General features: G+C 69.5%; 55 protein-coding genes and 5 pseudogenes (1 of these 60 only partly in view). 23 read left to right on the top strand and 37 right to left on the bottom strand.

Going from position 1 to position 54605, the window contains the following annotated elements; translation table 11 throughout:
• The 3 genes and pseudogenes from ACFYW7_RS24295 to ACFYW7_RS24285 all read right to left on the bottom strand — a co-directional run.
• On the bottom strand, positions 1 to 757 hold the 5' portion of the coding sequence (locus ACFYW7_RS24295; RefSeq protein WP_389505739.1) for an SDR family NAD(P)-dependent oxidoreductase. It extends 269 nt beyond the left edge of the window; only the first 757 of its 1026 coding nucleotides appear in the window; the start codon lies at positions 755 to 757; the stop codon falls past the left edge of the window.
• Between the two features lie 371 nt (positions 758 to 1128).
• Positions 1129 to 1530: pseudogene (locus ACFYW7_RS24290) on the bottom strand (DUF2267 domain-containing protein).
• A 95-nt stretch (positions 1531 to 1625) separates the two neighbouring features.
• The gene (locus tag ACFYW7_RS24285) at positions 1626 to 2057 is read right to left on the bottom strand and encodes an Hsp20/alpha crystallin family protein (RefSeq protein ID WP_389505737.1); all 432 of its coding nucleotides are present in this window, start codon (positions 2055 to 2057) and stop codon (positions 1626 to 1628) included.
• A gap of 128 nt (positions 2058 to 2185) precedes the next feature.
• Between ACFYW7_RS24285 and ACFYW7_RS24280 the strand changes: the two genes are divergently transcribed.
• Positions 2186 to 2815 (top strand): type III effector protein, encoded by a 630-nt coding sequence (locus tag ACFYW7_RS24280; protein WP_389505735.1) that lies wholly within the window; start codon positions 2186 to 2188, stop codon positions 2813 to 2815.
• 315 nt (positions 2816 to 3130) lie between these two features.
• On the opposite strand, the gene ACFYW7_RS24275 is transcribed toward ACFYW7_RS24280, so the two are convergent.
• The 3 genes and pseudogenes from ACFYW7_RS24275 to ACFYW7_RS24265 all read right to left on the bottom strand — a co-directional run bounded on the left by ACFYW7_RS24275 (position 3131) and on the right by ACFYW7_RS24265 (position 5447).
• A complete protein-coding gene (locus ACFYW7_RS24275) occupies positions 3131 to 3613 on the bottom strand; it encodes a hypothetical protein (RefSeq protein ID WP_389505733.1) in 483 nt (160 codons plus the stop codon).
• Positions 3613 to 4440: pseudogene (locus ACFYW7_RS24270) on the bottom strand (transposase); the annotation flags it as partial. The gene ACFYW7_RS24275 and the pseudogene ACFYW7_RS24270, both read right to left, overlap by 1 nt.
• On the bottom strand, positions 4407 to 5447 hold the full coding sequence (locus tag ACFYW7_RS24265; RefSeq protein WP_389506436.1) for a helix-turn-helix domain-containing protein: 1041 nt from the start codon (positions 5445 to 5447) through the stop codon (positions 4407 to 4409). The gene ACFYW7_RS24265 and the pseudogene ACFYW7_RS24270, both read right to left, overlap by 34 nt.
• Before the next feature lie 283 nt (positions 5448 to 5730).
• Here ACFYW7_RS24265 and ACFYW7_RS24260 point away from each other — a divergent pair, with 283 nt between their 5' ends.
• Together ACFYW7_RS24260 and ACFYW7_RS24255 are read left to right on the top strand one after the other, a co-directional pair.
• Positions 5731 to 6480 carry a D-Ala-D-Ala carboxypeptidase family metallohydrolase gene (locus ACFYW7_RS24260; RefSeq protein ID WP_389505731.1) on the top strand — a complete coding sequence of 250 codons (750 nt, stop codon included), beginning with the start codon at positions 5731 to 5733 and terminating at the stop codon, positions 6478 to 6480.
• Positions 6481 to 6673: 193 nt separating this feature from the next.
• The gene (locus tag ACFYW7_RS24255; protein WP_389505729.1) at positions 6674 to 8245 is read left to right on the top strand and encodes an N-acetylmuramoyl-L-alanine amidase; all 1572 of its coding nucleotides are present in this window, start codon (positions 6674 to 6676) and stop codon (positions 8243 to 8245) included.
• A 252-nt stretch (positions 8246 to 8497) separates the two neighbouring features.
• On the opposite strand, the gene ACFYW7_RS24250 is transcribed toward ACFYW7_RS24255, so the two are convergent.
• Positions 8498 to 8668 carry a hydrophobic protein gene (locus ACFYW7_RS24250; protein ID WP_389505727.1) on the bottom strand — a complete coding sequence of 57 codons (171 nt, stop codon included), beginning with the start codon at positions 8666 to 8668 and terminating at the stop codon, positions 8498 to 8500.
• A gap of 183 nt (positions 8669 to 8851) precedes the next feature.
• Here ACFYW7_RS24250 and ACFYW7_RS24245 point away from each other — a divergent pair, with 183 nt between their 5' ends.
• Entirely contained in the window at positions 8852 to 9028 is a 177-nt protein-coding gene (locus ACFYW7_RS24245) for a CsbD family protein (RefSeq protein ID WP_389505725.1), read from the top strand.
• A 439-nt stretch (positions 9029 to 9467) separates the two neighbouring features.
• On the opposite strand, the gene ACFYW7_RS24240 is transcribed toward ACFYW7_RS24245, so the two are convergent.
• The 7 genes from ACFYW7_RS24240 to ACFYW7_RS24210 all read right to left on the bottom strand — a co-directional run bounded on the left by ACFYW7_RS24240 (position 9468) and on the right by ACFYW7_RS24210 (position 19296).
• On the bottom strand, positions 9468 to 10181 hold the full coding sequence (locus ACFYW7_RS24240) for a DUF4232 domain-containing protein (protein ID WP_389505723.1): 714 nt from the start codon (positions 10179 to 10181) through the stop codon (positions 9468 to 9470).
• Between the two features lie 159 nt (positions 10182 to 10340).
• On the bottom strand, positions 10341 to 13382 hold the full coding sequence (locus tag ACFYW7_RS24235; RefSeq protein ID WP_389505721.1) for a BTAD domain-containing putative transcriptional regulator: 3042 nt from the start codon (positions 13380 to 13382) through the stop codon (positions 10341 to 10343).
• Between the two features lie 454 nt (positions 13383 to 13836).
• Positions 13837 to 14010: a hypothetical protein gene (locus ACFYW7_RS24230; protein WP_389505719.1), complete on the bottom strand. Its 174-nt coding sequence runs from the start codon at positions 14008 to 14010 to the stop codon at positions 13837 to 13839.
• A gap of 876 nt (positions 14011 to 14886) precedes the next feature.
• A complete protein-coding gene (locus ACFYW7_RS24225) occupies positions 14887 to 15363 on the bottom strand; it encodes an ATP-binding protein (protein ID WP_389505717.1) in 477 nt (158 codons plus the stop codon).
• A gap of 767 nt (positions 15364 to 16130) precedes the next feature.
• Entirely contained in the window at positions 16131 to 17594 is a 1464-nt protein-coding gene (locus ACFYW7_RS24220; protein WP_389505714.1) for a hypothetical protein, read from the bottom strand.
• A 111-nt stretch (positions 17595 to 17705) separates the two neighbouring features.
• Complete coding sequence (locus tag ACFYW7_RS24215) at positions 17706 to 17879, bottom strand: hypothetical protein (RefSeq protein WP_389505712.1); 174 nt, start codon at positions 17877 to 17879, stop codon at positions 17706 to 17708.
• Between the two features lie 1261 nt (positions 17880 to 19140).
• Complete coding sequence (locus tag ACFYW7_RS24210) at positions 19141 to 19296, bottom strand: hypothetical protein (RefSeq protein WP_389505709.1); 156 nt, start codon at positions 19294 to 19296, stop codon at positions 19141 to 19143.
• Positions 19297 to 19545: 249 nt separating this feature from the next.
• Between ACFYW7_RS24210 and ACFYW7_RS24205 the strand changes: the two genes are divergently transcribed.
• A complete protein-coding gene (locus ACFYW7_RS24205; RefSeq protein WP_389505706.1) occupies positions 19546 to 20601 on the top strand; it encodes a YihY/virulence factor BrkB family protein in 1056 nt (351 codons plus the stop codon).
• Between the two features lie 1050 nt (positions 20602 to 21651).
• Here ACFYW7_RS24205 and ACFYW7_RS24200 read toward each other — a convergent pair.
• Together ACFYW7_RS24200 and ACFYW7_RS24195 are read right to left on the bottom strand one after the other, a co-directional pair.
• On the bottom strand, positions 21652 to 22413 hold the full coding sequence (locus ACFYW7_RS24200) for a HemK2/MTQ2 family protein methyltransferase (protein WP_389505704.1): 762 nt from the start codon (positions 22411 to 22413) through the stop codon (positions 21652 to 21654).
• Positions 22414 to 22430: 17 nt separating this feature from the next.
• Positions 22431 to 22754 carry a plasmid stabilization protein gene (locus ACFYW7_RS24195; RefSeq protein ID WP_389505702.1) on the bottom strand — a complete coding sequence of 108 codons (324 nt, stop codon included), beginning with the start codon at positions 22752 to 22754 and terminating at the stop codon, positions 22431 to 22433.
• Between the two features lie 230 nt (positions 22755 to 22984).
• Here ACFYW7_RS24195 and ACFYW7_RS24190 point away from each other — a divergent pair, with 230 nt between their 5' ends.
• The 3 genes from ACFYW7_RS24190 to ACFYW7_RS24180 all read left to right on the top strand — a co-directional run bounded on the left by ACFYW7_RS24190 (position 22985) and on the right by ACFYW7_RS24180 (position 25577).
• Positions 22985 to 24523: a CHAD domain-containing protein gene (locus tag ACFYW7_RS24190; protein WP_389505700.1), complete on the top strand. Its 1539-nt coding sequence runs from the start codon at positions 22985 to 22987 to the stop codon at positions 24521 to 24523.
• Positions 24524 to 24946: 423 nt separating this feature from the next.
• Positions 24947 to 25300: a PRC-barrel domain containing protein gene (locus tag ACFYW7_RS24185; RefSeq protein WP_389505698.1), complete on the top strand. Its 354-nt coding sequence runs from the start codon at positions 24947 to 24949 to the stop codon at positions 25298 to 25300.
• Between the two features lie 148 nt (positions 25301 to 25448).
• Complete coding sequence (locus tag ACFYW7_RS24180) at positions 25449 to 25577, top strand: hypothetical protein (RefSeq protein WP_389505696.1); 129 nt, start codon at positions 25449 to 25451, stop codon at positions 25575 to 25577.
• 664 nt (positions 25578 to 26241) lie between these two features.
• Here ACFYW7_RS24180 and ACFYW7_RS24175 read toward each other — a convergent pair.
• The gene (locus tag ACFYW7_RS24175; RefSeq protein WP_389505694.1) at positions 26242 to 27213 is read right to left on the bottom strand and encodes a TIGR03557 family F420-dependent LLM class oxidoreductase; all 972 of its coding nucleotides are present in this window, start codon (positions 27211 to 27213) and stop codon (positions 26242 to 26244) included.
• Between the two features lie 656 nt (positions 27214 to 27869).
• Here ACFYW7_RS24175 and ACFYW7_RS24170 point away from each other — a divergent pair.
• Positions 27870 to 30002: a SpoIIE family protein phosphatase gene (locus ACFYW7_RS24170; RefSeq protein ID WP_389505692.1), complete on the top strand. Its 2133-nt coding sequence runs from the start codon at positions 27870 to 27872 to the stop codon at positions 30000 to 30002.
• 1538 nt (positions 30003 to 31540) lie between these two features.
• Here ACFYW7_RS24170 and ACFYW7_RS24165 read toward each other — a convergent pair.
• The 9 genes from ACFYW7_RS24165 to ACFYW7_RS24125 form a co-directional block, all read right to left on the bottom strand.
• A complete protein-coding gene (locus ACFYW7_RS24165) occupies positions 31541 to 31696 on the bottom strand; it encodes a DUF6131 family protein (protein ID WP_389505690.1) in 156 nt (51 codons plus the stop codon).
• Between the two features lie 289 nt (positions 31697 to 31985).
• Complete coding sequence (locus ACFYW7_RS24160; RefSeq protein ID WP_389505688.1) at positions 31986 to 32393, bottom strand: gas vesicle protein K; 408 nt, start codon at positions 32391 to 32393, stop codon at positions 31986 to 31988.
• Positions 32383 to 32652 (bottom strand): gas vesicle protein, encoded by a 270-nt coding sequence (locus ACFYW7_RS24155; RefSeq protein ID WP_389505686.1) that lies wholly within the window; start codon positions 32650 to 32652, stop codon positions 32383 to 32385. The genes ACFYW7_RS24160 and ACFYW7_RS24155 overlap by 11 nt, the downstream gene beginning before the upstream one ends.
• Complete coding sequence (locus ACFYW7_RS24150) at positions 32649 to 33467, bottom strand: GvpL/GvpF family gas vesicle protein (RefSeq protein ID WP_389505684.1); 819 nt, start codon at positions 33465 to 33467, stop codon at positions 32649 to 32651. Before ACFYW7_RS24150 ends, ACFYW7_RS24155 begins: the two co-directional genes overlap by 4 nt.
• Positions 33460 to 33894 (bottom strand): gas vesicle protein, encoded by a 435-nt coding sequence (locus ACFYW7_RS24145; RefSeq protein WP_389505682.1) that lies wholly within the window; start codon positions 33892 to 33894, stop codon positions 33460 to 33462. The genes ACFYW7_RS24150 and ACFYW7_RS24145 overlap by 8 nt, the downstream gene beginning before the upstream one ends.
• Positions 33895 to 33942: 48 nt before the next feature.
• On the bottom strand, positions 33943 to 34194 hold the full coding sequence (locus ACFYW7_RS24140) for a gas vesicle protein GvpG (RefSeq protein ID WP_389505680.1): 252 nt from the start codon (positions 34192 to 34194) through the stop codon (positions 33943 to 33945).
• Positions 34195 to 34206: 12 nt separating this feature from the next.
• A complete protein-coding gene (locus tag ACFYW7_RS24135) occupies positions 34207 to 34920 on the bottom strand; it encodes a GvpL/GvpF family gas vesicle protein (RefSeq protein ID WP_389505678.1) in 714 nt (237 codons plus the stop codon).
• Between the two features lie 3 nt (positions 34921 to 34923).
• The gene (locus tag ACFYW7_RS24130) at positions 34924 to 35421 is read right to left on the bottom strand and encodes a gas vesicle structural protein GvpA (protein WP_389505676.1); all 498 of its coding nucleotides are present in this window, start codon (positions 35419 to 35421) and stop codon (positions 34924 to 34926) included.
• A gap of 28 nt (positions 35422 to 35449) precedes the next feature.
• Positions 35450 to 35797, bottom strand: coding sequence for a gas vesicle protein (locus ACFYW7_RS24125; RefSeq protein ID WP_389505674.1), 348 nt, complete (start codon positions 35795 to 35797; stop codon positions 35450 to 35452).
• Positions 35798 to 36014: 217 nt separating this feature from the next.
• Here ACFYW7_RS24125 and ACFYW7_RS24120 point away from each other — a divergent pair, with 217 nt between their 5' ends.
• A complete protein-coding gene (locus tag ACFYW7_RS24120; RefSeq protein ID WP_389505672.1) occupies positions 36015 to 36908 on the top strand; it encodes a histone protein in 894 nt (297 codons plus the stop codon).
• A 4-nt stretch (positions 36909 to 36912) separates the two neighbouring features.
• Positions 36913 to 37944 carry an SRPBCC family protein gene (locus ACFYW7_RS24115; RefSeq protein WP_389505670.1) on the top strand — a complete coding sequence of 344 codons (1032 nt, stop codon included), beginning with the start codon at positions 36913 to 36915 and terminating at the stop codon, positions 37942 to 37944.
• A 43-nt stretch (positions 37945 to 37987) separates the two neighbouring features.
• Here ACFYW7_RS24115 and ACFYW7_RS24110 read toward each other — a convergent pair whose 3' ends face one another.
• From ACFYW7_RS24110 to ACFYW7_RS24095, 4 genes and pseudogenes are all read right to left on the bottom strand, one after another.
• Positions 37988 to 38356 carry a low affinity iron permease family protein gene (locus ACFYW7_RS24110; RefSeq protein WP_389505668.1) on the bottom strand — a complete coding sequence of 123 codons (369 nt, stop codon included), beginning with the start codon at positions 38354 to 38356 and terminating at the stop codon, positions 37988 to 37990.
• Positions 38357 to 38358: 2 nt separating this feature from the next.
• On the bottom strand, positions 38359 to 38538 hold the full coding sequence (locus ACFYW7_RS24105) for a CsbD family protein (protein WP_389505666.1): 180 nt from the start codon (positions 38536 to 38538) through the stop codon (positions 38359 to 38361).
• A 203-nt stretch (positions 38539 to 38741) separates the two neighbouring features.
• On the bottom strand, positions 38742 to 39755 hold the full coding sequence (locus ACFYW7_RS24100; RefSeq protein WP_389506434.1) for an iron-containing redox enzyme family protein: 1014 nt from the start codon (positions 39753 to 39755) through the stop codon (positions 38742 to 38744).
• A gap of 141 nt (positions 39756 to 39896) precedes the next feature.
• Positions 39897 to 40094: pseudogene (locus ACFYW7_RS24095) on the bottom strand (CDGSH iron-sulfur domain-containing protein); the annotation flags it as partial.
• 866 nt (positions 40095 to 40960) lie between these two features.
• On the opposite strand from ACFYW7_RS24095, the gene ACFYW7_RS24090 reads away from it, so the two are divergent.
• Positions 40961 to 41590 carry a DUF5133 domain-containing protein gene (locus tag ACFYW7_RS24090; RefSeq protein WP_389505664.1) on the top strand — a complete coding sequence of 210 codons (630 nt, stop codon included), beginning with the start codon at positions 40961 to 40963 and terminating at the stop codon, positions 41588 to 41590.
• A gap of 109 nt (positions 41591 to 41699) precedes the next feature.
• Positions 41700 to 42008 carry an ANTAR domain-containing protein gene (locus ACFYW7_RS24085; protein WP_389505662.1) on the top strand — a complete coding sequence of 103 codons (309 nt, stop codon included), beginning with the start codon at positions 41700 to 41702 and terminating at the stop codon, positions 42006 to 42008.
• Positions 42009 to 42370: 362 nt separating this feature from the next.
• Here ACFYW7_RS24085 and ACFYW7_RS24080 read toward each other — a convergent pair whose 3' ends face one another.
• On the bottom strand, positions 42371 to 42817 hold the full coding sequence (locus tag ACFYW7_RS24080) for a DUF3618 domain-containing protein (RefSeq protein WP_389505660.1): 447 nt from the start codon (positions 42815 to 42817) through the stop codon (positions 42371 to 42373).
• Entirely contained in the window at positions 42814 to 43185 is a 372-nt protein-coding gene (locus tag ACFYW7_RS24075) for a phage holin family protein (RefSeq protein WP_389506432.1), read from the bottom strand. The genes ACFYW7_RS24080 and ACFYW7_RS24075 overlap by 4 nt, the downstream gene beginning before the upstream one ends.
• A gap of 209 nt (positions 43186 to 43394) precedes the next feature.
• On the opposite strand from ACFYW7_RS24075, the gene ACFYW7_RS24070 reads away from it, so the two are divergent.
• Positions 43395 to 43538, top strand: coding sequence for a hypothetical protein (locus ACFYW7_RS24070; RefSeq protein ID WP_389505658.1), 144 nt, complete (start codon positions 43395 to 43397; stop codon positions 43536 to 43538).
• A gap of 211 nt (positions 43539 to 43749) precedes the next feature.
• Positions 43750 to 44285: pseudogene (locus tag ACFYW7_RS24065) on the top strand (isochorismatase family cysteine hydrolase).
• 83 nt (positions 44286 to 44368) lie between these two features.
• Here ACFYW7_RS24065 and ACFYW7_RS24060 read toward each other — a convergent pair.
• The 3 genes from ACFYW7_RS24060 to ACFYW7_RS24050 form a co-directional block, all read right to left on the bottom strand.
• Entirely contained in the window at positions 44369 to 45337 is a 969-nt protein-coding gene (locus ACFYW7_RS24060) for an ANTAR domain-containing protein (protein WP_389505656.1), read from the bottom strand.
• Between the two features lie 254 nt (positions 45338 to 45591).
• Positions 45592 to 46764, bottom strand: a complete 1173-nt coding sequence (locus ACFYW7_RS24055; RefSeq protein ID WP_389505654.1) for a hypothetical protein — start codon at positions 46762 to 46764, stop codon at positions 45592 to 45594.
• 241 nt (positions 46765 to 47005) lie between these two features.
• The gene (locus ACFYW7_RS24050) at positions 47006 to 47587 is read right to left on the bottom strand and encodes a DUF2231 domain-containing protein (RefSeq protein WP_389505652.1); all 582 of its coding nucleotides are present in this window, start codon (positions 47585 to 47587) and stop codon (positions 47006 to 47008) included.
• A gap of 251 nt (positions 47588 to 47838) precedes the next feature.
• On the opposite strand from ACFYW7_RS24050, the gene ACFYW7_RS24045 reads away from it, so the two are divergent.
• The 4 genes from ACFYW7_RS24045 to ACFYW7_RS24030 all read left to right on the top strand — a co-directional run bounded on the left by ACFYW7_RS24045 (position 47839) and on the right by ACFYW7_RS24030 (position 51356).
• The gene (locus ACFYW7_RS24045) at positions 47839 to 48777 is read left to right on the top strand and encodes an NAD-dependent epimerase/dehydratase family protein (protein WP_389505650.1); all 939 of its coding nucleotides are present in this window, start codon (positions 47839 to 47841) and stop codon (positions 48775 to 48777) included.
• Complete coding sequence (locus ACFYW7_RS24040; RefSeq protein ID WP_389505648.1) at positions 48774 to 49697, top strand: RNA polymerase sigma-70 factor; 924 nt, start codon at positions 48774 to 48776, stop codon at positions 49695 to 49697. Before ACFYW7_RS24045 ends, ACFYW7_RS24040 begins: the two co-directional genes overlap by 4 nt.
• A 508-nt stretch (positions 49698 to 50205) precedes the next feature.
• Positions 50206 to 51066: a SigB/SigF/SigG family RNA polymerase sigma factor gene (locus tag ACFYW7_RS24035; protein WP_389506430.1), complete on the top strand. Its 861-nt coding sequence runs from the start codon at positions 50206 to 50208 to the stop codon at positions 51064 to 51066.
• A gap of 116 nt (positions 51067 to 51182) precedes the next feature.
• A complete protein-coding gene (locus ACFYW7_RS24030; protein ID WP_389505646.1) occupies positions 51183 to 51356 on the top strand; it encodes a hypothetical protein in 174 nt (57 codons plus the stop codon).
• A 205-nt stretch (positions 51357 to 51561) separates the two neighbouring features.
• Here the strand turns inward: ACFYW7_RS24030 and ACFYW7_RS24025 are convergent, their stop codons facing one another.
• Positions 51562 to 51912 (bottom strand): PRC-barrel domain-containing protein, encoded by a 351-nt coding sequence (locus tag ACFYW7_RS24025; protein ID WP_389505644.1) that lies wholly within the window; start codon positions 51910 to 51912, stop codon positions 51562 to 51564.
• Between the two features lie 336 nt (positions 51913 to 52248).
• Entirely contained in the window at positions 52249 to 52419 is a 171-nt protein-coding gene (locus tag ACFYW7_RS24020; RefSeq protein ID WP_389505642.1) for a hydrophobic protein, read from the bottom strand.
• Positions 52420 to 52627: 208 nt separating this feature from the next.
• On the opposite strand from ACFYW7_RS24020, the pseudogene ACFYW7_RS24015 reads away from it, so the two are divergent.
• The 4 genes and pseudogenes from ACFYW7_RS24015 to ACFYW7_RS24000 all read left to right on the top strand — a co-directional run.
• Positions 52628 to 52816, top strand: a pseudogene (locus ACFYW7_RS24015) (hypothetical protein); the annotation flags it as partial.
• 425 nt (positions 52817 to 53241) lie between these two features.
• A complete protein-coding gene (locus ACFYW7_RS24010; RefSeq protein WP_389505640.1) occupies positions 53242 to 53616 on the top strand; it encodes a VOC family protein in 375 nt (124 codons plus the stop codon).
• 156 nt (positions 53617 to 53772) lie between these two features.
• The gene (locus ACFYW7_RS24005) at positions 53773 to 54009 is read left to right on the top strand and encodes a plasmid mobilization protein (protein WP_389505637.1); all 237 of its coding nucleotides are present in this window, start codon (positions 53773 to 53775) and stop codon (positions 54007 to 54009) included.
• Positions 54006 to 54380: a fic family toxin-antitoxin system, toxin component gene (locus tag ACFYW7_RS24000; RefSeq protein WP_389505634.1), complete on the top strand. Its 375-nt coding sequence runs from the start codon at positions 54006 to 54008 to the stop codon at positions 54378 to 54380. Before ACFYW7_RS24005 ends, ACFYW7_RS24000 begins: the two co-directional genes overlap by 4 nt.
• Positions 54381 to 54605 lie beyond the last annotated feature (225 nt).

Raw genomic sequence — 54605 nt, 5'->3', positions numbered from 1 at the left:
TGAGCACCAGGCGGGCCCTGCGCCGTTCCAGCGCCCGCACGATGCGCTCCGCCGCACGATCGGCATCCATCGAGACGACAGGTGCCCCGGACAGTGCGGAGAACCAGGCGAACTCCCGGGAGGACTGTCCTCCGAACTCGGCCTGGAGATGCGAGCCGGTGCGCATCAGCCCGGGATGGACGGTCGTGACACTGAGACCCTCACCGGCTGTCTCTGCCCGGAGCCCCTCTCCCAGCGCTCCGACGGCGGCCTTGGCGCACGAGTACGGCAACATGTGCGGTACAGCGAGCAGCCCGCCCACGGAACCGATGAGACACAGGCGGCCACCAGCGTCACTGGCGCGCAGACTGGAGAGCGCGGCCATGGCCGTGTTCACGGCACCGCCGAACATAGTGGCCATGGCGTCTTCGAAGGCTCCGCTGTCGAGCGACGCCACGGGGGCCACCTGGATGACACCGGCGTTGGCGACGACGATGTCCAGCCCGCCGTGCCGGGCATCCGCCTGCCGGACCACCGACTCCACGGCATGCCGGTCACGGACGTCACACACCGCTGTGGAGAACTTCTTGCCGGTCCTTTCCTCGGCCCATTCCGCGCCGCGTCGCAGTTCGTCCTCGTCGCGGGCCGCCATGGTGACCAGACAGCCGCGCTGGGCCAGCCGTGCCGACAGCAGCAGCCCTAGGCCCCTGGAACCGCCCGTGACCAGTGCGGAGAGGCCGGCGAGTTCCGACCTGTGGGGAATCGATGCCACATTCATCACCTCGCTGGGGAAGTGGCCGAGTACCCCGATCAGATGCGCGCAGACCAGGTTCCGCGATCGAAGTCGCTCGGCGCTGGAAGCACTCCGAGCGCATCAGGAGGGCATCGCCCGCATCCGCGAACTGACCGGCGGCGTGGACAAGGTCATCGAGGCCGTCGGCACCCGCCAGGCCCTCAAGCCCCTCGTCCGCCCCTGACCAGCCGCTCCCACCCCCACAGCGAAGGACTCCGCTCATGCGGACCGTCACCCTGAACAACGACGTCGAGATGCCGCTCCTCGGCTTCGGCGTCTACCGGATCCCCGCCGAGGACACCCAGTGCGCCGCCGGGACAGCTGAGCGGCACCAGAACTCCTCGACGGCTCCTCGTCTATGTGGCGGGGGTGAGTTCGGCGCGGCCGAACAGCAGGGCGTAGCCGGGGGAGAGAGCAGGATCTGCCCCAGCAGCTCATCGTCGGCGGTGTCGGCGACGGTGGACAGCACGGCGCCGACGTCCCATGTCGCGGTGTGCTCGGTGGCGCCCTCGATCCATGCGGCGGTCGCGCGGACGAACCGTTCCGGGGGCAGTGGTTCGGCGCTCTGCAGCGGATTGAGCAGGATCAGGGCGAACCCCTCGGGCAGGTGTGACGCGAGCTGGGCTCTGACGTCGCCGACCAGGTGCGCTCCGAGCAGGGCGAGCACCACACGGGCCCGCACGCTCCGCTTCGTTCAAGGTTTCGTACTCGCCGCGTTCTTGCACGTGGGCGAGGAGCGCTTCGCGGCGCAGGGTCATTTCGGCCGACCCTTCTTGCTCGGGCTGTTTTCCGGCGGTGCGGAGGGCGGGGGAGGGGAGATCAGGTGCCGTCCTCCGCACCGGTCCGGCCGGTGTCAGCCGGAGATCTCCTTGTGCCGGGAGCCGACGCCGATGGAGACCTTGCGGGGCTTGGCGCGCTCGGCGATCGGGATGCGCAGGGTGAGTACACCCGCGTCGTAGTCGGCCTGGATGCGCTCGGTGTCGAGGGTGTCGGCGAGCACGAGCTGGCGGGAGAAGGCGCCCAGCGGCCGTTCGGACAGTTCCATCTGCACGTCGTCGGCCTTCGCCGCAGGCCGGCGCTCGGCCTTGACGGTGAGCATGTTCCGCTCGACGTCGATGTCGATCGCGTCGGCGGTGACGCCGGGAAGGTCGAAGGCCACCACGTACTCATCGCCCTCGCGGTAGGCGTCCATCGGCATCGCCGACGGCTTCGACCAGGTGCCCGGGCCCATCAACTGCTGTGCCAGCCGGTCCAGCTCACGGAAGGGGTCAGTGCGCATCAACATCGTGAAAACACCTCCAGTGGGTTCAGGCGGTTGCTGCCCATGCGTTGCACTGACACTGTTGTAACATGTCATCCAATGGATGACAAACATGATGTCGTCAACGCGATGACAACCCGAGGGGGGTGCCCGTGACCGCAGCCGACCAGCCGCCGGCGTCCAGCATCGACGTCCACAGCCCGACGTCGTTCCTCGCTGCCGCAGCGGCCCTTAACGCCATAGACGACGCCCTGCGTGCTGCCCGGGGCAAGGCCCCACAAGTCCCCGACGCCGAGCCGGGCCCGGAGCAGGCGCTGGCCTCCTTGTTGCTGCTGCGGCAGGTCCGTGAGCAGCTCGCCGGATGGGAGACCGGACTGATCGAAACCGCACGCGAGGCGGGAGTCAGCTGGGCCGACCTTGCCCGACCCCTCGGCGTCGCAAGTCGGCAGGCCGCCGAACGCCGCTACCTGAGGGGTCGCCCCGGCCCGGCCGGGACCACCGGCGAACAGCGCGTGACGGCCACCCGTCAGGCCCGGGCCGCCGACCGCAGCACCGCTGCCTGGGCCCGCCACAATGCGGCCGATCTGCGCCGCCTCGCCGGCCAGATCATCGCACTCACCGACCTTCCTCCGGCCGCCCGCGTTCCGGTCGGCGAGCTCCATGCGGCCCTTGCCCATGACGACCCCGCCGACCTCATCGCCCCCCTGGCATCCACCCGGCGCCATCTGGACAGTGCTCACCCGGATCTAGCCGCCCAAGCCGACAGCCTCACGCCCCCCTGACCCGGCCCGGTGCACCGCAACACCGGCCCCCTCGGCCTCCACCCCGGGGCGATCGAGCGGCGGCCCTGTGAACCGGCGGGTCGGCGTGCGGTCCCACCGGCCCCGTTCCCTCACGGGGCGGGCGCCGGCGGGGCTGTGGCTCTGCTCGAGCTGTTGGGGCGGGTTGGGGCTCGTGGAGGGCGGTGGACGGGAGGGGTGCACTCACCCAGGGAAGCCCCTGAACCCGACGCCGTGGCACGCCGGGTGCGGACGGCTGAGCAGGCCAGAGGCATCGCCCGCGGGTCGAGGAGGAATAGTCGATACCTGTGGATCAAGTCAGTCCGGTGGTTGCTCCGGTCGTTCCATCCGTCGGCTTGCCGCGTTGCGGACGCGGCGGGTGCGTCCCCGTTCGGCGAGCAAGCCGAGGGCGTCGGATGAGGTAATGATCCGCGCGGTCGTGGCCGTGCGTTGGAACCAGTCGGATGCGGCGGTGAGCTCCTCGGCCGTCCATGGCTCGTTCATGGCGATGGTCCTGAGAAGGGTCCACTCGCGCAGGCGGCGGCTGAGGTAGTCCCGGTCCTCGATGATGGCGGCCATGCGGTGGGCCCAGGTGGTGAACTCGGTGTCGGTCAGCAGCTGGGAGGCCCGGTGGTCCAGGTGGTGGACCACCGCGGCCTGCGCCATCGCCACGTCCTGGTCGCGCAGCACCGCGGCCACCAGATCGGCCTCCTCCGGCTCCGCGACAGTGTCGAGAGCCTGCAGGTAGTGCGCGTAACGCAGGTGCTCGTCGGGTTCGGAGTCGTGCTGCGGGTCGGTCATGCGGCCATCCTTCCGGGCCGTTCCACCAGGTGGCCGCGCTCGAAGCGGGCGCCGGCCCGGACCAGGGCGTCCAGGCAATTGGCTGTCTTGTGAACCCAACACCGCTGGTGGCGGGCGGTGGGGAAGACCTCGCTCGACGCGTTCCAGAAGCCGAGTGCGCCGTCGCCGACGGCCAGCACCGGGGCACGCATGCCACGGCGTGCGCAGTCGCGCAGCAAGCCGGCCCACGCCTCGGACGACTCCCGGTAGCCGTCGATCATCGCGATCGGCTCCTTCGTGCCATCCGCCCGCACGCCCATCAACACCAGCACCGCGGCCTTTGCCTCTTCGAGGCGGATCCGCAGGTGGACGCCGTCGGCCCAGACGTAGACGTGGTCGGTGCTCGACAGGTCGCGGTCCTGGAAGGCGGTGTGATCAGCCTGCCACTGAGCGGGCGGCCGCGTCACCGTCGCGGGCGGGAGGCCGGCGGCGGAGCCGAGGAACTGCTCGAGTGCGGGCACGAAGTCGCCGCAGGACAGCCCGCGCAGACAGAGCAGCGGCAGCACCTCCGCGATCTTCGGAGACTTGCGGCACCAGGGCGGCAGAATGGCTGAGGAGAACCGCCGACGCTCGCCAGTCACCTCATCGACGCGCTTGTCGTTGACGCGCGGCGCCTCGACCCCGACCGACCCGGCCGCGGTAGTGACCTTCCGCGGCTGGTGAAAGCCGTTGCGCACCACCATGCGACGACCGGCCTCCTCCCGCTCGTCAGCCAACTCGGCTATGTAGCTGTTGACTTCCGCCTCCAGCGCGGTCACGTTCGCGGGTGCTGACGGGCTGATGCGGATGCTTGGAGGGGATTCCTCCGGTTCTTGCTCAGCATGGTCGCCCCCATCAGGGTCAGCGTGTGGATCACGGTGTTGCCGTGGCGGTGGCTGGTGATGAGTCCGGCATCGCGCAGCGCGGTGGTGTGATGGGTGGCGGTAGCCGGTGTGACTCCGGCCCGTCGGGCGGCTTCGGTGGTGGTCACCCCGGCGGCCGTGGCCTGCAGGATGGCGGCGCGGGCCCGGCCCAGCAGCACCTGCAACGGCGGCGAACCGGCGCTCTCGGACGCCGTCTTGGACGGCGCGGTGGGTACCTCGTGGTGCAGGGAGTAGATGAGGACCGGCGGTAACCCCGGATCCGCGAGAGAGGTCGGTCCCTTCCAGCAGAAGTACGACGGAATCAGCAGCAGCCCGCGGCCCTTCAAGTGGATGTCGTGTTCCGTCGGATAGGTGCTGATCTCAAGGCGTGGGTGTTTCCACCGGACGGTCGGTCCGAGGCCTTCGAGCAGGCCCTCGGTGCCCCCGTTGAGCAGGTGACGGGCCAGCCGGATCCGCTCGGTGTGCAGGCTCTCGTGCACCCACTCCTCGTGGGGTGCGATGACGGTCCGGTGGTAGGCGCGCAGGATGTCCACCAGCTCGTGACGCGTTTCCTGCTCTGTCAGCCGACCGAGCCAGGCCGGCATCCGGGTGACCCGGGCGAGGGCCGCGAGTTGCGCCGCGACCTGGTCCGACGGAGTGCGGAGGATCGCCTCCAGCCCGGCCTTCAGCCCGGCTGTTCCTTCCATCGGGGTGAGGAAGTCGGGGAAGTAGGGCGCGCGCGGGAAAAGGGGCAACAGGACCCGCCGCACCACGTCCTCGAGGCCCGCTTCCCGGAGCCGCTCACGAGCGGGCCCGTACCAGTGCGCGTACGCCCAACGGCCCGCAGGGGTTTGGAAGCGGTGCAGGCTGGAGGCGATCTCCCACATCGGGTGCGGGGCGGCAGCGACCCGGGTCCTGGCCAGATCCTCAGCAGAGAAGTGGAAGCGAAGCACGGCCAACACCCTTTCCACCTGCGATATTTCAGCATGTTCGAATGAGCATGACAGGTGGAGGCGTAGACCGGACCATGAACTCGCCCCGTCGCACTGGCCTCGCGACACCCCATGCGGTTTTCCCCAGGTGGCCGCCGTCGCCACCGACGTCAAGGACGGCACCCACTTCGAGCTGCGGGTGCATGCCTACGACACGACGCCCAGGTCGTGCCGTTGCAACTCGCGTACTGACACCCCCCAGCGCCGCACCCGCGCACTTCACCCCCCACCCCAAGGAATCACGATGACCTCCCCTCTGCGTCCCTTGAACCGCCGCTCGATCCTGCGTGGAACCTTCGCCGCGACCGTGGGTGTCCTCGCAGGCCCCCTGCTTCTGTCGGGCACCGCACACGCCTACAACTGGTCACGCACCCTGAACCAGGGCGCCGGCGGAGCGGATGTGACGGAACTGCAGATCCGGATCGCCGGCTGGGCCGCTGACTCGGCCGGCCAGTCCCGGGTCAGCATCGACGGCGACTTCGGCCCGGGCACGGCCGCCGCGGTCCGCAGGTTCCAGGCGGCTTACGGACTGGCCGCCGACGGCAGCGTCGGACCCGCCACCCAGGCGCAGCTCAACGCCCTGGAGCAGTCGGACGGCTCCACGGCCCACTTCAACTGGAGCGAGTTCACCGACCGGACGAGCGGCACCTTCGACGGCGGCAAAGTGAGCGCTGCCGCCGTCCGGGAAAACGCCCGTCGCTGCATGTACAAGCTGGAGGCGCTGCGCAAGAAGCTCGGCAACACGTCCATCACCGTCAACTCGGGCTTCCGCAACATCGCGCACAACGCCGAGATCGGCGGGGCCAGCGACAGCATGCATCTCTACGGCACCGCCGCCGACCTCACCGTCCCCGGTGTCGGCAACCGCACGGTGTACCAGAAGGCGGAAACCTGCGGGTTCTCCGGGCTGGAGCGGTACACCGCCGATCACCAGCATGTCGACAGCCGCGCGGACCTCGGTCGGGCCTGGTGGTGGGAGAGCGGCACCGTCTGAAGCCCGGAAGCCCAACAGCCCGGTCCGCCCCGCCCTGACCCGTGTCGAGACGGGCTCGGCCTGGTCGGGCCGGGCCGGGACTCCGGCGAGGTCCCCGGCCCCGGCGACCCGGCGCCCGAAGCGGCCCGTCACCCGATGCATCCGGGCTCTGCCCTCGCGCGCCCGAAGCCAGTCCCCACCTGGAGGCACACCCATGAACCGCAGACCGTCGCGCGTACCCCTGCGACGCGCAGCCCTGTCCGTCCTCGGCCCCCTGACCGTGCTGGTCGCCACCGTGCAGCCCGCCGGCGCCGCGCCCCGCGCCGGGGGACTCACGGCGCCGGGCCCCGTCAGCCGCGCCTTCACCCGGGCGGCGGCCGAGTTCGAGGTGCCGCGCGATGTCCTGATCGCCCTCGGATACGGAGAAACCCACCTCGACGACCACGCAGGCCTGCCCAGCCAGGCCGGTGGCTACGGCGTGATGCACCTGGTGAGCAACCCCGATCAGCACACCCTGGAACTGGCCTCCCGGCTCACCGGTGAGGCACCGCGCGAACTGCGCCAGGACACCGCGGCGAACATCCGCGGCGGAGCGGCAGTCCTGCGCGCCTACGCCGACGACGCCGGCCTCGGCCGAGCAGAGCGGCACGACGCCGATGCCTGGTATCCGCTGATCGCCCGGTACGGCGGCGCGACCGCCCCCTCCGCCGCGCGCCTCTACGCCGACACCGTCTACACCTTCCTGGCCGACGGCGTGACCGCCCACACTCCGGACGGCGAGGAGCTGACCGTCACCGCCCGCCCTGTCGCCCCCGAACGCGGCCGCTACGAGGCCGCGGTGGCGCCTGCCGCGCAGAGCCCGGACTACCCGCCGGCCCTCTGGGTCGCGGCCAACTCCGCCAACTACGTCGTGGGCCGTACGGCCACGATCAGCAAAGTCGTCATCCATGTCACCCAAGGCTCCTACGCCGGGACGATCAGCTGGTTCCAGAATCCCGCGTCGGAGGTCAGCGCCCACTACGTGGTGCGTTCCTCCGACGGTCAGATCACCCAGATGGTTCGTGACAAGGACACGGCCTGGCACGCCCGTTCGGCCAACGGATCCGGCATCGGCATCGAACACGAGGGATACATCGACAACCCGAGCTGGTTCACCGACGCGATGTACCGCTCCTCCGCGGCGCTGACGGCCTACCTGTGCAACCGTTACAGCATCCCCAAGGACCGCGCCCACATCGTCGGACACTCGGAGGTGCCGGGCAACGATCACACCGATCCAGGACCGAACTGGAACTGGACGTACTACATGCAACTGGTCGGCGGCAGCACGGGAGGCGGAGGTGACGTCCAGCTGACCTTCCCGTCCTACGACACCCTTCGTTCCGGCTCCTCCGGAGCTCAGGTGTCGGCCGCACAGTCGCTCCTCAACCGGCAAGGATTCGACGCGGGCACCGTGGACGGCAGCTTCGGTTCGAAGACCACCGCGGCCGTCACCGCTTTCCAGCAGGCCCGCGGGCTCAGCGCCGACGGGGTCGTCGGCGCGCGCACCTGGACCGCGCTCCTCTCCGCCGGCAGCGTGCCGGTGCTCCGCCAGGGCAGCACGGGCACCGACGTCCAGCGTCTTCAGAGGGCTCTCACGGCCGCCCTGGGACGGACCGTCTCCGCGGACGGCGACTTCGGATCAGGGACCGACCAGGCGGTCCGGGACTACCAGAGCAGTCGCGCACTGAGCGTCGACGGCACGGTCGGCCCCGCGACCTGGAGCGCCCTGCAAGCCGGTCGCTGACCGAGATCGGATCGCGTGAGACATCCGCCCGCCGCCCTGCTGCCCATGGGTGGGCTGACCCGTGCTCTGTAAGGCTCGGTGGGCGAGCAAGGAGCCGCAGTGGGCTTCGATTCCTGGTGAGTTGAGGGTGGCGGGGGCGAAGCTTGCGATAGATCCACCATCTTCGATTCTGCGGTCACCCGGGACGGGACGTGGGTGGGGCCCGACACCGCGGTGTCGGGCCCCACCCACGATTGCTCCTGTTGCGGCTGTCTACCAGCGGTACCAGCGGCCGCGCCTGCCGCCGCTTGCTGTCGGGCGGATCACGAAGCCGAGAACCCACACGATGAGGACGACCACGGCGATCCACCAGAGCGCCTTCAACGCGAAACCGGCACCGAAGAGGATCAGGGCGAGCAGAAGAACAAGAAGAACAGGAACCATAGTTATCAACCTCCGACCCCTCATGTGCCCGACGGCCCGACCTTCATTCCTTCGGGTCTTATCCATTTCCTACGCGCATTACTGGCTGCGAACGCGCTGCGGTCATCGGGTTGGTTTGAGGATGCGATCCGAGGTGACACGGAGGGCGTACCTGAGTTCCGATTGAGTTAGGGGTGAGTGGTTGTGGCTGCGGACGAGAAGGCTCAGGCCAAGGGCGAGCAGGCCGAGGGCAAGGTCAAGAAGGTCGTCGGCGGTGCCGTGGGCAACGAGTCCCTGAAGGCCGAAGGGCAGGTCAAGGAATCCCAGGGTGACCTGCGGGCGGCCAAGGAGAAGGCCAAGGACGCTGTTCGGCCCAAGTAGGCGCGTGGCACTCCTGATCCCGGCAGCCTCCTGGCTGCCGGGATTCGTGCTGCCGGGGCCCTTGAGGCTGTTGACGCGGGGCGACCCTTGGCGGAAGGTCCACCGGAGATGGATGTGGTTGCGGCTCGACCTAGAAGTCCTCGCACACCGTGCGCATGACCTGATTCCTTGTGCCGGTACTTCGTCACGAGCGCCGAATAGGCGTGAGGCGAAAGCGCAGTGGTCGTGGCAGCGGTGCGGGACCTTGTTCGAACGATCCCTGCCGGCCCTGACCGCCTGGGCGGCCTCCCCGCCGGGCCTCGCGCCGTCATCGTGGACATCGACGACGCGAGCCGGGCGCTGTTCTGAGTGAGCACCGGGAGACCTGCCGCCCCACCGCTTGCTGTCGCCGCCCCGACACGGTCACCGACACGCGGCCAGGGCCGGTACTCCAGCTGGTCTAGAAGTCGTCGGCGCCGTTGCGGAGTTCCTCGGTCCAGTAGCCGGTCGCCCACTTCGCGGGGTCGACGGCGATGCCCGCCGCACCGGGGGCCTTGACGACGGCCAGGCCGTCGCCGCCCTGGAGCGTGACGGAGAAGGCCGTCACCGGCTCGTTCTCCTCGTCCGTACCGCCGTCCGACAGCTTCACGAGGGCGTAGGCGGGTGCCCCCGGGGACAGGACGACCGCGGCGGCCGGCTTGCTCTTGGCGACGGCCGGAACGTTCTCCCGGTGGCTCTCCAGGAACTGGATCTCGGGGAAGCCGTTCATGCCGCAGCGGTGGCCCGAGATGTTCTTGGCGGTCAGAACGATGTGGGTGTAAGGCGGGCCGCCCTGGTTCGCGGCGCTGATGGTGACGTCCTTGGTGGTGCAGGCGGGGGTGGAACCGGCCGCCGATCCACCGTCCGAGCCGGAGCCGGATTCCGACGCGGTGTCCGAACCGGACCCGGATCCGGTCGAATTCCCGGCTGCCGAACCGCCGGGGTTGCCGGAGGCCTTCGCGTTGCCGGCTTTCTGCGCGGGCGTCGCCGAGGAGGCGGACTGCTGGGAGCCGCCGGCGTCCTGACCGGACGACCTCGTGCCGGATCCGTCCTCCGAGCAGGCGGTGAGGGCCAGGGCGAGCATGGCGGTGGTCGTGGCGCCGAGGAGGGCGGTGCGGTTACGGATGGTGCTCATGAAAGGGCCCCCGAGAGTGTGCGCGGCTAACGCCGGATCATCCGGCGTGCCGTCCCTGAACTGCTGACATGCATCAGTCTGGGGTCCCTCGCTCACGTCACGCTGACGTCGTACTGGTGTGCCGCTGACGCCCGCGTTGTGACCGTGCGCACACAGACGTCACCCGTTGTCGGCTGTCCGACGCACCGCTTCCTCGTACCGGCCCCGGTGGTCCGCCCCGGTGTCCACTCGCAGCAGTGTCGCCAGGGCCTGTACGGCGCCCTCGTCGTAACCGGCGCGTTCGGCCTCCGTGGCGGCCCGGTTCAGCAGCAGGATTCCCTCCTCCTCCGCGCCGAGGGCGAGTTGGGCCTCCCCGCTGATGGTGAGCAGCAGCGCGCGCCGCGCCGCCTCCTCGTGCTCGGGGCCGAGATCGAGTGCCGTGCGAGCCGACAGGAGCGCCTCGCCGGGCTGGTCGGCGGTGAGTTGGATCCGGGCGAGGTGCTGGAGGCCCAGCATCTCGGTGTGCGCGTCGGGTTCCTCCCGGGCCAGTGTGATGGCCCGGGCGCAGTTCTCCAGGGCGGCTTCGAGGTCGCCCTGTCCGGCTTCGACGACGGCGAGGTTGATCAGTGCTGTCGCCTCTCCGAGCCGGTCCTGGGCCTGCCGGGCCAGGGGTGGCGAGAGTTCCAGCAGCGCGAGCGCCTCGGCCGCCCGGCCTTCCTCGCTCAGCACCCAGCCGAGCAGGGTGAGCACGCGTGATTGGGCATAGGGGTCGCCCTGGGCGCGCGCGCATTCCAGCGCGATGTTCAGCAGCGGTACCCAGTTGTCCCGCACTCGCCACACGACTTGGGGCCATTGGAGCAGGACGATGCGCCAGGCTCGGTCGTCGAGGCCGGCGGCTCGAGCGGCGCCGACGGCCATCGCCAGGTCGTCGCGTTCGGTGGCCAGCCAGTGCATGGCGTCAGCCTGGTCGGTGAAGTCCCGCACGGCGGCGGGCCGGCGGAAGCCTTCCGGCAGGGTGAAGCAGGGCTCGCCTCCCGGCTGTGCGGTGTCGGCGGCTGCGAGCGCGGTGGCTATGTAGTGGTCGAGGACGCCGATGAGGGCTTCGTGCCCGGATCCGGGATCAAGGGTGCGGGCGTACAGGCGTACCAGGTCGTGGAGTTCCCACCGGCCGGGTGCCGTCTCGGTCACCAGGTGGGCGGCCCCGAGACGTTCCAGTGCCGCGGCGGCGACGGGTGGGGCCGTCCCGGCCAGTGCCGCCGCGGTGAAGGGGTCGAAGTGTGAGCCGGGGTGGTGTCCGAGCCGGGTGAACTGATGCAGTGCGTCGGGCGGCAGTTGCTGCGCGGTCAGCCGCAGGGCCGCGGAGACACTGGTGTCGTCCACGTCGAGGTAGGTCAGACGGCTCCGCTCGTCGGCGAGTTCGTCCGCGACGTCGGCGAGCGTCCGCCGGGGACGTCCGGCCAGTCGCGCGGCGGTGACGCGCAGGGCGAGGGGGAGGCCGCCGCACAGTTCGGCGAGTCGGTGCGCTGCCTCCGGTTCGGCGAGAACTCTGTCCTTTCCGAGGACACCGGCCAACAGGGCGGTGCCGTCCCGGTTTTCGAGGCTGTCCAGCGGTACGGCGCTGGCCGCTTCGGAGGCGATGAGGCCGTCCAGTCGGTGGCGGCTGGTCACCAGGGTGACGCAGTCGACGCCGCATGGCAGGAGTACGCGGACGGTGGCGGAGTCACGGGCGTTGTCGAGGACGACGAGCAGGCGGCGGCGGTGACTCAGGGAACGGAAGAGCGCAGCGGCGGCCGACGGCGACTCGGGCACACGGCGTGGCGGTACGCCGAGTGCCAGAAGGAACTCACGGAGGACTTCGGTGGGGGCGGGTTGGCTGGTGTCACCGAATCCGCGCAGGTCGGCGAAGAGCCGTCCGTCCGGGAACATGTCGGCGTTGCGGTGGGCCCATTCCACTGCCAGCGCGGTCTTGCCCACCCCGGGCAGACCGGTGACCAGACAGACGGGACCCTCGGCCGTGACGGCCCGGCTCAGCGCGGCCAGTTCGGCCTCGCGTCCGTGGAAACCCCGGGGTGCCCGCGGCAGCAGGTCGTTGGGGTACGGCAGTCCGGCCGGCGCAGGGAGAGCAACGGGCCGGACATGTCCGGCCGTCGCGGCGGACATGCCGTCGGTGGGGGATTGCGGCGCCCTTGGAGAAGGGGCGCTCGCCAGGTCGCGGGCGTGGGCGGCGGAGAAGGTGACCGGCGGCCCGGGGTCCTGCGTCCCTTGCCGTCCTGACTGCTGGTCCAACGGGCCGTGATGCGGCGGTCCTTGAGGTGTGGATTCCCGGGGCTCCGCCGGTGGATGTCCCGCCGGTTCGTGTGCCGCTTGCCGGCGTTTCGCCGCTCGGGACGGGTGGGACTCGGCGGCGGACCGGAGAGGAGATCCGTCGCGTGTCACTGTGACCGGTGCGGCTGCCGAGTCAGCCGGTCCGCTCTGCTGGAGGGGATCGCCGCGCAGAATGAGCGCGTGTGCCTGGGCGAGTTCGCGCCCCGGGTCGACGCCGAGCTCGTCGACGAGGAGCCGTCGGGTGCGGTGGAACCAGTCCAGGGCTTCCGACCGGCGTCCGGCCCGGTACAGCGCGGTCATCAGGGACGCCGACAGCGGCTCCCGCATGGGGTGGACGACCGCCTCCGTACGCAGCACGGCCGCGGCACGGTCGTACTGCCCCAACACGGTGTGAGCGCGGGCCAATTGCTCGACGGCCGCGATCCTCAGTTCTTCCAGCGAGTGCGCCGCCGCCCGAAGGGGCGGCCCGGGAAACGCGCCCGCCAGGGCCGGCCCCTGCCACAGGGACAGCGCCTCCTTGAGCATCAGTACGGTGTCGCTCGCGTCCTGCTGCCTGCCAGCCAGCGCGAGCAGCTCCTCGAACCGCTGGGAGTCCAGCAGGGTTTCGGGTAGCCGAAGGGTGTACGCGTCGCCGAGTGTGGCCAGTTCGACCCCGTAGGCGGCAGCGTCCGCACCGGCCAGCAGGGCCCGCAGTTGGGACACGTGCCCCTGGATCACACTGCGGGCGCGCAGCGGTGGGACTTCGTCCCACAGGAAGTCCGTCAGACGCGATACGGGTACCGGGGTGTTGACCGACAGCAGCAGCGCCGCGAGGAGGCTGCGGCGTTTGGCCGGCCCGAGTGGCAGCGGTCCCACGAGGGTGTCGACGGACACCGTGCCGAGCAGCCGGAACTCCACGGGGGCGATCCCTTCCAGGTGGAAAGCACCCGAAATCGAAGATGTGAACGAAGCTCCCAGGGTATCGGGGCTGTTGCGGCCCACTGACACGCTCGGCGCCCGGTGACACCGGAGTGGTCGACCGCGCTGAAGTGATCGACCCCTGGTGGCAGGCCGGGACCAGGTGCGGGCAGTGGGCGGCGTCTTCGAGAAGCGGCGTCCTCCTCGAAGGCGAGATAGGCATCGAGCGCCGCTGCGGTGCTTCCACGGACGGACGGCGCGCCGACACGGCCTGACGATCTCGACCCTGAATTCCGGCGTGAACGAACGGTGGCTTTGTAGGTGAGAGTTGAGGTCAGGTGTTGGTGGGTTGTGGCTCCAGTGCTGTCGGCGGAGAGTCGATGTCGGTGAGTTTTGACTCCGCTGAGGGCCTTGCGGTGGGAGTACCGGAGTGCATCAGCTAACCCTGGGTGGCTCAAGTGCCCCTTTCGAAGGTCGAGTTGTACGCGGCGATACGCCATGATGCTTGGGTCGAAGGGCTGTCCAGCAGGGCTTTGTCGGCCAAGTACGGGGTGGGTCGGCGGACGGTGGCGATGGAGTCGGTGTGGCCGGCGCCGCGCAAGCGGCTTCCGCCGCGGATCTCGCTCATAGGGATTGCGCCCGCCGTTGCGGGCCTCGACATACCTCTTGACCGTCTTCGGGTCGTGCCCCGTCAAGGTCGCCGCGGACCAGACCGTCCCGGTCAGGTCGTACGTCTCAAGGATTTCCATAATCTCCCTGTCAGACTTCGTCACAGGACCTCTCCGGCCGGTAGCTGATGCGTGGAAACACCAGCAAACGGGCGGAGGGGTCTCCTCCAGTTAAGGAAGTGATCAGGAACACCACTGGTCAGACGGCCATCCACCTGGAATTCCGGTGGCCATCAGCCTGGACTCGGCTGGCCGCACATCTGGACTTTGCCACGGCCGCCGTCACAGAGTTCAGAAACAGGCTCTGCCCCCGGCACGGGCTCGATCCGTCGCAGCGGGCCCGACAGGGGGAGTCATTTCGCATCTACAAACTCGGGTCCCCCAGGCGCCGGGTGGAGTCGGAACTGACCTACAGGTGGCATCAACCGTCACCTACGAAGCCTGGTGTACGGGGGAGGGGCATTCGGGGCCGCCACCCCGCCGAAGCACACCCCGGCGGTGGCCGCCGCGGCACCAGCGACGGCGAGTGAGGAACGCAGCGGGGCAGCTCTCGTCGTCGTGGGTGAGGGCCCGAGACCACAGCGCGCGGATCGGGCCCTCTGATCGTGCGCATCCGAAGGGTGAAGTCGGATTCTGCGCTCGACGTCTCCTCCAACGATCTTCGGGGCTGGGGGACACGACCTCGCCCCCCCGGATCCCGGCCGCAGCGCTGACGGTGGCGTGGAGCCCCGCCCCGGCAGCACTACGGGACCGGGCCCGCTCATGTGGTGTGTACAGCGACTCGCAGTCGGTCGAAGCGGCATCGGTTGTCGGGAAGGACGGGCCTGGCAGCCTGATCAGCAGACCTTATGGCCACCCTCGTCGCCCACCGCGTGGTCGGCCAGCACGACGGCCGCCGTGATCCGCTTGCCCACCGGCTCCCGGTGCATCTCGAAACTCCGGCAGACCGCCACGACGATCTCCAGCCCGTGCTGGCCCACTCGCCCTGGGTCGGCAGCCTGGGCGACGGGCAGACACGGCTCGCTGTCCCACACCGTCACCTGCACCGCTCCGTCGTTGGCCTCCAGGCTCAGCAGGCACGGGCCCGGCGCGTATTTGCGGGCGTTGGTCACCAACTCGCTCACCACCAACTGGACCATGCCCTCCGCACGGGCGGACACGGTCAGGCCATGTACGGCCTGGAGGTCTGAGAGGAACGACCGGGCCAGGTCACGAGCGGCGGCGATGCCCTCGCTGCCCTCGAACTCGGCCGAAACCGATATCGGACGGTCCACACGGGGCCGGGATCCCTCATTCCGTCCAGGCATATCCATACAGTTCGCCTGCCGTTCGAAGCGCCGTCCTTGCCCAGCCCCTTTACCCCTCAAATGCCCCTTCAGTCCCCACTGAGGGGGCATTTGTTTCCGGCGATTTCGAGCGGGTATGCCCGCCAGGAAGGCGGCGCGAGGAAGCATGCATCCAAGCCGGCTGCCTCAGCCGCGAGCGCGACGGACGACGAACCCGCTACAGGCTCCACCTCGACGGCACGCTCCGCCATCCGGCAGAGGCCCACGTGCCCGTCAGGGAACTGCTGAGACTCCTCGCCGATCGCTGAAGCGGTCCAGGCGTCGACTGCACAGCGTTCGTCATGTCATGGAGCCGCCGCCGTCCATCCCGGCCCGGGCCGACGGCGGCTACCGCAAGCACTTCGTCGAGCACGCCGCCACCCTCGGCATTGACCTGGAAATCCTCCAACACGCCGCTGAGACCCGGGATTCACCCCGATCCGAAGCGGATCAAAGCTGCATTCAGCGATGAAGTAACGGGACGAAACGAGCTCTTGCTGAAATCAACGGCATGACGCTCGGGCGCGGCAGGGGTCACCAGTGGCGTGATGCGGGGCAATACCGCGTGCTGTCCGGGGCTCCGAAGGCTTTCGTCGTGGCTGGATGGCCTCGCCGCGCGTTGATCCGGCGTCAGGCGAGCGCGGCGGGACCGCAGCGTCCAATGGATGGAGAACAGCCGGTCAGCCGCAGTCCGCCCCCTGTACCGCTCTGGCAGGGGCCGGACTCCACGCACGCATCGTCGCGGATCACGGGACTCACCCGATGCCATGGCAGTCGGCCCAGACTCGCAGGCGTGGGTGAGCGGCGGGAGTCCGCCACCTGGTGGGAGGTGTTCCGACGGGGCGGTTGCCGCTCTTGGCCGCCTGTGTCTCCCCGCCATGGCGGCGTCGCGTCTGTAAGTGTCTGTGTGGTGCGTCTACGGCGGCCAGGACGCCCAGTATTACCTGGACGACCACGACAAGCAGGAGCACCAGGGCCACCGAGGCGGGCGTGGGGTAGTTCCACAAGAACAGGACCAGGGCCCCGAGACCAAAGACGACGCCCGTGGTGAGGGGCCGGTGCGCACGCAGCCACTGTCCGACGGCACCTGTCTTCCATCCCGTCCGAGCGAGGGCGTGCTCGACGGTTTGGGTGCCTCGGGCGATAGCTTGGCGCGTGGTGGTCGCGCCGCGGCCAGGCCCGTACAAATACCCTGTCATCACCGTGAGCAGGGCGGCGAGGAGCACGGTCAGGATCGCCTGCCGGAGGAACCTCACCACGGTGTCGTAGAGAGCTGCTGCGGCGTTCTGGGCCTGAACTCCTGGAGGCATTTCATTCAGATAGATCTGGCGCACCACGCCGAGCCCGATGAGCAGCCCGCACATCATCACCCCTACGCCGACCCCCGTGACCATCAGTGCAATCCGGTGTGAAGGTGCCACCCAGATGCCCAACCCGGCGAGCACAACCACCATCAAGGGCAACCACGGGCTGACGAAGCCGAGCCAGCGGGCAGCATCATGAGCCTCACTCAGATGGTCGTTGTGCACCAGCACGATCGACTTGTCCGCCCCTGGAATGTCCTCTGCCCTGATGAGGGGCGCGCCGACCAGTTGCTTCTGCATTTCATCGATCACAGTGCCGACGTTCAGTGTGATGGTGTCGCCCTTGACCTCGAGCGCGCCGTCCCCCTCCCCGGTGAGGACATTCGTCGCCGTGGTGTGCGCACCGCGGTGAATGCTGTCCCATGCCTCGGCAAAGGCGTCGCTCGTCACCACCCTGGCCACGACGTAGTGCACACCGGTCCTCAGCCCGCCCTTGAGCTCTTCGTCCATCGACCTCGCCGCGTCGACGAGGACGCGGGGTGCATCGTGATCGGCAAGAGTGTCGGCGAGTGTGTCGGCGATCTGGCGGACGTCGACCTTGTTGACCAGACCGTCAGTGACACGATCGATCATCAGACCCTGGACGGCGGGGTCCCTGGCGAGGGGCGCGACCGTCTGTTCATATCGATCAGTATCGGTGAGTTCGGAATTCGTCCAGGTGGCGACGACGCTGATGGGCGTCAGGAGCACAGCCAGCAGAAGGAGCAGGGATGCTCCGCAGAGGCGCATGCGACGACGTCCCCTGCTCGGAGGGCGGCGCAGCCGCTCGAACTCCGTTCGTCCCGCAGCGTTCAGTGAGCCATTGAGCCTGTGCCGGCCATGCTCTTCCGGACGGGAGGCGGCGGGCGGGTCCATGGTGACTCCCTTCGCGCACAGTCCCCGGCTCCTTCTCACCCCGTGTGTCGGAACACGGAACTTGTGACCGGTTCCGTTCGACGTGAAACGGTGAGTTCCTGGCACATCGTGTCACCGCTTGAAAAGGTCTTTGATCTTCTCTTTCGCGCCCCGCATCCTGCCTCGTGCTTCGAGGGCGGCACCCTTTGCGGCAAGGGTGTCCTTGTGCACCGAGTGGGCTGCCTTCCTCAAGGTCTTTCCGGCAACTTGTTCGGCCTTTGCCTTGGCCTTCTCTCCGGCGCTCATCTCAGTACCTCCGCGCGGCGCCATTGACCAAGTGCCCTTGAGGCAGGGAAACAACCTCGAATCGTCCCTCCCGTTGCCGGGCGGGCCGATGAAGGCGCCCGGTGCGGCCAACGGGTCACGGCGAGGCGGCCGCGGGTGTGAAGTACGGCTGGTGGTCGCGGTCGGCCGGCCCTCCGGGGCACGGCCAGCGGGGTCGAATCAGGCGGTTCGTCGGGCACAGGCTGTTCCGGATCAGCGTTGCCTGTGTTTTGTTCATCTCCCTGTCCCGTGCCCGCATCGCCGGTGGCAGGCACCCGTCGATCAGGGAACTCCACGCCGGAACTGTGCAGGTCAGACTGCTCTTCGGCGGTAGTGGGCCCGTCTGCCCCGGTGACGTTCCGGGAATCCTCATCATCGGTCTGCCGATCGGGAAGATCCCTGGACATCGGCTGCTGCTCCGGTTCGCCGCTGTGGCCTTCGGGCTGGCGTTCCTTCATGGCATTGCTCGCATGGCATTGCTCGCTTCCTCGTGGTCAGTCCTCGCCCCCAGCCCGCCGAGTTGCCTCAGCGGTCACCACTGCCGTTGCGGTGCGCCAGGACCGGCTGCGCCCGCCGAGGCAGCGCGGCGCGGGCGGAGCCGGCCCTCGCCACGAGCCAGTGGCGGTCGTCGCGGAGCCGCGCGAGGCGGTGCCGGCGGGATGGGGGAGGGGAGGGGAGCGCCACCGGGCGTTCAGGACCTCGGCCGTGATGAAGCTCGCCCGCTCCGAGACGAGGAAGACGTCGACGCGTGCCGTCTAGGCGGTCCGGGTCGGCCGTTCGAGCGTGGTCTGCATGCCGAACTCCGGACATCGCCACTGGTCACCATCTGTGCGCGCCCTTGCGTGACAGGGACGATGGCGCCCTCTTGAAAGGCGTATTGAGCCAACCGTCCTCTTCACCGATGTCGCACGGCACGGCGACAGGTCGGCGACCCGTCCAGCTGACCAGCGTCACAGTCCCTCCCGCGTCCTTCTCCTGCATCGGGCAGGCAGCTGAACAGCATGTCGGCGCCTTCACCTGCGAGCGCCACGGCCCGGCCGAGACCGGAGCCCCGCTGGTCACCACCGCCTACGATCCGCAAAGCACGCTGCCCTCATAGGCCTCCTCCCTGTGATCGGGAGGCGGGTCCATCAGCCGGTCCAGCCCGGGTGCCGCTGGTCCTGGTCCTCGTCGCAGAGGCTTTTCGTCCACCCCAGGGTGAAGGCGACCACGTCGACATCGATGTCGACGGGTGGCTCCACCCTCACCAGTAGTGCCGTCGTCCGCCCACCTCACGCCCCACCGCTCCGAGGACCCACAGCACGATCCCGATCGCCACCAGGATCACTCCGATGGTCCAGAGGATTCCGATACCGGCGATGAGCCCGACGACAAGGAGGATGACTCCAAGAATGATCATGAAAGCCTCCAGTGGGGACGTCGTCCGCAGGCGCCCACCCTTCTCCGAGTCCCCAGCTTTCGGCAACGCAAACGGAGGCGGGGCGGCCGGGGGGGAGGGGTCGGTTCGCGGTCAGTGAGCACGTGAGGTTCTCAGGCGTCCCCTGCGCTCCGCCGCCCGGGGAGAGCACCGTCATGACTCCGAATCCTGTTGCCGCCTTTGCCAGGTGCCGCAGGCGAGAACCTCCCCGAGCTTGGGTACTCGCCGGCCATGGCTAAATTCAGACTCTCAGGTCGCAAAGAGCAGAACGGTTCCGTCGGTGAGCTGACGCCTGAGGATGCGGGGCCTGGGCTCGAGGTGGAGGAGCGGGCGCCGGATGCGCCGACGGAGCTTCCCGGACGGGTGTGGGGCCGTGTGTTCACCGGGAGTCTGCGGGAGTTCAAGAAGGACGAGCTGGCCGACCGGGCGGCAGCCCTGACGTACTACGGCGTACTCGCGTTGTTCCCGGCCCTGCTGGTCCTGGTCTCTCTCCTGGGCATCACCGGTAGATCGACTACGGACAAGGTCCTGGACAATCTCAAGCAGCTCGCACCCGGCCCGACCCGGGACATTCTCACCCGCGCAGTGGAACAGTTGCAGGGCAACGCCGGCATCGGTTCCATGATCGCCATTTTCGGTCTGGTGGTGGCCCTGTGGTCGGCGTCGGGCTATGTCGCGGCGTTCATCCGCGCCGCCAACGCCATCTACGACATGCCCGAGGGCCGTCCGGTGTGGAAGATCCTGCCGGTGCGGGTCGGCGTGACGGTCGTACTGATGGTGCTGACGGTCGTCAGTGCGCTGATCGTGGTCTTCACCGGCGGTGTGGCCCGCCAGGCCGGCGCGGCGCTGGGAGTCGGGGACACCGCGCTGACGGTGTGGTCGATCGCCAAGTGGCCTGTCCTGGTCGCGCTGGTCACGATCATGATCGCGATCCTGTACTGGGCGACCCCGAACGCGAAGGTGAAGAGCTTCAAGTGGATCACTCCTGGCAGCTTCCTGGCCCTCGTGATCTGGATGATCGCCTCCGCCGGATTCGCCTTCTACGTGGCCAATTTCGCCTCGTACAACAAGACCTACGGCACGATGGCCGCCGTCGTCGTCTTCCTGGTCTGGCTGTGGATCAGCAACCTGGCGATCCTCCTGGGGCTGGAGTTCGACGCTGAGGCCGTGCGTCAACGGGCCGTCGCCGGCGGCATGTCGCCCGAGACCGAGCCCTACACCCAGCCGCGTGACACCCGTACATGGGACGAGGAAGACCGACGCCGCCTGAAAGACGGCGATGAGTGACGGGCTGCGGGTCGCCGCGGCCGCGTCAGAGGCGGCCGCGGCCGTAGTACCGGTCGGCGGCAGGCGGCGTCGCCGCGGTGCTTGTCCTTGCCGTACTCGGGCCTGCCGGCGGATGCCGATGTCCTGGCCGGTCACCCCGGTGCGCGAGGGCCATGGCCACACTGGCTTCGGGTCGTGGTCCGGCCAAGTGCTCGATCTTCAGCCGGATCAACGTGCCGTGGAGCAAGGAGAGTTCTTCGCAATGGTCGATGACAGGGGGCACGAGCCTGCAATCGGGAGTGCGTCCGGTCCCAACCAGGGGTTCCGACGCGGCCGTAGCGGGTGGTGTCGCATGCAACGGCCTGGCCGGGGGTCTGCCTGGACCCCGGTTTCGCAAAGGTGAGAACGCTGTCGTGCTTGCGGGACTGCCCACCGCGCGGGGTGGAGCGGCGCGGGCCGGCGTCGCGGAGCATCAGAGGGTCCGCGCGGAGCCGGCCGGCCTGCTCGACGGGCAGGTCGGCCAGGACGCAGGCGAGGCGGGTCGTGCTGGACGTCCGCGAGCTTCGCCGCGAACGCCCGACGGCGGCCGGCACGGAACGTCGTGGCCGGTGTCCATGACGACGCGGACGTCCGCACCGCCAGGCCGCCTGTCCGGAGTGCACAAGTCTCCAGCGCGGCAACGAAGGAGTAGGGCCGGCCGGGGAAGAAGTCCGCACCGCGCCCCCGGTCATGGGCCACGGCGCGGGCCTCGGCCGATGTCCCGGCCTGACACCTGCCGATACCAGGCCAAGCCAGGCCAGGGAACCAAGGGGCCGAGTTCGTCGACGAAGCGGCGTTCGCAGTCGTTCAGCTGGGCGATCAGACGTGCCGGGGCTGGACCTCGGCCGGGTGGGGCAGCGACCTCGTCGCCCTCGTCCCGTCCATGGTGGGATGCTTGCGGCCCTGATCGTCCGCCCTGTGACTCACGTGCAGCACGAGGATCACCACTGCGGACGACTCACCCCGCGCCCCCGGGCAGCGGCGCCGTTCCTTGTGCCGAGACCGCGGAGGAGATGGGTGTCCTGGGCGCGGCTACCGCCTTCCCTCCTGGGCGGCGGTGCGGGAGTGTGCCGAAGCGTTCCGTCGCTCCGCCCTGATGACGACCAGTTCCTCGCTCTGCTGTCCGGCGCGCACCAGGCCCTGCCGGAGCAGCCAGGCCAGACGGGACCGTACGACCGGGCCGTACGGGATGTGTGCCCGTTCCATGATCTCGCCCCGCAGGCCCGCCGCTGCCAGACCCGCCAGGGTGGCATCGACTCCGGACAGGGCGGAGTGGACCATCAGCAGCGCACCGTGGGCTTTCAGGAGGACGGGCGCCGCGACGCAGATCTCGTCGATGACCGCTCGTCCGTCCCGTCCGGCATCCCAGGATCGGGCCGCGCCGCGGCGCGGCGGGCGGGCATGCGGTGCGGGGACGTAGGGCGGATTGCTGATCACGAGGTCGAACCGCCGGCCGCGCACGGCCTGGGGAGCACTTCCCCGCCGGACCTCGACCGGCAGACGCAGGTGCCGCGCGTTCACCCACGTGGTGAGTGCCGCCCGCCAGGAGACGTCAACCGCCGTGACGCGGGCCCCCTTTTCCGCCGCGCACAGCGCCAGCGCCCCACTGCCGGTGCCGATGTCCAGGACGTCCGACCCGGCGACGGCTTCGGCCCGCACGGCCCTGGCGAGCAGCAGGGTGTCCTCCTGAGGGGGGTACACACCGGGCAGCCGCCACAGCGGACCCAATCCGTGGCGGACGTCCAGCGGATCCAGGTCCGCCGCCCCGGGCGGTGCTTCGTACACTCGGTGCATGGCTGAGGCCCGCACGGTCAGTGGCCGGGCTTCCGTTTGAGTTCCGCCTTGTCCATGGACGGGCGGCCGTGCAGATCGCGGCGTCGGGCCTTCGCGTAGAGCTGATCGTAGGTGGGGCCCTGGGGGCCGCTGTGCGAGCGTCGGCCACTCCGCTCGGAGGACGGCCTGTCCTGGGTGGAGGACTTGCCGGCGGTCTTGGACTCGTCCGCCCGAGCGCGTTCCTTGTTCACGGTACGGGCGGCGATTTCCTTGGCCCTCTTCTCGCTCCCGCCCCTGTCCTCGACGCTTTCCTCGATGTGCTCGTACTGGCGCTCACGCTTGGGACCGGACCCCTGCGGCATGGCGGCCTCCTTCGTTCGGGACGGCACACCCGTCGTACCGGTGTTCGCGTCCGGCGGGTCGCTGGCCGGCACCGGTCGCTGTTCCGCGAGTCCCACGGGTACCCGTTCTGCCCGGGTGTATCCGGCGCTTCTCAGGCATCACGGATTGCCGGTCGGCCCCTCGGGGTCGTCATCGCGGACGGGTGCCTTCGTGGATGTTTGAGCTGTGCTGAGGTGTGTACGCGCCCGGTATGACCCATTCGAAGCGAGAGACAGAGCGCAAGTACGAAGCCCCCTCGGCCGACGACACGTCGTGGCTGGCCGCGCTCTTCGGCGTGGAGGGGATCGCGTCGGTCGTGGAGAGGGGCACCGACGAACTGGACGCCGTGTACTACGACACGGACGACCTGCGGCTGGTCGGCGCGTCGGCGACGCTCCGGCGAAGGACCGGCGGCCCTGACGCGGGCTGGCACCTCAAGCTGCCGGTGTCCGGGGACAGCCGGGAGGAGGTGCGGGCCCCGCTGTCCGAGGTGATTCCGGACAGTCTGCGCGACCTCGCCGTCTCCCGTGTCCGAGAGGCGGAACTGAGGCCGGTCGTCCGTATCCGGTCCACCCGCAGTACCCGGCACCTCGTCGATTCCGCGGGCATGGTCCTCGCGGAGCTGAGCCTCGACGAGGTTCACGCCGAGTCCCTGCGCGGGGGAACCGCGCGCGCCTCGTGGACCGAGACGGAGATCGAGCTCGCCGAGGACGTCGACTCCTCGCTGCTCGACCGCGTGGACAAGGTGCTGCGCGGGAGCGGCATCGAGCGTGCGGGGCACCCGTCGAAGCTGGCGCGGGCCCTGAAGGAAACCGGCGCCGGGGTGCCGCCCCTCCCGCACACGGGCCGTGAGAACGTCGTACCCGGCTCGGCCGCGGATGAGGTTCTCAGGTATGTGGACCAGCAGGTGCGGACTCTGGTGGACATCGATCCCGCGGTACGCCGTGACCTGCCCGACGCGGTGCATCAAATGCGTGTCACCTGTCGGCGGCTGCGCAGCACCCTGCGTTCCTATCGGCCGGTGCTGGACCGCGAGGTCACCGATCCGGTCCGTGAGGAGCTCAAGTGGCTGGGCGGCGAGCTGGGAGCGGCACGTGACCAGGAGGTCCTGGTGGAACGGCTCGGCTCGCGCATCGGGGCCCTCCCCCGCGAACTGATCCTCGGGCGCGTCGATCCCAGGCTGCGGGAGTGGAACGCGGCCCGCACCGTCGAGGCTCGTCGGCGGACCCTCGACGCCCTGCACTCGAGCCGCTACCTGGAACTCTTGAACTCCTTGACCGCGCTGACGGAGAAGCCCCCGCTGGCTCGAAAGGCTGATCACAGCCCGGAGAAGGTGGTGGTCAAGGCCATTCTCAAGGAGTACAAGCGGCTGGCCGGCCGGGTGGCGCACGCGCTGGAACTGAGCCCGGGGCCGGAACGTGATGCGGCCCTGCACCAGGCCCGCAAGGCGTCCAAGAAGACGCGGTACGCCACCGAACCGGCGCGCGGCGTGCTCGGGAAGCCCGCGAAGCGGCTGGGCAAGCGGGTCAAGGGCGTGCAGAAGGTGCTCGGAGACCATCAGGACAGCGTGGTCGCACGGTCGGCCCTGCGGGATCTCGCTCTCGACGCCCACGCGGGGCACGAGCCCAGTTTCACCTGGGGGCTGTTGTACGGCCAGGAGCAAGCCGAGGGAGACAGGTGCGAACGGGAACTGCCGGCGGCGTGGGCCCGTACGTCGAAACCACGCCTGCGTAAGGCGCTTGCCGCCTGAGGGGCCGATCGCCCGGGCGGGGCATGCACTCGTACCGGGGCGGCAGCGGACCGCGAGCGGATGCCCTCGGGATGGGGTGGCGTGTGGAGGGAATTGGCCAAGTCGCGGCCAATTCATGCTCCGTAGAAAGCATTCGGACGGCTGAGCCCCCACCCTGTACCCACGGACATCAGTGCATTGGGGTGCGGGGATATGCGCCACCAGTGTGAGGGTGGGGCGTTCCGAGTGGCGTGCCGACGCGACGCGACGCGCAGCCGGTCGTCCAGCGACAGGTGCGTCCATATTCGGCCTTGCCGAGAGATGACGTCCGCCGTGGGTGTGGGACTCGGATGCCGGGGCACTCGAATTTTCGAAGGTCGAGAAAGAGCCGGCGGGCAACTCAGGTTGAAAGTCGGCATCATCATCGAAGTGCGAAGGGTTTTCATGTCTGAGGATGTGTGGGGTTACCGCGAGACGACCGGCCGTCTGCAGGGCGTCGACCTGACGGGTTACAAGGTCGAGGCCGTCGACGGCTCCATCGGCAAGGTCGACAAGCACTCCGACGAGGTCGGCTCCTCCTACATCGTGGTCGACACCGGGCCGTGGATCTTCGGCAAGGAAGTACTCCTGCCGGCGGGCACCGTCACCCGTATCGACGCGGACGAGCAGAAGATCTACGTCGGCCGGACGAAGGAGGAGATCAAGAGCGCTCCCGAGTTCGACAAGGACAAGCACCTCGGCGACGATGGCTATCACCGTCAGGTCGGCGGCTACTATTCCGGCCCGCAGGGGTTCTGACGGATCAGAAGTACGAGGTTATGGGGCGACAACGCTGACGGTTGTCGCCCCATTTCCGTTTTCTGGCTGACCATTCCGCTTTGGAGGGCGTGGGAAACGCGTTCCGAAGCGAGAGCACGGTCGGTGGAGAATGCTCACCGCGCGCGCAATGACCAGGAGCGAGGTCACGAGGGCGGCGACGCTCTGGATGCTCATCATCACCTTCGCACGCGTGGACAGGGGCATGGTGTCGGTCGGGCTGAAGGCGGTCGAGTCGGTCACGGAGATGTACAGGTAGTCCACGAGGGCCGGTACCCAGTCGGAGGTGGTGCCGACGCCGTCCGCGACCTCCTGCACCGCGTCGGCGTTCTCGTCCTGTGAGAAGCGGAAGTCCGCCGGCGGGAGTTCGCCCCGGGGGCCTGGGTGCGTGCGACGGGGCCGCCGCGGTCCAGTTCCCAGTAGGCGAGTCCGAAGGCGATGATGTTGGTGAGCCGCACCTGTAGCGCGGCGACCAGCAGGGCGCGGCCGTCCTTCACGCCCGCGTAGATCACGAGCAGTGCCATGCCCGAGGCGGCGGCCGCGGCGGACGCCGCGAACCGATGAGGAAGCTCGCGGTGGGCGCCGTGCCAGGCGGGGACGGCGGTGTCGGCGGCGAGCACGGCGGTGCAGGAGGCCAGAGCCGGTCCGAGGAGCGCGGCACCCGCTGTCGCGGCGGAACCGGTCCGGGGCATCCGTCCCGTGGCGGCGCTGAGGGCCGCCACCCCGGCGGCGGGCCACCGGCCGACGTTGATGTGGGGTGATCGCTGCCTTCCTCCTGGGCTCCTGGAGGAAGCGGCGTTCCGGCTTGCCGTGGGTGGATCCGGTGGGCGGCCGAGCCCCCGACGCAGGGCCGCCCAGGGCCTTCCGCCGCCGAGGGGAGGAGTCGGCCGGGGGGTGCGCCGCAGAGCACTCCGCGGAGGCGCTCAGCGCGCCAGGTCCAGGTCATGGAGGCGGGAGAGGACGTCCTTGCGGTAGAAGTCGAAGAACCCCTGCTGGTCAGGACCGATCTGGCCGACGTACACCTCGTCGAAGCCGGCCCGCACATAGGCGGCGACGGCCTCGGTGTGCTGGTCGACGTCGTTGCCGCAGACCACGGAGTCGGCAACCATGTCCTCGGTGACGAGGGTCGACGCCTGCTCGAAGTGGGCGGGCTCCGGAAGTATTTGGGCGAGTTCTCCGGGCAGTTGCTGATTCGGCCAGAGGCGGTGCGCGGTCTTCGACGCCTCCTGCCGGTCAGTGCCCCAGCAGACCTTCAGCCCGCCGAGCACGGGCTTGTGACCGCCGCCCGCGCGGCGGAACTGCTGCACCAGGTCCTCGTCCGGCCCCATGGTCACGAAGCCGTCGCCGATCCGGCCTGCGAGAGCCGCGGCCTTGGGTCCGAAGCCGGACACGTACACGGGCACCGGCTCGTCCGGAACGGTGTACAGCCGCGCGTTCTCCACGGTGTAGTGCTTTCCCCGGTGCGTGGTGCGCTCGCCGGTGAACAGGGCGCGCAGCACCTGGACGGCTTCCTCCAGCATTTCCATCCGGGTGTCGGCGGCAGGCCAGGCCCCGCCGAGAATGTGCTCGTTGAGCGCCTCCCCCGTCCCGATCCCGAACCTGAACCCGCCCGGGACCAGGGCCCCGGCGGTGGCCGCCGCCTGCGCGTTGACAGCGGGATGCACGCGGATCGTCGGGCAGGTGACGAACGTGGTGACCGGCAATGAGGTGACCTGGGACAGCGCTCCGATCATGCTCCAGACGAACGCGCTCTGACCCTGTTGGTCGTTCCAGGGATGGAAGTGGTCGGAGATCGCCAGGCACTCGAACCCGGCTTGTTCCGCCGCCCGTGCCTGCTCCAGGAGTTGAGCGGGGGTGAATTCCTCGCTGGCCAGGAAGTACCCGTAGCGTGCCATGAGCCGTCCTTCCCTTCCGCTCGTTGTGATCCGCGCCGGGTTTCCCGATCCGCGGTGGGCCAAACGTCGGGATGCGGACGGGCCGGGAGGGTATCCGCGCGAATCCGAACGCTATGAGCCGATATGCGCAGGCTGAGGGAGTTTTGTCTGGAACACGCCTATTGGGGAACTCGGGGGCAGTGTCGGACGAGCTTACGGAGGCAGGCCGATGCGTCGAGAAATGGTGCGGGTGAAGCCCCGGAAGAGGCCCGATCCCCGTCTTGGCACGCCGGAGGAGGCCGGGATGCGCCGGCGTCCTGAGATCCAGAAGGACATCGCGCGAACGTGGTGGCCGGATGGATAGACCTGGCCGACGTCCGCGTCTCCGCCGTCCCGACGGCCTGCGGGGGCGACGGCGGGTGGCACGGTTCTCGCCGCCGCACCCTCGTCCCCGGCAGGCGCCCGCGCCCGCTGTGTTGCCGCTTCAGGGCCAGAAGCGGTCTCGGAACGCAGGGTCCGGCGGGACGGACCCGACGTGCTCGACGGCTGCCAGGGGCTCGGCCCCCACCGTCGGGTCACACCGCCTCTCGTGGGCGTGGGAGTCATCGCGAGGTCCAGTGCCGGCGCGCGGGGTGGGGTGATCTGCGGGTGATGTCTGCGGAAGGAGGCTCGCGGCCATGTCGGCCGATGCGAAGAGTCCTGCGGAGGGCCGTGCTGCCGATGAATCGCAGGAGCCGGGACCGCTGAACGAGGCGCTGTCGACGGCCGTGCGCCGTACCGGCGCGTCGGCAGGCGGCATTTACCTACTGGACGACGCCCGGCGACTGCTGTGCCTGACGGTGGCCTGCGGCCTGCCGCGCGATGTCGTGGAGTCGTGGTGGCGGATGCCTGTGAGCACACCCGCTCCGATAGGTGAGGCGTTCCGCACCGAGCGACTGGTGTGGGTCGGCTCGCAGGAGGAGATGGCTCGCTCCTACCCGAACACCGCCGCGGCGCTGCCCTACAGGTTCGCGTTCGCCGCGGTGCCACTCGCCGACGGGACCCTCGGCCGGGGTGTGCTGTTCCTGATCTGGCCGGCCAGCCACTCCGGCCGCGCCTCGCCCAGGGAGAGAGGGCACCTCGCCGCCCTCGGCAGACGGGTGTCCTCGATGCTGGAAGAGCTCGACACCCCGTTCGACCTGCGACAACGGCCACGCATCATTCCCCTGGACGGCGCGCCCCGGCGGCTCCCCGTGTCCGCGCAGGCCGCCGCGGACCTCACGGAGCGACTGCCGGAGGGCTTCGTGGCCCTGGACCTCGAGGGCCGGATCACCTTCCTCACCAGCAGGGCCGCCCAGCTCCTCGGCCGTGACATCGACCAGCTCATGGGGACCCGCCCATGGCAGTCCCTGCCTTGGATGGACCAGGTTCTCGTGGAGGACCACTACCGCACTGCGGTCATCAGCCGGGAAGCCGTCTCCTTCTCCCTGCTACGACCGCCGGACACCTGGCTCGACATAGAGCTCCACCCCGACTCCAGCGGCATCAGCGTCCGTGTCGGCCCCGGCCGTCGACAGCCCGGCCGAACGCCGGCAAGGACCGCCGACGCCACCCCTGCGGCATCCGTCGGCCGCCTCTACCAGCTGGTGCACCTGGCGGCCGCTCTCACGGAGGTGGTGGGCGTACAGGACGTCGTCGACCTCATCGCCGTCCAGATCCTCCCGGCGTTCGGAGCCGACAGCATGGTGCTGTCCGCCGCCGACGCCGGACGTCTGAAGATCACCGGCTATCACGGCTATGACCGCCAGACCATCGAACGCCTCGACGGTCTTCCTCTGGACACCCATCTGACCCCGGCCGGCGAAGCCCTGATCACCGGGATCCCCTCCTTCTTCGGCGACCCCGAGGAACTGGCCCGCCGGTACCCCGCCGCGCCGCGGATCAGTGGCAAGCAGGCCTGGGCCTTCCTGCCGCTCATCAGCAGCAGCCGTCCCGTCGGCTGCTGCATCCTCACCTACAAGAGCCCGCACGTGTTCACGGCCGATGAACGGGCCGTCCTCACCTCACTGGCCGGCCTCATCGCCCAGGCCCTCGACCGGGCGCGCCTGTACGACGTCAAGCACCGCCTCGCCCACACGCTCCAGGAAGCACTCCTGCCGCGCAGTCTGCCCACCGTTCCCGGTCTGGAGGTGGCGGCCCGCTATCTTCCCGCCGGCTACGGCATGGATGTCGGTGGCGACTTCTACGACCTGATCCGCCTCGACGACGCGACCGCGACCGCGGCCGCGGTCATCGGTGACGTCCAAGGCCACAACATCGCGGCCGCGGCACTCATGGGACAGGTTCGTACCGCCGTCCACGCGACCGCGGGAGCCCGGCCGGACGAAGTCCTCTCCCGGACGAGCCGCGTCCTCGCAGACCTGGAAGCGGATCTGCTCGTCTCCTGCCTGTACGCGCAGATCGACCTCGGCCGCCATGAGATCAGCCTGGCCAGCGCCGGCCACGTTCCTCCGCTGCTGCACCGTCCCGGGCAGCCTCCCGAAGTGCTGCGCATGGAACCCGGTCCGATGCTCGGGATCGGGGTGGACCTCCCGTACCCGATCACCACGATTCCGATGCTGCCAGGAGCCGTCCTCGCCCTCTACACGGATGGTCTCGTCGAAGTCCCGGGCTCCGACATCGACCGGTTGTCGAGCGACCTCGCCCGGCTCCTCGGACGCGGTTCGGAACTGGACCGGATCGTCGACGACCTGCTCCTGCGCTCGTGGCCGGACGGCCACCCCACCGACGACATCGCCGTGCTCCTGCTGCGGGCCGAAGGCACTCCGTGACGGCCCGGCGCAGCGCCGTCCCACGGGGGAGCTGATCACCCGTGGTGTCGGATGCCGTCACCGGCGGTGTCGTCCTGGTCCTGATGGCGAGGGCCGATGCCCGATCCCCGGGCCGCCGGCTTCTCGGGTGTGCCGTTCTCCTGGCCTGCGGGGTGCTCTCCCGTGTCCGGCCGAGGGGCGGACGCCTTGGGCGTCCGCCCCTCGTGGGGACGGTGGTTGAGACGGCCGGGAGAAGGCGTCGATCCCGCCCGCCTCGCAACTCGGCGCCGCTCCCGCCGGACAGGCGCGTACTCCATCTGCGGCGAGCGTGGACGGCACGCCGCTTACGGAACACAGGCGCTCGCGGACCTGCGGCTCGGTGGTGACTGACGGCGGGCGGGCTCAGCCGCGCCGCAGCATCAGGACGACGGCGATGACGATGACAATGAGGACGATGGTGCCCAGGCCTATGTACACGGGGTTCTCTTTCTCTCCGAGGGAGGGTCGTGCAAGGCCGGGTGCCCCGTTCCGGGGGATCCAGCACCTCCGCGTGCTGGATTTCGCCGGTGTGCCCCGTCGTCGCTCGCCGGGCGGGCCAGGTTTTCCCGCGATCCTCTGTTTTCTCCGGACGTAAGTCGGATCCGGCCGGGTTCCCGCGCTGGTCCTGGCTCGGTGGTGTTCGTGCGACGACCGGGTGGTCGGCCGTGTCATCGTCGTGTGAGTGCCCGTTGCGCAGAGGAGAGGGCGTACGAGAGGGGTCGGTGTGCCCCCAGGGCCGCGTGAGCGGCGTTGGCGCCGGAGGCACCGTGGACTCCGCCTCCGGGATGCGCGGAGGCGGGGGCCGGATACGGGCCGCGGACCGGTGTCTCGGGCCGGCCCGTGCCGGGGACCGGGCGGAAGACGGCCTGTGGGCGGAGGTTGGTGGTACCGCCGTTGAGGGCTCCCTCGTCCAGGTTGGCGTCGACGGCCTCCAACGCGGGAGGCGCGAGAATGCGCCGGCTCAGAATGTGATCGCGGAAGCCGAGGGGGGCGTACGTTGTGCAGCATGCCTCCCGCTCCGCGCAGGGGGTGCTCGTCCACGATGACGAGCGTGTCCTTGCCCCACGGGCGGACATCGAACGCGATGCGTGCGCTGCCGAGCCCGAGACGTGCCTCCGACTCCAGGTGCCGGGGAGGCTCGAAGCGGCGTAGCGCGGTGCGGCCCTCGAGGGTTCTCGGCCCGAGTCGGACCGTGTGGGCGAGGGACGAGCCGACCTCGGGCCAGCGGCCCTCACCGGGTTCGGAATCCGAGGTCCGACGACCCGGTCCGCGTATCGCGACGGGTCTTCGAGAACGCTCCGGAGCCTGGCCGGTGAGCGTTCGATGAGCTGTGCCGGAATGCCACGGCTGCCTCCCTCACGGATTCTTCGGGCGTTCGGACGGGCCGAGCCTCATTGGTGCGAGGCGGGGGCCCGCCGAAGGTTCATCGGACTGACGGCGCGGACAGCGAGGCGCTCGCGCGGACGGGAGCTGCCTCGGTGATGACGGATGCCGACGGCGCCTTCCGTCACCTCGGGGTCTCACCAGTAGTGACGTCGCCCGGCTACGGCGTGTCCCATCGCTCCGAGGACCCACAGGATCGCTCCGATGACGAGCAGGACGATTCCGATGGTCCACAGGATCGATATCCCGGTGACGAAGCCGACGACGAGCAGAATGATGCCCAGGACAATCATGATCTCTCCCTTGGGGAGTGGCGTGGGTTCGATGAACTCCAGGCGCTCGGTCGCTCCATGCCACACCTGATGGGGCGCCTGCGGGCGGATCTCGACGGCCAGGGAGGTCGAGCCGAGATCCGACGGGTCCTACGAGCGTGAGTCCGAGTGCCCGCGAGAGGTGGAAGCAAACCGGCTTCTCGTACGGGAGGGCCGCTGAGGGCCGTCGCGAACTCGGCCGAGGCCGTGTTCGCGGAATGATCCAGCGCTCTGCCGGTCCGGTCGCCGTGGGACAACGCCGGTACCGGGGTCAGTCGGGCGGGGGCAGCAGCGTGCCGAGCGGTCCGAGATCGAGATTGAGATCGTCCAGGGTGAGCCCGTAGCGCGCGCACAGCTCGGTCATCCGGTCGTGGAGGACCATCAAGGTCGCGCCCAGCCGTTCTTCGTCGTCCTCGCTGAGGTCGCCCTGGTCCACCCGGTGCAGCGCCTGGCGTTCCATGAGCTGACGGAGCAGTTCGACCAACGTCAGGACCAGTCGTACGAGATCGCGTTCCACGGTGTCGGGATCGGCGTTGATCCGGCCGGCCGGTGGCCGGGCCCCGGTGCCGGACCGGGTCCGGTCGGAGGGCTCGGCCGGCAGCAGCCGGAAGGCCCGCGCCGTGATCTCCGCGGCCACCGCCAGGGGATCGGACGCCTCCCGGCCGTCGTCATCGGCCATGGCCGCCTCGCGAGGGGGGAGTGATCCGTTCTCCCTCCAGGAGCGACGGTGCGCTTGCCCAGGGGGAGGGGTTCTCCGGGCTGATGGACACGATCAGTGCCCGCAGAGAGATCCGTACGAGATCGATGTCGGCGATGGACAGCACCACGTCGCCGGTCAGGACGACCCCTCCGCCGAGCAGCCGGTCCAGCAGGTCGATGAGCGCGATCTGCCGGTCCGGAAGCGGTTCGAGGTGCGCCGGGCGGCCGGGGTCGGTCACGGAGCGACACCTCCCGCGGTGTCGTCCGCTCCCTCCCCGGGCATGGCGAAGGAGTACGGCGCCCAAGGGCCGGTCACCTCCACGCGCACGCCCGTCAGTCCCCGGCTCGCCCCGGCCGCCTCGGCGCGGAAGGCGTCGCCCCGGTCCCGGGGCACCAGGTAGGCGTCGTTGACGACGTTCTCTCCCGCGGCTTCGGCCAGGACACCCTGCTGAGGACGATGGCCCACCCGGTCGGTGGCGAAGGCGCGCGCCGTGTCCCGTACCCGGTCGGCGGCCTCCTGGGCCGCTCGGTACGCCGCCTCCCGGTCGCTGCGCTGGCGCCTTCGCGAACCGAGGTAGGCGCGCCCGGGCGTGAGCCCGGGCTCCTGTGGGGACTCAGGAGGGACCGAGGCGGTGTGCACGCTCTCCTCGACGTAGATCTTCACTCCCCATTCGACCTGACCGGCGATGTGGTCCAGCCGTTCGGCGAACACCCGGCCTTCGGAGCGCAGTACCTCTCGCGCCCTGGTGTCGTCCAGATAGACGGTGGCCAGGCGCAGGGGCAGGACCCCTGTGAGCGAGGCGACCTCCTCGACGACCGAGTGGTGCGCCCGGGCGACCGACTCCAGCCAGTCCAGATCTTCGAAGTGCCGCTTGAGCCCGTCCTCCCGGAAGTCCGCCGCCGGGACCGCGCTCACCACGAGAACGATGTCGTCCTCGTCCTCGGCGATCAGGTGGACCGGGGCGTTCGCGACCCCGCGGAGCCCGGTCAGGACCTGGGCCAGGTCACGGTGGGGGCGGGCCACCGCGTACGCGTAGGTCACGGGTTCAGGCATCGCGATCACTTCGCCGGCGCGTACCGCCACGTGGCTTCGGCTTCGGCTTCGGCTCCGGTTCTGCTTCCGCTTCCGCTTCGGGGATGGCTCGCTCCCGGCGCAGTTCTTCCAACTCGGCGCGCAGCTCGCGGTTCTGTTGGGCCAACGATCTGTCGTCCCGGGCCCGTGACGAGAGCGCGGGGTCGTGCTCCCACCAGTCGATGCCCATCTCCTTGGCCTTGTCGACCGAGGCGACCAGCAGCCGCAGTTTGATCGTGAGCAGTTCGATGTCGAGCAGGTTGATCTGGATGTCGCCCGCGATGACGATGCCCTTGTCGAGGACACGTTCCAGGATGTCCGCGAGGTTGGCGGACGAGCCCTGCGCGTACGGCGATGGGGCGGCTCTGGACGGGGAGGCGCCCAGCCGGTTGGAGAGCGGTTCAGTCACGACGGTGGCCTCGTGTTCCCGTGGATCCGTTCGGTCGGTCCGGTGTGATCAGGCGGGTCCGCCCTGGGCGTGGATCCTGATCTCCTCCAGTCGGTCGAGCAGTTCGTCCTCCCGCTGGTCGAACGTCTCCTCGTCGATCTCTCCCGCGAGAAGCTTCCGTTCGAGTTCGGCGAGTTCGAGCCGCACGGGCGCAGGGTCGTAGTACTCGTCCTCCGCCACCTCCAGGACCCGGTCCATGACCCAGGCGACTCCGCGCACGGGAGCGAGCGGGAGGGTGACAAGTTGGGTGAACAGACCCATGACGCATCTCCGTCAGCTGAAACTGTAGGGAGGAAGCGGACCGTTGAGCCGGAAGTCGAAGCCCTCGCCCATCTGGTGGGCGAGACTCAGTTCCGTCGCGAGGAAGATCTCCTCCTGCTCCGCCTCGACCAGGAACGAGACGTTGAGGAAATCCGCTCCGCCGGGCAGGCCGGGCTCGACATCCTTGGCGAACGGGCGCAGTGCCTCGATCACCCCCGACGCCAGCGCCTCCTGCCTGGCCTGGACCTCCTGGGCGACCAGCTCGCCCAGCCTCATCGCCGCGTCGGGGTCGGCCGTGCCGTCACGGATCGCGTCGTTGAGCTGTCGTGCCGCTTCGGACTCCGAGAGGATCTCGCGCAGCACCATCTCCTCCTCCTGCGACGCCTTGAGGTGGTATTCGGCACAGCCGTCCAGCCGTCTCAGCGAGTCGGCGTAGGCGTCCGCGCGCTCCTTCAGCGCGAACCGCACCGATTCGTCGTCCGGCGCGGTATAACCGAACCGCAGGGGCAGCACGGCGCCGTCCGACATCAAGCGCTGCTGGACCGCCTGATGCGCTCCGATGTCCCGGCGTTTGGGACGGAGTTCCTCAGGCGAGTCGCTGACCACCGCGCAGAGGGGGCCGGCGGTCACGGTACGTAGCGGAGAGGGGTCAGCTCCCACGCCATCGAGCCCGTCGAGGCGCAGGGGATGGTCCTTGAACGTGATCGAGTAGACGTATACGGCCATGACTCACTCCTCCTCGCGGGACGCGGTTCTCTCCCGCCTGGAAGAGCGCCGGGCCGGCCGCCGCCGTCGCTCGACCGTCTCCTCCTGCCCTTCGTCCTCCTCCACCGCGTCTTCGTCCTCGGCCTCGTCGTCGCTGTCCCTGCCCGTGATTCCCTGGATCGTGTCCGTGACCGCTTCCGCGGCACCGCTCAGGGCTCCCTTGGATTTGCCGTGCGCTCCCGACTCCACCGAGTCTCCGACGAGGTCGGTGAGCTTGGACGGGCTCTTCGATCCGGACTCCAGGTCGAGACGGTTGCACGCCTCGGCGAAGCGCAGATAGGTGTCGACGCTGGCCACGACGATGCGCGCGTCGATCTTCAGGATCTCGATGCCCACCAGGGACACACGGACGAAGACGTCGATCACGAGTCCGCGATCGAGGATGAGTTCCAGAACGTCGTACAGGTTGCCGCTCCCGCCGCTCCGGGCGGGGCCGCCTCCAGTCTGCGGCACCACGGTCATGGTGCCTCCTTTCACCGGCTGTGGTGTCTCAGCGCCGGTCGATCTGTCCACGCGTGTAGCGGCGCTTCCGCTCGTACGCCACCAGATCGCCCTCCTTGTCGAGCGTCACGCGGTAGGTCGCCATCACGCTGGTGGTCTCCGGAATGCGTTCCAGTTCGAGTACCTCCACGTCAGCCTCCCAACCATCGTCCCTCGGCTTGATCGCCGACACGGACTCCGGGGGCCTGCCGAGCAGCAAGCCGAGTTGTTCCACCGCCGAGCGGATGGCCCGCGCGGCGCCGCCGGAGCGGGAGCGCGCCGGACGTTCGCTCGCGGGGCGCCGCGCGGCACTGCGACCACCACTCGATCGCCGTTTCGCGGGCTCTGCTGCGGCCATGGTGTCTCCGGTCGTCGGAACGGACGCCCTGACTCCCGTGCACGGACGCCATAACTCTCATACATAGAAGTACACGTAACTCTCATGAATAAACGTGCAATCTCTCGACATAGGGGTACTTGTCGCGTCAGACATGGATGGCGTCCCCCGAGGACGGCCCGTCGGACGGTGCGGCTCGGGGGATTCACGGACTGGGTCGTCCGAAAGGAAAAGGTTCATGAATGACACGACCAAGATCGCCCTGGCGGCCGCCGTCGCCGGTGGCTATGTGCTGGGACGGACGAAGAAGGGCCGCCTCGCCTTCGCGGCGGCGACCTACCTCGCCGGCCGGAGATTCGGGCTCGAACCGCAGCAGCTGATGACGGAGGGGCTGCGCCGCCTCGGGGATGTGCCCGGGGTCGCGGACCTCAACGAGCAGGTGCGGGGAGAGCTGCTGAAAGCCGGCCGCCAGGCACTGGCCACCACGGCCGACCGCCGCCTCGCCGACCTCGCCGACTCCCTCCGTGAGCGGACGCTGCGCGTCGGCGAGAAGAGCGAGCGGGACGACGAGGACGAGGCGGACGAGGAGGACGCCGAATACGACGACGAGGACGAGACGGACGAGACGGACGAGCAGGACGAGGAGGACGAGGAACCGGAGGCGGGCGACCGGCAGGCCGACTACGAAGAGGAGGAGGACGAGCCGGAGGACGAGGGACCGGAGGACGAGGGACCGGAAGAGGAGCCGGAAGAGGAGGAGCCGGAGGGCGACGAGGAAGAGGAAGCGGAGCCGGCGGAGGAGCGGCCGCACAGGACACGCCGGAGCCGGACCGCGAGCCACGACGCGGCCGAATCCCCTTCGCGCAAGGCGGGCGCCAAGAAGACCACCTCTTCGGGAGAGGGCGGCTCCAGGAGGAGGCCGGCGGCAAGTAAGACCACGGCGAAACGACCGGCGAAGAAGACGGCGAAGAAGACCGCGCCGCCGGCGAAGAAGTCGGCTCCGGCGAAGAAGACCGCCGCGAAGAAGACCACGGCGAAGAAGGCCCCGGCGAAGAAGACCGCCGCCAAGAAGACCACGGCGAAGAAGGCCTCGTCCAGGACCACCAAGAGCGCCTCCGGGCGACGGAGGTAGCGTCATGGCAACCAAGGACCGTGCCCCTGAGGACACGAACGTGTCAGGTATGGACGCGCTGCGTGACGGGCTCGTCGACTATCTCGGCGCCCAGCTGGAACACCTGGTGGAGAAGGCGGGAGACAAGGCCGCGGACGTGACCGAGCACCTCTTCGACGTCGCGGACAACGGAGGCCCCCTGCTGGGGGCGGGCTCCCGCATCCTCCAAGGAGACTCCCCGATCAAGGCACTGGTGGGGGAGAAGGCCAAAAGCGTCAAGGACAACGTCGTGGGGAAGGTGAAGGACGCCTTCGGCGGCGGGGGCAAGAGCAAGTCCGGCAGCACCAAGGTCACCAACATCATCGAGGTGCTGGACGTCGGCGTACCGATACGCACGGCCTATGACCACTGGACCCAGTACGAGAAGTTCAGCAGCTTCACCAAGGGCGTGCGCAGCGCCTCCCAGGACGGCAAGGGCGGCAGCAGCTGGAAGGTGAAGGTGGGCCCCTCCACCCGTAGCTGGAAGGCGACCATCCAGGAACAGGTCCCGGACGAGCGGATCAACTGGAGCTCGGAAGGCGCCAAAGGCAGTACGCGAGGCTGCGTGAGCTTCCACGAACTGACGCCCGACCTGACACGCATCGTGCTCGTCGTCGAGTACTACCCTTCGGGCCTCTTCGAGAAGACCGGCAACATCTGGCGCGCCCAAGGACGCCGTCTGCGACTGGACTTCAAGAATTTCCAGCGTTACGTCACCCTCACCGACGAGGAGGCCGAGGGGTGGCGCGGCGAGATCCGCGGCGGCGAAGTGGTCCGCACCCACGAGGAGGCTCTGGAGGAGGAGGCCGCCGAGAACGACGAGGCCGCCGAGGACGAGGAGGAGACGGAAGGGGCGGACGGCTACGACGACGAAGAGGGTTCCGACAAGGACGAGGACGTCGAGAACCCGGAGGAGGACGAGGAAGCGGAGGAGTACGACGAGGACGAGGAGGACGACGAGGGCGCCGAGGACGACGAGGACGCCGAGGACGACGAAGCGGAGTACGAGGAGGAGTGAGAGGCTGCCTGTGGCAGATCCGCCCCGCCGGCCCGGCTCGGGCTCACGTCTCGTCCTCCATACGGATCACCCGCTTGAGATCCTCGTGCGCGTCGCCGGGCGCGTTCTCCTGCAGTTCCAGCATCGCCGCGGCGATGGCGTCCAGTTTGCGCTGGATCGCGCGCTCGGACCGCAGTTCGGAATTCTTGAGCAGGGCGAGAAGGAGCAGCGTCACCGCGGTCATCGCGTCACCGGCGAGCAGGAGCCACGCTTGGCCGAGACCCGCGATGTGCGCGGCGACGGTGAGCGAGACCAGCACGACGCAGAACGCGAAGAAGAACGGCGAGCTCGTGAACCTGGACGCGGACTCGGCGAAGCGTTCGAACCTGCCGCGTTCGTCGCCCCCGCGGTCGGCGGGATGCTGAATGGTCATGGTCAGCGCTTGGTCCACAGGCGCACCCGGGCCGTGGCAGTCTCCGTCATCTCCTGTGCCTTGCCGCGCAGTTGCTCACGCCGCCCCGACCTCTGGACCGATCGGTCGCCCGTCGCCCTTCCGAGGGTCTCCTTCACCTTGCCCCTGACCTGTTTGACCTTCGCGTTGCCCTTGAACCTCATCGTCGCCGCCTCTCAGGGAGCGCTCGCGCCGCGACGCGGCGCCGCCACGCCTTCTTTCTCACCGTGTGGCCTCTCGGACGGCACCGCAAACCGGCGGGTTCGTTCCCGCCGCCGGTCCTTCGAGGGTGAGCGGGCCGACCGCATGTCACCGGAGCCGAACGCCGCCCCCGCACCCGAGCGGGCGGGCCCATGCCCCGTCCCGGTCAGTGCCGCGGCAGAGGTGTGCGCAGGGCGGACCGCTTCCGTGCCCACGCGGTCCTGATGTGGGTGGCCAGACGGTCCTCCAGGAGGACGGTGGCCGCGCAGCCGAACGCGACGTCCGCTGCCACACCGGGTTCGTCGCAGAGGAGACCGTCGATGACCTCGTGGCGTACGACCTGTTCGTGAACGGCGTCGGCCTCGACGTGCTCGGCGTAGAAGTGCTCGGCGGCCGCACCCGCTCCGCACCGTCGCATGGCCTTGGCGAGACGCCGGGAGCCGGGGGAGGACGTGACCTCCACGCAGGCGAAATGGCCCACCAGCGCTCCACGCAACGCCCTGTGCAGACCGAACAGCGACATGAGGTTCACCGTGGCCAGGAGCGGGCCGGGAGCCTGGTCCAGGTAGCGGCCGTAGGTGGGGTCGAGATCGAGGTCGGTCATGAGGTCGGCGAAGAGACGGGCGTGGACACGGTCGGCACGGCCGGCACCGAACTCGTCGTACTCGATGGCCACCATCGCCGCCTTGGCCCGGCCCGTCAGCCGGGGAATGACCCAGGCATGGGGATCGGCCTCCTTGAGGTGGTAGAGCGACCGCAGGGCGGCGTACTCGCGCAGTTGCCAGAGTTCGCCCGTGGTCTGCAGCTGATGGCTGAGACTGTCGCTGAGGTCCACGGGTTCGAGGAGCAACGGCGCGAAGGCCTCGTCGACCGTGCGGGGCGCGTCGGACAGCTCGGCCCGCAGACTGTTCAGGAACCGGTCTTCCATCCTCTTGCGCAGGCGCAGCAGCTCCGGATCCCATTCCCGGTCGTCGTCGACGCCGTCGAAGCCCCTGTAGTGGAGTTCGTAGAGCAGATACAGCGCGAGCTGGAGGTCGTCGCCCCATGGATCGGCCGCGTCGACAGCGGCCTCCACATCTTCGGGTGGCAGGCCGCTCAGCAGCGATGTCACGACGGCTTCCGACAGGGGGCCGCGTCCTTGGACCAAGGCCGGGCCGGCGGCTGGAGGGGCGGTGCGGATGAGGGGTGCGTTCACCGTGGACTCCTGCGGTGGGCGGTAGGGCCGATCCGCGGGCACGGCAGGCTCAGCAGAGCCCTGCCCGTCGTGATCGTCTCCCGGGGTCGTGCCGGTGGCGGCCTTCAGACGGGTCCGGTGGCTGGTGTCGCACCAGGGATGGGCCCGGCTGCGGCGGCAGACGCAGAGGGCCACCGCGAAGCGCTCCGAACGGGCGGTCGTGCCGTCCCCCAGGGCGACTTCCACCGGCCCCTCGACCAGAACCGGCCCGCCGGGCTCGACCCGCGCGAGGCGGACTCCGCGAGCGGAGGAGATCGCTCCGCCGGGGTCGGAGAGTTCGGTCACGGACGATCACCACTTCCTCGTCGTGGTCGCATGCCGGAGATCCTCGACGGCCACGGCGTCGGCGCGCAGCCATGGGCCGTCCCGGAGTCGACACACGCCGGGCCGGCCGGCCGTTTCAGCGGAGGCGTTCCGCACGTCACAGCCCTACCGGGCACCGCAGCCTCCTGACCTGAGATCCGCAGAGCGGAGTCGTGTGAGAGCGCCTCGGGCAGGCGAGGCCGGACAGCGGTCCGCCCGCCAAGCGCGTTGCAGAGACCGTCGGCTCGAACCGAACCGGCACGATCGGGCCCACGGGTACCCCTTCTCCGGCACCCCTCACGTGAACCTTCCGAACCACCGGGTACGTACAACCCGCTCACCATGTACGTGCACGCCCCCGCGCCCGTCGTCATCGTTCTCGGTGCCGAGGCGACCCCTCCGGTGATCGACGCGATCGCGGATGCGCAGCGGAGGTGCGGCCGGTCGGATACCCCGGTGTCGGTGGCGACGCCCAGCGCTTCCGCCCCCAGGGCCCTGCGGACGCGGGTCACGGAGCACCGCGGGTGCCTCGTGAGTGCGTGAGGTTTACAGTCGTGAAGGTCGGGCAATCGGGTGTTGTGCTTCGGACCAGAGGCCAGGCCGAGCGGCTGTCACCTCGCTGTCGAGGGCTTTTGGTGAACCAGGCGCAGATCTCCGCACGGCGTTCCTGACCAATCGCTTTGGCTCCGCCCGAGGCTTTGTTCCGTGCATGACGTGCACCCGCGCCGCTCAGGAGTGAATTCTCGTGCTCACCGAGATGACCACAGGTCGTTCACCGGCCATTCGTGCTTCGATCCAGCGGGAAGGCTCCAAGGCGATCACCCGAGCAGCAGGGAAACGTCGTCCCCATGCGCCTTCCAGGGCGTGACGCAGTGCCGTGCGTCCGACCGGCCCGGAACACGCCGGACGCACGTGTCCCGGCACATGACCCGCACTTCTCGGCAGGTGCGCGAAGCGACGGTGGGTCGGTGAACCAGCTTCCGACCGCGAAGTCGCGCCGACGGTCCCGGACCCCGAGCACCCCCTGTGTCCATGCAGCCGCTCAACGCCTCCGCCACGGCCCAGGGCCTCGAATCCAAGGAGTCGCACCGATGTTGATGCCCCTCCCCGCCACCTTGCGGCGGCTCATTTCTCAGTACGAGATGCTCCTGGCCGAGGAGGCGCCCGATTCGGCGCAGCCTCCCAGCGAGGTCCTGCGCGATCTCGTGTACACCCTGTGTGTGTCGACGGGCACCCGTGAGATCACCGATGCCCTGGACACCGCCCGCTCCTGCCTGGCCAGGGCTGCGGCCGTCCCCTCCGCGGCGGCCGTTGAGCCCCCTCGTGAGCGGCGTCCGGCCGCCGGGGTGCCCGCCTCGCCCCCCATCGCCTCGACAGTCCTCCCGCACGATGCCGACCGGCACCGCGGCGTGGCCGTGCGCGCCGGGCGCCGAACCGTGTCACCTGTCGCAAGGGCCGGTCAGCTCGGTGGAAGATGAGGAGAAGGGCTTTGAACGAGCGGGCCGTGATCGTGCATCCGCCGACGGTCACCGGCCCACGCGGCGGAACTCCAGTACGAACGAGCGCCCCGACGAGGAGGCGAGCCGGATGGGTGAGCTGTTCGCTCCCGACCAGGACCGAACGAGCAGGCAGGGGCAGATCCCAGGTGCGCAGGCGGTGACCGATCAGGCGGTGGGGATCGTGATGGCCCTCGGGCGCCTGAGCACCGACCAGGCACGGACCGCCCTGATGGAAGTGTCCCGGCGCACCAACATCGCCATGCGCCGGATCGCCGAGCTCCTCACAGCCTGGGCATCGTGTGGCGAACTCAACCTCGGCATCCGCATCGCCCTGGAAGAAGCCATCCGGGACCAGGGCCGCGCGGCACGGCCGACCCGCCCAGCGGCTGAACGGTGAGGGAGAACCCAGGCACCCGCCCCCGGCCCCGGCGGCGCGCGTCGCGCGCGCGTCCGCGGTCGAACGTTTCCCCAGGCTTGCGCGCGGCCGTTTCCCCCAGCCTTGCGCGCGGCCCCGTCCGGGAGGAGCCGCCCGGGGGCGGGCTACGGAGTGGCAGCCCTGCTCATGCCTGCGCACCGCCCCCGCGGCGGTCCTCGCCACCGGGCTCCGAACCGGACGTCACGCGGCCCAGCGGTAGACGCTCCGGCCTTGACCAGCGGCGCTGCCGACGAGAGCGGCCGGGCCCCTCACGATCGCGTCGGTGATCTCCACGTCGATGATCTCGCCCTTCTCCGCAGGGAGCTGAACCCACGAGGCAGCTCCTAGGCTTTCGTGCTGCGGCGGGCCAGCCACAGCACGGTGATGCCGGCGGCGGCGACCAGGAGCAGGGCACGGTGGTCCCGCGCCACTCGCGCCGTCCGAGCCGTCCTGTGCCGCAGGGGAGCGGGCGCCTTCGCCTCCCATACGCGTTCGGTCTGGGCGGCCGCGGCACGCACTTGTCCAGCCGTCCGGGACGCCTTCACCTTGACCGGTCCGGGCACCTTGTCCTGAACCTGGGAGACGGCCTTCGCGCCGTGAACCCTCAATTCGCCTGCCTTGACGGTCGCTTGCCGCTTGAGTTCCCCGGCCCTCTGCCGGGCGCGGGCTTTGACATCTGTCTTGTCCGCGAGAGCCTGCACGGTCTCTCCGAGATCGTGGCGGGTCTGCTCGATCTGCTCGCGGAGTTCGTCGGGGCTGGGGGTGCGCCGATCGGCGGGCGTGTTCGTCATCGGTGTGCGCTCCTCTTGATCTCGGCCAGGTCGGCCTTGACGTTGTCGATGGTGCTCCGAGGTGCGGGTGGTGCCGCCTTGCTGATCTGCTTCTTTCCGCTGACGGCCAGGACCGCGGCGACCACCCCCAGAAGGACGGTCACGATGAGGGCGGCCGCCCATACCGGCACGACCAGGGCCAGGGCTGCGATCACGGTGGCCACCAGCGCCTGAAGCATCAGAATGCCGGCCGCCGAGGCACCGCCGAACAGGCCGCCGCTCTTGCCGTAGCGCTTGCCCTTCTCCGTCATCTCCGCCTGCGCCAGCTTCATTTCGCCGCGTACCAGCTCGGTCAGCTGCTTCGATGCCTGCTGCACCAGTTCGCTCACCGGCTCATGCCCCACGTCGTGCGTGCGCGGACCGGAGACGGACTCCTGTCGACCTGTACTCGACACGCGATCACCTCCTGCTCGTTGTCTTCGTGCCCTTGCGGTCCCCCGCCCCCGACGCGTGGGCGAGTACCCCGGATCGGGCGAATCAGCTGGGGCGATCCGCCAGGAACGACGCAAGCAGCATCGGCGCTCCAGGGAGATACCAGGTGAGTGCCACAGGGGTGGACCACGGCCCGGACTCGTCGAGGTTCCAGGCGCCGCAGGGGTTCGTGGTGCAGGGTGCCGGCTCGGTCCTGGACCGGATCGCCGGCCTGGGCGGCTCCAGTGAGGATGCGGACCTTCCGGCCTGAAATGACCGGAGTGTCGATGCTGTCTACGGTCTCAGTATCAGGTTCACCATCTCGCCGCTGGTCTGATCCGGTTGATCACGGGTCGGATCCCCGTTGCGTCCGTCCCGCGGCGACCGTGCGGTGGACGGTGTGGGGCGGCTACGCCCGGCGTCATCGATCGGTACGGGTGTCCAGGCGTCTGGAACGGAGCCAAGTGATCGGAGTGAGACGCGTGGAGAGAACCGCGCTGATCGTCATCGACATGATCAATGCCTACGAGCACGCCGACGCGGATCTTTTGATCCCGTCCGTGAGATCCGTGATCCCGCACATCGTGAAGTTGCTCCGGGCGCCCGGCGCCACGGTGTCCCCGTGATCTACGTGAACGACAATTTCGGTGTGTGGCGGTCGCATCACGGCGAGATTCTGGAGAGGGCGCTCTCGGGCCCTCACGCGGATTCGGTGGATCCCATCGATCCCGATGAGAGTGCGCTCTTCGTGATCAAGGCGCGGCACTCGATCTTCTACGACACTCCACTGACCTGTTCACTGGGCCAGCAGGGCATCGGTCACATCGTCTTGTGCGGTCAGGTGCCCGAGCAGTGTGTGCTGTACTCCGCCCTCGACGCCCGTATCCGTCACCTGGCGGTGACCGTCCCCCACGACGCTGTCGCCCATATTCATGAGGATCCGGCGGAAGCGGCCTTGGCGATGATGAAGCGGAACATGGCCGCCAGCGGCCCCGCCGCGTGGAATGTCAGGTTCTGACCGGCGCTGTTGGCGGAGTCTGTGGTGAAGCCGTGTCGACGGCTTCCGCTCGTGCGAGGGGTGCCCCGGGGCGACCTTCTCCGTCAGGGCCGGAGGCTCGCGTGGGCGATCGCGGCCAGGTCCGCTCGTCGAACATGGCGGGCGGCGGCATCGGGTTCGCCGTACCGGGTGCGGGGGGTCCGTCGAGATTCGGTCGAAGGGGGCTCGGTGCCAGGTCCGCGGGCCGACCGGGCGGGACTGCCGGAGTCCGTATCGGCCCTCGGTCCTCCGCGGACCGGCCGTCGCTGCGTCGTCGTCGGAGCTCCGCCGCGACCGGCATCAGCGCGGGGGAGGGGGTGAGAGGTGTCCTGTTCGGTCGCGACCGCTGCGGCGAGATGGCGTCGCGTTTCCTCGGAGAGGGGGTGCCCGTCGAGTGACCCGACCACATCCTCGGCCACGTGGCGCAGCTTGATGTTGGTGTGCTGGGACACATTGACGAGCACGCGCCAGGCGCATTCGGGGCTCAGTCGGTAGGACGCCATCAGTATGCCGCGGGCGAGATCGATGGTCGGCCGGGTCGTCATGGCCCGCCGGAGTTGTTCGACCTCGATGCGCAGGGTCCGGGTGGTGTCCTGGGAGCCGTTCCGGGGGGCGCGCGAAGCCGAGATGGCGTTCCCCGCGTGGTCGTGACCTTGGCGCTTCACTTGTGGGGAGTCGGGGAAGAGGTGTCGGGTACCTGCCAGGTCGAGCAAGTTCTCGATTGCGGGGCCGGTGGCCTGGAAGGTGAGTGTTCTGCCGAGCGTCAGGGCGTGCTGTCGTGCGTGGAGCAGGACGTTGAGGCCGGAGCAGTCGCAGAAGCCGACGGCGCTCAGGTCGAGGTCCACGCCGGTGGTGGAGCGGTCCAGTGCGGCGTGCAGGGCTTGGCGGAGTCGCTCTTCCGTGTCGATGTCGATCTCGCCGCATGCCTCGAGCACGATGCGGTCGCCGACGGTACAGGTTCGGGTCGCCAGCCACGGGCGCACGGCGGCGGCGTGTGGGGTCATCCTCGGGTCGACAACCGCGGGCTCTGACATGACGGCCTCTTCTCCGGGGACTCATGTGCTTCCCCCACCAGGCTCACCCCGCTCCCTCACGCACGTCAAGAGATACATGAACAAACTTTCACCCTTTTAGAAGCGTGAATTCTGAACCGTGTGCCGTGGGGGTGGCTGAGGTACCTGCCCCGATGCCCCGAAGCAGTTTCCCGTGGTGAAGCAGCGAGCGTCTCGCCTGTTCAGCGGGGATTCCTCGGGCAGCGCGAGTAGGCGATCGGTTGTCGTCCGTGCGGTTACTGCATGTGCTCGATGTGGCGATGCTCCGGTGACGTGGGGCAGACGTAGAGCTGCTGTCGGCCGCCGCCGCTGCCGATGCGGATGGCGGTCGGTTGTCTCCGAATCGGGTCGATGACGGGCGGTGCGTCGCGGATGTCGCAGCGGACGTGACCACGGTCGTACACCTGGATGCCTTGGGCGCGGAAGAAGTCGATCAAGGCCTGGGTGTCCGGAGTGGCCGTGGAGGACGGCTCGGCGCGGGCTCGGTGCTCGCGGCCTTCGCCAGGGATCCAGCTACGCGTGTTGTGGTCCCATTCGAAGGTGTGGACGGTCAGCAGCGGATCCATCTCGGCGTCGCAGTCCGGGCAGAGCCGGGGGGCGGGGTCGGTGCAGCCCCAAGAGGCCCAGCCGCCGACCTTCCAGCCGGGTGCGACGGACAGGGTGTCCCGGTAGAAGTCCTCAGGGCAGGACTCGTAGGACTGGTTCACGGCGGCGCCGGCGATCTGCCACCGGCTCCACTCCCCGAGCGGGTCCCGTAGTTCTTCGCTCAGCTCCATGGGGTGGGGGTACTCGGTGATCTGCTCCGGAGCGAGCAGGCACGGCTCGGGCACGTAGTGGTCGAACTGAACCATGGACGGTTCCGGGGGCGCGACGAGGGTGTCGGTGACCTTGGCCGCGGACCGCCAGAACAGTTCGGTCCTGGGCGCCAGCGGAGGGTGGTCGAAAGGGCACCACAGCACTTGGAGCAGATCCGTCCCCGCGGGCGCGGGCAGACCGGGCACGTCACGCACGTACAGCTGCGCCAGCGGCAGCATCGCCGTCGAACCGTCGTCCGGTCCGGCGGCCGTGGGAGCCGTCGGACGGTCCCGCGCCGGACGGATTCGGGCGAGGGTCTCCCGCTCCTGCGGGGTCAGGCTCCTGCCGTGCGCGGCGGCACGGACGCGGCGCTCCAGTCTCACGTCCGCCAGGGGCACGGCCGGGCGCCCGTCGGCCGGTCCGTGCGGGCCGTCGCAGCGCGGCCACGGCTCGTCGGCGGGCCACAGCAACGGCCCGCCGACCGAACTGTCGCGCGATGACGGAGACCCGGGGCAGGGGTGCAGCCGGGTCGCCGTGCGTGCCAGTGGGGCCAGCCGAGGAAAGAGCTCGGTGACGTCGAGCGGCCGTGACGGGGTGGTCCGGGAGGCGTCCATGGCGGTTGATGCTGTCAGCAGCCTCTGACAACAGGCGAAGCGACCAGAACCACCGGTACCAGGACGACAGCTGTGGCGGGTGGATGAGCGGACCGGAGAGGTCAGGCGCATCTGCCCCGCGGGCCAAGTCACCGACATCGATCGTCATGGCTGTCACCCGCGCGACAGCGGCCGGACACGACGCGAGAGACGCGGCCGGGCGTCTCTCGCACAACCGCGGATGCGCGGCGGCCAGGTGTGGCTACGCTGCCGGGTATCCGCCGACGGCCCGCCGGTAGGCCACGTGTCCGCCCAGCGCGCCACTGACGGCTACCGCCGCCAGACCGCCCCATGACCACAGCCTGCCCTTCGTCGTCCGGCCTCGGAGCCGTGCGGTCAGGGAGACGGTGTAGCAGGCCACCGCCGCGACATTGGTGACCGCGTGGGCCAGGCCGACCCGGGCCTGTTCGGGTGGCAGGTCCGCCCAGTCGGCCCAGCCGGCGAGCGCCGCCGGGGCGATTCCGGCCAGACCCACGGCCGTGAGGATCGTGGGCCCGCTCCGGCCGGCCGGCATGAGGTCCAGTACGGCGGCCGACAGCCAGCACCCGATCGGCACCTGCACCAGGACCGGATGAACGGGGTGCCCCAGGGGCCTGCCGCGCAGCAGATCACGTACGTCACCCAGGGGAAGCGAACCGATCTTTCGCTGAAGCGCCCGGATGGCCGGATCGGCCGCCGTCGACTGTTCGATACGGGCCAGGGCCGTCAGCCACACGGCCGACGGCGCGGCCGGATCCGATGGGTCTTCGGGTTTGACGAAGGGGTCGAGAACATGTGAGTCCATGAACCACGCGTACCCGGCGTCACGCCTCCGTCCCACCATCGCCTCGACTGCACTCGAACGGCCTGCCATCGGCCCTCGACGCGCCGCGTGCGGGCCGGTGTGTTCGGAACCAGGCCTGCGCGCCGTGTCGCGTGGAGCCCGCGACCACGAAGGAGGTCCACGACTCGCGTCCCGCCGGAACCCGCGATGTCACGAACGGCGGGGCTGTCTCGTCCTGGATCTCGGAGACGGACTTCGACACGCGGAAGGTGATGACTGTGCGGGTGTTCGTAGCAGGCGGGACCGGTGTCCTGGGGCGCCGGTTGGTGCCCCGGCTCGTGGCGCGCGGCCATCGGGTGACGGCCACGACGACGAGCGCGGCCAAGTTCGGCCCGGTGGAGCGGATGGGCGCCCAGGCCGTGCTGATGGACGGACTGGACGCCATGTCCGTCGGCGAAGCGGTGGCGGCCGCCCGGCCCGACGTGATCGTGCACCAGATGACCGGGATCTCCCTGGCACACGCCGGTAAGCCCGACCTCAAGCGCTTCGACCGGTGGTCCGTGCCCACCATCCGGCTGCGAACCGAGGGGACGGACCACCTGCTGGCCGCGGCCGAGGCGGCCGGCGTTCCCCACTTCGTCGCCCAGGGCTACGCCAACTGGAACGGCATCCGCGAAGGCGGATGGGTCAAGACCGAACAGGACCCGCTGGACCTGCACGAAGGGACGCCCGCGTACACGGCGATGGCGGCACTGCGCCACGTCGAGGACGCGGTCGGCGCGGTCGACGGCGCGGTGCTGCGCTACGGCGCGTTCTACGGACCCGGCGCCAGCGAAGACCAGCTCGAACTCGTCCGCAAGCGGCAGTTCCCCCTGGTCGGGGCCGGCACCGGCCACGCCTCCTGGATCCATCTCGACGACGCGGCGACCGCCACCGTCCTGGCGGTCGAGCAGAAGGCGCGGGGGGTGTTCAACATCGTCGACGACGAACCGGCCCCGGAGAGCGCGTGGCTGCCCCACCTGGCGGCGTGCGCGGGCGCGAAGCGGCCGAGGCGGGTCCCGGTGTGGCTGGCCCGGCTGTTTGCCGGGCCCGTGGTGGTGACGATGATGACCGAGGGCCGCGGCTTCTCCAACGCCAAGGCCAAACGGGAACTCGGCTGGGAACTGCGCCATCCGTCGTGGCGGCAGGGCTTCCAGGAGGGTTTGGTGTGACGCGGACCGAGAGCTTCGAGGAACTGCGCCCGCTGCTGTTCTCCATCGCCTACCGCATCCTGGGCAGTGTCGGCGAGGCCGAGGACGTGGTCCAGGAGACCTGGCTGCGCTACGAGCTCTCCGAGACCCCGCCCGAATCGGTGAAGGCCTTCCTGTCGGCCGTGGTCACCCGGGTCGCGATCGACGTCCTGCGCTCGGCCCGCCTGCGACGCGAGGAGTATGTCGGATCGTGGTTCCCCGAGCCGCTGCTCACCGACCCCTACGACGACCCGGAGCAGTCGGCGGAACTGGCCGACTCGCTGTCGATGGCCTCCCTGCTTCTGCTGGAACGGCTCTCTCCGCTCGAACGGGCGGTGTTCGTGTTGCGGGAGGTGTTCGCCTTCGGCTTCGCGGACATCGCCTCGGCGGTGGGCAGGTCGGAGGCGGCGTGCCGGCAGCTCGCCGTACGGGCGCGCCGTCACATGGACGCGGGTCGCCCCCGGTTCGAGGCCGACCGCAAGGAACGCGATGAACTCGCCGCGAGGTTCCTCGACGCGGTCCGCGAAGGCGACGTCGAAGGACTGCGGAAACTGCTTGCCGCCGATGTGGCACTGCTCGGCGACGCCGGCGGCAAGGCCCCGCAGTGGGCCAGGGGATTCGCGGGCGCCGACGCCGTGATCGAGGTGCTCGCCGCTCTTCTCCCGCCGTTCGTCGGGATCGGCGGCATCGTCGAACCGCACCAGGTGAACGGACAGCCGGGCGCGGTCTTCCGCGACCGGGACGGGAAGATCCTCGCCACGTGGACACTCGACATCCTCGACCAGCGGGTCCAGACGATCCGCGCTGTGAGCAACCCCGACAAGCTCGCCCACATGGGCCCGGTGGCGGACGCCTGGGCAGTCCTGCGCGAAACACGACAACTCCCTGCGGACGCGGACTGACCGAGAGTCCCTGCGCACTCCTGACCCATGCTGCCCGTTCTCCGTCTGATCCGTCTGATCCGCTCCCCGGTGAGCGAGGGCGTACCGGAGTCTGCCTGCGGCCACGTGCTCGCCGAGCCACGGACCCCCGGCGCCCGGTGTGCGGGGGTGCTGCCGGCCCCTGTGACCGGGCCCGACCGGTGCGGAGGACCGGAGGGACCGCCACCCGGTGGGGCGCGGAACACCGCAGGTCGCACGCGCGGCGAGTGGCGGCTCACGGCTCGTGCGGCGAGCGTGCCCACGAAGGCATGTTTGCGGCCCTGGCCGAGGGGCACTCGGCAATCCGTGCTTCGGACCGAAGGCGCACGCCCTGCGGGGATCGTTCTCCCTGCTCGCTGCGATCTCTTCGGCGGGCCGGGCAGAGTTCCCGCGCGGTGAATCCCTGACAGACACTGTTCAGGCCGCGCTCGACATCGCGTTCCGGGCCGTCCTGAGCCCCGCGTTCAGGAGCCCGCCCGTGCTCACTCACATGACCGCGAACCGTTCGCACGCCGGCAGTGACCCCGCCGCCTCGCCCGCCGCCGCACGCCGCACCCATCACGATTCCCCCGCGGACGCCGCCGCGCTCTTCGCGCGACTGGCGGAGCTGCCGAGCGGACCGGAGAGGGACGCTCTGCGCGACGAGCTGGTGGCGCTGTGGCTGCCTATGGCTCACCGCATCGCCGGCCGCTTCCGCGACCGGGGCGAGGACATCGAAGACCTGCGCCAGGTGGCGGCCCTCGGCCTGGTCAAGGCCGTCGACCGCTTCGATCCCACCCGGGGAGCCTTCGAGAGCTACGCCGTGCCGACCATCACCGGCGAGGTGAAGCGACACTTCCGGGACCGCACGTGGGCCCTACGGGTGCCTCGTCGGGTGCAGGAGCTGCGCAACCGGGTACGCGTGGCGCGCCGCGACCTCATGCAGCGACCGGGCAGCCCCGAACCCACCGCCGCCGACATCGCGGCCCGCACCGGCCTCACCGGGGAAGAGGTGGCCGCCGGCCTGGAGGCGCTGGAGAGCTACAGCACCCTCTCCCTGGACGCCGAACTCGCCACGGGCGACGACGGATGCAGCCTCGCCGACATCCTGGGCACCACGGAACCCTCCTACGACGTCATCGTCGACCGGGAAGCGGCCCGCAAGGCGCTGAGGCGGCTCCCGGAACGCGAGCGGACCGTCCTCTACATGCGCTTCTTCCAGGACATGACGCAAAGCCGCATAGCCGACCAGCTCGGCTTCTCCCAGATGCACATCTCGCGGCTCATCACCCGCAGCTGCGCCCACGTACGCAGTGAGGTGCTGGGTGAGTGCGAGTGCCCCACCGGCCCCGGCAGCGCCTCCGCGGTGTGACGGTCGGTGGTTTGCCCGAACCGGGTGGCCGGGCCGACCGTCCGTCGACCGACGGTCGGCGGTTTCACCCCTGCACCGAGGGCACTCGGCCCGTGAGAATGCGCGGAGGTACTGAGATGAGCGCCGCAGAGAAGGCCAAGGCAAGGGCCGAGCAGATGGCTGGTAAGACCGTGCGCAAAGCTGCTCACGCGCTGCACAAGAACACCCTGGAGGCGAAGGGCGCCGCCCTCGAGGCACGCGGCATGGCGCGAGGCACGAAGGAGAAGGCCAAGGACTCCTTCAAGCGCTGACACCACCGCGGTCGGTGCGGGACGGCGGACGCCGTCACCGAGATCCGTCCGGGGGCTCGCGGCCGCGCCCTGCCGCGTTCGGCACTTTCCTGCGACGCCAGGGCCGACCGATCACTGCCCAGGTCCCCTGCCGGGGGTGCAACGGAAGCGGGCGGGTGGGCGGAGGATGTCCGCCCACCCGCCCGCTGGAGCGGCGTGGTGGAGGTCAGGCGCGGTGGCCCTCGTAGTACTCGCCGATCTGCTCGTGATAGCCGACGTCGCCGATGTGCTTGTCCTTGTCGAACTCGGGTGAGTCCTTGATCTGGTCCTTGGTGAGGGCGACGTAGATCTTCTGGTCGACCTGGTCGATCCGCTGCACGGTGCCGGCCGGCAGCAGAACGTGCTTGCCGAAGATCCACACACCGGTGTCGACGACGAGGTACGCGGAGCTGACGTCGTCCGAGTGCTTGTCGACCTTCCCGATGCTGCCATCGGTCGCCTCGACCTTGTACCCGGTCAGATCGGTGCCCGCGATGTGGCCGGTGGTCGGCTGGTAGCCCCAGATGCTGTCACTCATGAAACGGCTCCCTCTCAGAAACTATTGCTGTCCGTATTTCCGCTGTCTGTCGCGGGAATTCGGTCACGGAAGAAGCGTCGCAAGTTTATGCGGTACTTCCCCTGACCGCCGGGTGCCCCTCCTCCCGTACTCCACACACGTGCGTCGGTAGAAATTCGGACATCCCAGGTCGCCGTGCCGGAGGCCCAGTTCACGGCCCGCTTTCCGGCTGCCCATCGATACCCCGAAACGGTGGAACGATGCCGTTCGTTCCACCGGAATCCAGGAGGCAGCGCAGTGGGCCCCGACGTCACGCGGCGTCGGGGCCCACTGTGTCTATGCGCAGGTGTGGTCCGCCTACCAGCGGTACCAGCGGCCCCGCTTGCCGCCGCTGGCCGCAGGGCGGATCACGAAGCCGAGAATCCACACCACCAGCACGATGACGGCAATCCACCACAGGGCCTTGAGCGCGAAACCCGCACCGAAGAGAATCAGGGCCAGTAGAAGAACTAGAAGAACAGGAACCATGGTTATCAACCTCCGGTCCCTCTTGTGCCCGGCGCGGTGATCTCCATTCCTGTGAATCTCGCTCATTCCTGTCGTGCTTGGAAAGGTGAACACTTCCGGGGCGGGGACAGACGCGTGGCTCCTGGAGAGGCGACGGGGGTGCCCCCATGTCCTTGGCCGAGGGAAACGGGAGTGCGTTGAGTCGGCGGTCCGGGCAGCATGGTGAGTCGACGTCGACCTGCGGGAGTCGGAGGGCCAGGAACGACTTGATGTGCTCTGCGGCTTCCTCGGGGAGATCGGGCGGCGGTTGGGCGATCCGGTGCTGATGGACCCTGAGGGTGAGTACGGTCATCCGGTGCTCGGCTTCGACGCCGAGGCTGATCGAGTCGTTCTGCTTGCAGACCCGCAGGTCACGTAACTGTGCTGACGGGCTCGTCGGTGGGCAGGTGCTTGTCGAACGCTTTCGTCCGACCCCGCCTGGGCACCGAGCTGCCACAACCATGTCATGGAGGGTTCTCCGGCCGGTCCGATGCGGGACAGGGCTTTCGTCCGTCGGTTGCAGGGGCGCGCGGGTTCCCGGTGGGACCTGTTGTTGCCCGGCGGGAAAACGGGGCACTCAGGAGATAGGTCGGTCAGATGGCCTACCCCCTTGGGGTCTGACTGGCTCAGGTTCCCCTGGTTCGGCCACGTGTGCTGGGGGAACCGTCCCATGACGGTCCCGGACCCACCGAGCGGAACCTCTGGAACTGTGTCTTCAGAGCGCGGTTGTCCGGCGTCAGGCACAGAACGGGGCGGCGCGGTTCACGGGTGCGTGTGGGCGGGCGCGGAGGAAAGGTGGCGAGCATGACGACAACACTCGGCGCCTTCGTCCTGGGCACCCCCGACCCTCCGGCGCTCGCTGATTTCTACCGAAGCCTGCTGGGTTGGCAGGAAGTCGAGCGTGAGCCGGGGTGGGTGCGTCTGAGGGCCCCGGATCGGGAACGTCCCGGCCTCAGTTTCCAGTTGGAGACCGATCACATTCCTCCTGCGTGGCCGCAACGACCTGGCGATCAGCAGATGCAGGCGCACTTGGACCTCCAGGTCGACGACCTGGAGGCCGAGACCGAGCGGGCTTGTGCCCTGGGCGCGAGGCTTCAGGAGTACCAGCCCGAGGACGATGTCCGTGTCCTCCGTGATCCGCACGGCCATCCGTTCTGCCTCTTCCTTCCGGGTGCCTGAACGCCGAACGCCGCACCCCGGGTCGTTGACCCGGCACGGCGGCTACGTCGGCCGATGCCCCGTCCGTCCCGGTCCGGACGGCGTGTTGAACAGAGGCGTGCCGAACTGAGGCACGAACCGGTTGTAGCGATCTGTACAGGTCGCTACGCTTCTCGGATGAAGCAGATCAACGTGCGAGTGGACGATGAGATCCATGCCGGGATCGAGAGGCGGGCCGAGGCCGCGGGCCTGACCGTGCCGGAGTACGCCAAGCAGGTCCTGGCAGACGAGAGCAACGACCTGCGGCACCGCTTCCTCACCGCGGGCGCGCACTTCGTGGACGCCTTCGCCGACGCCTTCACCGAGGAGTTCGGAAGCCCGAGCGCCGACCGTGGGCCGGTGGCCGCCGCGTGATCGTGCGCATCGACCGCGCCTGGCTCCTCGATCTCGCGCACCGCCACCTTCCCGGGGACCCCAATGTCCTCGACTTCGGAACGCTTGCGGCCGCGGCCGCCCGGCACTGCGACTCGGTCATGGACACTCCCGTGTACACCGAGGCGCACCACCGTGCGGCCGCGCTCATGCATCAGCTCATCCGCTGTCCGGCGCTGGAGCACTCCAACGAGCTGTTCGGGGCGGTCGTCGCCGCCTCCTACCTGTCGGTGAGCGGGGTCATCGTGGACGTGCGGCCCAAGCAGGCCGCCGCTCTCGCGGCCCGTATCAGCCGCGAGGCCCTGGACGTGCGGAGCATCGCCGCCGAGATCAAGGGATGGGCCGCCCGCTGAGCCCGGCACCCCCTCCCTGATCTCGCCCTCGCCCTCGCCCTCGACTTCGACCTCGGGAGCTTCGGTCTTCTCGGCTCGGGGGCAGGACCGGTCCCGAAGCCGTCCAGGCCGCCGCCGGGCCGTGGGGGGGCCCCCCGCGCCCCGGGGCGGGGCCCCGGCCCCGGCCCCCCCCCGGTGGGGTTGCGGGCCCGCCGCGGCTGACCGGGCCGTGCCCCGCTCGCGCCC

It is taken from the genome of Streptomyces sp. NPDC002580, from assembly GCF_042889485.1.
Taxonomy (GTDB): domain Bacteria; phylum Actinomycetota; class Actinomycetes; order Streptomycetales; family Streptomycetaceae; genus Streptomyces.
The sequence above is the reverse complement of the archived record's forward strand: the minus strand, read 5'-3'. Positions and strand labels throughout refer to the sequence as shown.

Coding starts and splice junctions, on each gene's coding strand:
- ACFYW7_RS24255 (WP_389505729.1), top strand. CDS start 6,674: ATGAACCGCAGACCGTCGCGCGTACCCCTGCGACGCGCAGCCCTGTCC.
- ACFYW7_RS24085 (WP_389505662.1), top strand. CDS start 41,700: ATGGGTGAGCTGTTCGCTCCCGACCAGGACCGAACGAGCAGGCAGGGG.
- ACFYW7_RS24275 (WP_389505733.1), bottom strand. CDS start 3,613: ATGACCGACCCGCAGCACGACTCCGAACCCGACGAGCACCTGCGTTAC.
- ACFYW7_RS24200 (WP_389505704.1), bottom strand. CDS start 22,413: ATGCACCGAGTGTACGAAGCACCGCCCGGGGCGGCGGACCTGGATCCG.
- ACFYW7_RS24050 (WP_389505652.1), bottom strand. CDS start 47,587: ATGGACTCACATGTTCTCGACCCCTTCGTCAAACCCGAAGACCCATCG.
- ACFYW7_RS24260 (WP_389505731.1), top strand. CDS start 5,731: ATGACCTCCCCTCTGCGTCCCTTGAACCGCCGCTCGATCCTGCGTGGA.
- ACFYW7_RS24035 (WP_389506430.1), top strand. CDS start 50,206: ATGACCGCGAACCGTTCGCACGCCGGCAGTGACCCCGCCGCCTCGCCC.
- ACFYW7_RS24060 (WP_389505656.1), bottom strand. CDS start 45,337: ATGTCAGAGCCCGCGGTTGTCGACCCGAGGATGACCCCACACGCCGCC.
- ACFYW7_RS24240 (WP_389505723.1), bottom strand. CDS start 10,181: ATGAGCACCATCCGTAACCGCACCGCCCTCCTCGGCGCCACGACCACC.
- ACFYW7_RS24185 (WP_389505698.1), top strand. CDS start 24,947: ATGTCTGAGGATGTGTGGGGTTACCGCGAGACGACCGGCCGTCTGCAG.
- ACFYW7_RS24220 (WP_389505714.1), bottom strand. CDS start 17,594: ATGGACCCGCCCGCCGCCTCCCGTCCGGAAGAGCATGGCCGGCACAGG.
- ACFYW7_RS24030 (WP_389505646.1), top strand. CDS start 51,183: ATGAGCGCCGCAGAGAAGGCCAAGGCAAGGGCCGAGCAGATGGCTGGT.
- ACFYW7_RS24285 (WP_389505737.1), bottom strand. CDS start 2,057: ATGTTGATGCGCACTGACCCCTTCCGTGAGCTGGACCGGCTGGCACAG.
- ACFYW7_RS24195 (WP_389505702.1), bottom strand. CDS start 22,754: ATGCCGCAGGGGTCCGGTCCCAAGCGTGAGCGCCAGTACGAGCACATC.
- ACFYW7_RS24150 (WP_389505684.1), bottom strand. CDS start 33,467: ATGCCTGAACCCGTGACCTACGCGTACGCGGTGGCCCGCCCCCACCGT.
- ACFYW7_RS24140 (WP_389505680.1), bottom strand. CDS start 34,194: ATGGGTCTGTTCACCCAACTTGTCACCCTCCCGCTCGCTCCCGTGCGC.
- ACFYW7_RS24020 (WP_389505642.1), bottom strand. CDS start 52,419: ATGGTTCCTGTTCTTCTAGTTCTTCTACTGGCCCTGATTCTCTTCGGT.
- ACFYW7_RS24120 (WP_389505672.1), top strand. CDS start 36,015: ATGAATGACACGACCAAGATCGCCCTGGCGGCCGCCGTCGCCGGTGGC.
- ACFYW7_RS24225 (WP_389505717.1), bottom strand. CDS start 15,363: ATGGATATGCCTGGACGGAATGAGGGATCCCGGCCCCGTGTGGACCGT.
- ACFYW7_RS24115 (WP_389505670.1), top strand. CDS start 36,913: ATGGCAACCAAGGACCGTGCCCCTGAGGACACGAACGTGTCAGGTATG.
- ACFYW7_RS24135 (WP_389505678.1), bottom strand. CDS start 34,920: ATGGCCGTATACGTCTACTCGATCACGTTCAAGGACCATCCCCTGCGC.
- ACFYW7_RS24175 (WP_389505694.1), bottom strand. CDS start 27,213: ATGGCACGCTACGGGTACTTCCTGGCCAGCGAGGAATTCACCCCCGCT.
- ACFYW7_RS24125 (WP_389505674.1), bottom strand. CDS start 35,797: ATGGCCGCAGCAGAGCCCGCGAAACGGCGATCGAGTGGTGGTCGCAGT.
- ACFYW7_RS24010 (WP_389505640.1), top strand. CDS start 53,242: ATGACGACAACACTCGGCGCCTTCGTCCTGGGCACCCCCGACCCTCCG.
- ACFYW7_RS24190 (WP_389505700.1), top strand. CDS start 22,985: ATGACCCATTCGAAGCGAGAGACAGAGCGCAAGTACGAAGCCCCCTCG.
- ACFYW7_RS24160 (WP_389505688.1), bottom strand. CDS start 32,393: ATGGCCGATGACGACGGCCGGGAGGCGTCCGATCCCCTGGCGGTGGCC.
- ACFYW7_RS24055 (WP_389505654.1), bottom strand. CDS start 46,764: ATGGACGCCTCCCGGACCACCCCGTCACGGCCGCTCGACGTCACCGAG.
- ACFYW7_RS24090 (WP_389505664.1), top strand. CDS start 40,961: ATGCGCCTTCCAGGGCGTGACGCAGTGCCGTGCGTCCGACCGGCCCGG.
- ACFYW7_RS24205 (WP_389505706.1), top strand. CDS start 19,546: ATGGCTAAATTCAGACTCTCAGGTCGCAAAGAGCAGAACGGTTCCGTC.
- ACFYW7_RS24165 (WP_389505690.1), bottom strand. CDS start 31,696: ATGATTGTCCTGGGCATCATTCTGCTCGTCGTCGGCTTCGTCACCGGG.
- ACFYW7_RS24005 (WP_389505637.1), top strand. CDS start 53,773: ATGAAGCAGATCAACGTGCGAGTGGACGATGAGATCCATGCCGGGATC.
- ACFYW7_RS24180 (WP_389505696.1), top strand. CDS start 25,449: ATGACCAGGAGCGAGGTCACGAGGGCGGCGACGCTCTGGATGCTCATC.
- ACFYW7_RS24210 (WP_389505709.1), bottom strand. CDS start 19,296: ATGATCATTCTTGGAGTCATCCTCCTTGTCGTCGGGCTCATCGCCGGT.
- ACFYW7_RS24250 (WP_389505727.1), bottom strand. CDS start 8,668: ATGGTTCCTGTTCTTCTTGTTCTTCTGCTCGCCCTGATCCTCTTCGGT.
- ACFYW7_RS24045 (WP_389505650.1), top strand. CDS start 47,839: ATGACTGTGCGGGTGTTCGTAGCAGGCGGGACCGGTGTCCTGGGGCGC.
- ACFYW7_RS24170 (WP_389505692.1), top strand. CDS start 27,870: ATGTCGGCCGATGCGAAGAGTCCTGCGGAGGGCCGTGCTGCCGATGAA.
- ACFYW7_RS24130 (WP_389505676.1), bottom strand. CDS start 35,421: ATGACCGTGGTGCCGCAGACTGGAGGCGGCCCCGCCCGGAGCGGCGGG.
- ACFYW7_RS24080 (WP_389505660.1), bottom strand. CDS start 42,817: ATGACGAACACGCCCGCCGATCGGCGCACCCCCAGCCCCGACGAACTC.
- ACFYW7_RS24025 (WP_389505644.1), bottom strand. CDS start 51,912: ATGAGTGACAGCATCTGGGGCTACCAGCCGACCACCGGCCACATCGCG.
- ACFYW7_RS24105 (WP_389505666.1), bottom strand. CDS start 38,538: ATGAGGTTCAAGGGCAACGCGAAGGTCAAACAGGTCAGGGGCAAGGTG.
- ACFYW7_RS24215 (WP_389505712.1), bottom strand. CDS start 17,879: ATGAGCGCCGGAGAGAAGGCCAAGGCAAAGGCCGAACAAGTTGCCGGA.
- ACFYW7_RS24230 (WP_389505719.1), bottom strand. CDS start 14,010: ATGAGCGAGATCCGCGGCGGAAGCCGCTTGCGCGGCGCCGGCCACACC.
- ACFYW7_RS24110 (WP_389505668.1), bottom strand. CDS start 38,356: ATGACCATTCAGCATCCCGCCGACCGCGGGGGCGACGAACGCGGCAGG.